The 56,771-nt window shown below is 67.8% G+C and carries 50 protein-coding genes and 1 pseudogene (2 of these 51 running past the window's edge); 23 read left to right on the top strand and 28 right to left on the bottom strand.

Annotation, left to right across the window (positions count from 1 at the left end):
* From yidC to rpmH, 4 genes and pseudogenes are all read right to left on the bottom strand, one after another.
* A protein-coding gene (gene yidC / locus CAL29_RS30590; RefSeq protein ID WP_094856593.1) for a membrane protein insertase YidC crosses the window boundary here: on the bottom strand, positions 1-133 show its beginning. The gene continues 1,559 nt to the left of window position 1, outside the view; only the first 133 of its 1,692 coding nucleotides appear in the window; the start codon lies at positions 131-133; its stop codon lies off the left edge, out of view.
* Positions 134-181: 48 nt separating this feature from the next.
* Positions 182-454, bottom strand: a complete 273-nt coding sequence (gene yidD / locus CAL29_RS30595; RefSeq protein WP_218831946.1) for a membrane protein insertion efficiency factor YidD — start codon at positions 452-454, stop codon at positions 182-184.
* Positions 455-534: 80 nt separating this feature from the next.
* Positions 535-900: pseudogene (locus CAL29_RS30600) on the bottom strand (ribonuclease P protein component); the annotation flags it as partial.
* Positions 901-953: 53 nt separating this feature from the next.
* Positions 954-1,088, bottom strand: coding sequence for a 50S ribosomal protein L34 (gene rpmH / locus CAL29_RS30605; RefSeq protein ID WP_057654304.1), 135 nt, complete (start codon positions 1,086-1,088; stop codon positions 954-956).
* Between the two features lie 377 nt (positions 1,089-1,465).
* Between rpmH and dnaA the strand changes: the two genes are divergently transcribed.
* From dnaA to CAL29_RS30640, 7 genes are all read left to right on the top strand, one after another.
* Positions 1,466-3,007 (top strand): chromosomal replication initiator protein DnaA, encoded by a 1,542-nt coding sequence (gene dnaA, locus CAL29_RS30610; protein ID WP_094856595.1) that lies wholly within the window; start codon positions 1,466-1,468, stop codon positions 3,005-3,007.
* 2 nt (positions 3,008-3,009) lie between these two features.
* The gene (dnaN, locus tag CAL29_RS30615) at positions 3,010-4,119 is read left to right on the top strand and encodes a DNA polymerase III subunit beta (RefSeq protein WP_179284236.1); all 1,110 of its coding nucleotides are present in this window, start codon (positions 3,010-3,012) and stop codon (positions 4,117-4,119) included.
* Positions 4,120-4,282: 163 nt separating this feature from the next.
* On the top strand, positions 4,283-6,736 hold the full coding sequence (gene gyrB, locus CAL29_RS30620; RefSeq protein WP_094856597.1) for a DNA topoisomerase (ATP-hydrolyzing) subunit B: 2,454 nt from the start codon (positions 4,283-4,285) through the stop codon (positions 6,734-6,736).
* Between the two features lie 254 nt (positions 6,737-6,990).
* On the top strand, positions 6,991-8,316 hold the full coding sequence (locus tag CAL29_RS30625; protein ID WP_094856598.1) for an ABC transporter substrate-binding protein: 1,326 nt from the start codon (positions 6,991-6,993) through the stop codon (positions 8,314-8,316).
* 115 nt (positions 8,317-8,431) lie between these two features.
* Entirely contained in the window at positions 8,432-10,156 is a 1,725-nt protein-coding gene (locus CAL29_RS30630; protein ID WP_094856599.1) for an ABC transporter permease, read from the top strand.
* Positions 10,153-11,238, top strand: coding sequence for an ABC transporter ATP-binding protein (locus tag CAL29_RS30635; RefSeq protein ID WP_094856600.1), 1,086 nt, complete (start codon positions 10,153-10,155; stop codon positions 11,236-11,238). The genes CAL29_RS30630 and CAL29_RS30635 overlap by 4 nt, the downstream gene beginning before the upstream one ends.
* Positions 11,239-11,245: 7 nt before the next feature.
* Entirely contained in the window at positions 11,246-12,127 is an 882-nt protein-coding gene (locus CAL29_RS30640; protein ID WP_094856601.1) for a LysR family transcriptional regulator, read from the top strand.
* A 27-nt stretch (positions 12,128-12,154) separates the two neighbouring features.
* Here the strand turns inward: CAL29_RS30640 and CAL29_RS30645 are convergent, their stop codons facing one another.
* The 7 genes from CAL29_RS30645 to CAL29_RS30675 form a co-directional block, all read right to left on the bottom strand.
* Entirely contained in the window at positions 12,155-12,847 is a 693-nt protein-coding gene (locus tag CAL29_RS30645) for an ArsR/SmtB family transcription factor (RefSeq protein WP_094857010.1), read from the bottom strand.
* A gap of 141 nt (positions 12,848-12,988) precedes the next feature.
* A complete protein-coding gene (locus CAL29_RS30650; RefSeq protein ID WP_218831915.1) occupies positions 12,989-13,975 on the bottom strand; it encodes a threonine ammonia-lyase in 987 nt (328 codons plus the stop codon).
* A gap of 27 nt (positions 13,976-14,002) precedes the next feature.
* Positions 14,003-14,728 carry an amino acid ABC transporter ATP-binding protein gene (locus CAL29_RS30655; protein WP_094856603.1) on the bottom strand — a complete coding sequence of 242 codons (726 nt, stop codon included), beginning with the start codon at positions 14,726-14,728 and terminating at the stop codon, positions 14,003-14,005.
* Between the two features lie 9 nt (positions 14,729-14,737).
* A complete protein-coding gene (locus CAL29_RS30660) occupies positions 14,738-15,424 on the bottom strand; it encodes an amino acid ABC transporter permease (RefSeq protein WP_094856604.1) in 687 nt (228 codons plus the stop codon).
* Positions 15,421-16,176 carry an amino acid ABC transporter permease gene (locus CAL29_RS30665; RefSeq protein ID WP_094856605.1) on the bottom strand — a complete coding sequence of 252 codons (756 nt, stop codon included), beginning with the start codon at positions 16,174-16,176 and terminating at the stop codon, positions 15,421-15,423. Before CAL29_RS30665 ends, CAL29_RS30660 begins: the two co-directional genes overlap by 4 nt.
* Before the next feature lie 74 nt (positions 16,177-16,250).
* A complete protein-coding gene (locus CAL29_RS30670; protein ID WP_179284237.1) occupies positions 16,251-17,033 on the bottom strand; it encodes an amino acid ABC transporter substrate-binding protein in 783 nt (260 codons plus the stop codon).
* 109 nt (positions 17,034-17,142) lie between these two features.
* Complete coding sequence (locus tag CAL29_RS30675; protein ID WP_094856607.1) at positions 17,143-17,892, bottom strand: HAD family hydrolase; 750 nt, start codon at positions 17,890-17,892, stop codon at positions 17,143-17,145.
* A gap of 106 nt (positions 17,893-17,998) precedes the next feature.
* Here CAL29_RS30675 and CAL29_RS30680 point away from each other — a divergent pair, with 106 nt between their 5' ends.
* Both CAL29_RS30680 and CAL29_RS30685 read left to right on the top strand, forming a co-directional pair.
* Entirely contained in the window at positions 17,999-18,664 is a 666-nt protein-coding gene (locus tag CAL29_RS30680; protein WP_179284238.1) for a GntR family transcriptional regulator, read from the top strand.
* Between the two features lie 148 nt (positions 18,665-18,812).
* On the top strand, positions 18,813-20,144 hold the full coding sequence (locus CAL29_RS30685) for an MFS transporter (protein ID WP_256977831.1): 1,332 nt from the start codon (positions 18,813-18,815) through the stop codon (positions 20,142-20,144).
* On the opposite strand, the gene CAL29_RS30690 is transcribed toward CAL29_RS30685, so the two are convergent.
* The 5 genes from CAL29_RS30690 to CAL29_RS30710 form a co-directional block, all read right to left on the bottom strand.
* On the bottom strand, positions 20,135-21,277 hold the full coding sequence (locus CAL29_RS30690; RefSeq protein ID WP_094856610.1) for a mandelate racemase/muconate lactonizing enzyme family protein: 1,143 nt from the start codon (positions 21,275-21,277) through the stop codon (positions 20,135-20,137). The genes CAL29_RS30685 and CAL29_RS30690 overlap by 10 nt on opposite strands.
* A gap of 21 nt (positions 21,278-21,298) precedes the next feature.
* Positions 21,299-22,237, bottom strand: a complete 939-nt coding sequence (locus CAL29_RS30695; protein WP_094856611.1) for an NAD(P)-dependent oxidoreductase — start codon at positions 22,235-22,237, stop codon at positions 21,299-21,301.
* Between the two features lie 52 nt (positions 22,238-22,289).
* Positions 22,290-23,186 (bottom strand): fumarylacetoacetate hydrolase family protein, encoded by an 897-nt coding sequence (locus CAL29_RS30700; RefSeq protein ID WP_094856612.1) that lies wholly within the window; start codon positions 23,184-23,186, stop codon positions 22,290-22,292.
* 13 nt (positions 23,187-23,199) lie between these two features.
* Positions 23,200-24,345 carry a mandelate racemase/muconate lactonizing enzyme family protein gene (locus tag CAL29_RS30705; protein ID WP_256977834.1) on the bottom strand — a complete coding sequence of 382 codons (1,146 nt, stop codon included), beginning with the start codon at positions 24,343-24,345 and terminating at the stop codon, positions 23,200-23,202.
* A gap of 72 nt (positions 24,346-24,417) precedes the next feature.
* Positions 24,418-25,383 (bottom strand): Bug family tripartite tricarboxylate transporter substrate binding protein, encoded by a 966-nt coding sequence (locus tag CAL29_RS30710; protein ID WP_094856613.1) that lies wholly within the window; start codon positions 25,381-25,383, stop codon positions 24,418-24,420.
* 180 nt (positions 25,384-25,563) lie between these two features.
* Here CAL29_RS30710 and CAL29_RS30715 point away from each other — a divergent pair, with 180 nt between their 5' ends.
* From CAL29_RS30715 to CAL29_RS30735, 5 genes are all read left to right on the top strand, one after another.
* Positions 25,564-26,289 carry a GntR family transcriptional regulator gene (locus CAL29_RS30715; protein WP_094856614.1) on the top strand — a complete coding sequence of 242 codons (726 nt, stop codon included), beginning with the start codon at positions 25,564-25,566 and terminating at the stop codon, positions 26,287-26,289.
* 140 nt (positions 26,290-26,429) lie between these two features.
* Positions 26,430-26,738, top strand: a complete 309-nt coding sequence (locus CAL29_RS30720) for a hypothetical protein (RefSeq protein ID WP_094856615.1) — start codon at positions 26,430-26,432, stop codon at positions 26,736-26,738.
* Entirely contained in the window at positions 26,735-28,363 is a 1,629-nt protein-coding gene (locus CAL29_RS30725; protein WP_094856616.1) for a PepSY-associated TM helix domain-containing protein, read from the top strand. Before CAL29_RS30720 ends, CAL29_RS30725 begins: the two co-directional genes overlap by 4 nt.
* A complete protein-coding gene (locus CAL29_RS30730; protein ID WP_094856617.1) occupies positions 28,363-28,692 on the top strand; it encodes a DUF3325 domain-containing protein in 330 nt (109 codons plus the stop codon). Before CAL29_RS30725 ends, CAL29_RS30730 begins: the two co-directional genes overlap by 1 nt.
* A gap of 413 nt (positions 28,693-29,105) precedes the next feature.
* Positions 29,106-31,028 (top strand): phospholipase D-like domain-containing protein, encoded by a 1,923-nt coding sequence (locus CAL29_RS30735; RefSeq protein WP_094856618.1) that lies wholly within the window; start codon positions 29,106-29,108, stop codon positions 31,026-31,028.
* Positions 31,029-31,118: 90 nt separating this feature from the next.
* Here CAL29_RS30735 and CAL29_RS30740 read toward each other — a convergent pair whose 3' ends face one another.
* From CAL29_RS30740 to CAL29_RS30755, 4 genes are all read right to left on the bottom strand, one after another.
* On the bottom strand, positions 31,119-32,198 hold the full coding sequence (locus CAL29_RS30740) for a threonine aldolase family protein (RefSeq protein ID WP_094856619.1): 1,080 nt from the start codon (positions 32,196-32,198) through the stop codon (positions 31,119-31,121).
* 27 nt (positions 32,199-32,225) lie between these two features.
* Positions 32,226-32,915, bottom strand: a complete 690-nt coding sequence (locus CAL29_RS30745; protein WP_094856620.1) for an amino acid ABC transporter permease — start codon at positions 32,913-32,915, stop codon at positions 32,226-32,228.
* Positions 32,916-32,923: 8 nt separating this feature from the next.
* Positions 32,924-33,664: an amino acid ABC transporter permease gene (locus CAL29_RS30750; protein WP_094856621.1), complete on the bottom strand. Its 741-nt coding sequence runs from the start codon at positions 33,662-33,664 to the stop codon at positions 32,924-32,926.
* 105 nt (positions 33,665-33,769) lie between these two features.
* Positions 33,770-34,681 carry an amino acid ABC transporter substrate-binding protein gene (locus tag CAL29_RS30755; protein WP_094856622.1) on the bottom strand — a complete coding sequence of 304 codons (912 nt, stop codon included), beginning with the start codon at positions 34,679-34,681 and terminating at the stop codon, positions 33,770-33,772.
* Between the two features lie 147 nt (positions 34,682-34,828).
* Here CAL29_RS30755 and CAL29_RS30760 point away from each other — a divergent pair, with 147 nt between their 5' ends.
* Positions 34,829-35,767, top strand: a complete 939-nt coding sequence (locus CAL29_RS30760; RefSeq protein WP_094856623.1) for a LysR substrate-binding domain-containing protein — start codon at positions 34,829-34,831, stop codon at positions 35,765-35,767.
* 691 nt (positions 35,768-36,458) lie between these two features.
* On the opposite strand, the gene CAL29_RS30765 is transcribed toward CAL29_RS30760, so the two are convergent.
* Positions 36,459-37,673, bottom strand: coding sequence for an FAD-dependent oxidoreductase (locus CAL29_RS30765; RefSeq protein ID WP_094856624.1), 1,215 nt, complete (start codon positions 37,671-37,673; stop codon positions 36,459-36,461).
* Positions 37,674-37,777: 104 nt separating this feature from the next.
* Between CAL29_RS30765 and CAL29_RS30770 the strand changes: the two genes are divergently transcribed.
* Both CAL29_RS30770 and CAL29_RS30775 read left to right on the top strand, forming a co-directional pair.
* Positions 37,778-38,668: an AraC family transcriptional regulator gene (locus CAL29_RS30770; protein ID WP_094856625.1), complete on the top strand. Its 891-nt coding sequence runs from the start codon at positions 37,778-37,780 to the stop codon at positions 38,666-38,668.
* Positions 38,669-38,697: 29 nt separating this feature from the next.
* Positions 38,698-39,693, top strand: a complete 996-nt coding sequence (locus CAL29_RS30775; RefSeq protein WP_094856626.1) for an XdhC family protein — start codon at positions 38,698-38,700, stop codon at positions 39,691-39,693.
* Positions 39,694-39,743: 50 nt separating this feature from the next.
* Here the strand turns inward: CAL29_RS30775 and CAL29_RS30780 are convergent, their stop codons facing one another.
* The 7 genes from CAL29_RS30780 to CAL29_RS30810 are packed head-to-tail and all read right to left on the bottom strand — an operon-like array spanning position 39,744 to position 47,607.
* Entirely contained in the window at positions 39,744-40,691 is a 948-nt protein-coding gene (locus CAL29_RS30780; RefSeq protein WP_218831916.1) for an SMP-30/gluconolactonase/LRE family protein, read from the bottom strand.
* Positions 40,675-41,436: an ABC transporter ATP-binding protein gene (locus tag CAL29_RS30785; RefSeq protein ID WP_179284239.1), complete on the bottom strand. Its 762-nt coding sequence runs from the start codon at positions 41,434-41,436 to the stop codon at positions 40,675-40,677. Before CAL29_RS30785 ends, CAL29_RS30780 begins: the two co-directional genes overlap by 17 nt.
* A complete protein-coding gene (locus tag CAL29_RS30790; protein ID WP_218831917.1) occupies positions 41,417-43,279 on the bottom strand; it encodes a branched-chain amino acid ABC transporter ATP-binding protein/permease in 1,863 nt (620 codons plus the stop codon). Before CAL29_RS30790 ends, CAL29_RS30785 begins: the two co-directional genes overlap by 20 nt.
* Positions 43,279-44,136 carry a branched-chain amino acid ABC transporter permease gene (locus CAL29_RS30795; RefSeq protein ID WP_094856629.1) on the bottom strand — a complete coding sequence of 286 codons (858 nt, stop codon included), beginning with the start codon at positions 44,134-44,136 and terminating at the stop codon, positions 43,279-43,281. The genes CAL29_RS30790 and CAL29_RS30795 overlap by 1 nt, the downstream gene beginning before the upstream one ends.
* Before the next feature lie 13 nt (positions 44,137-44,149).
* Positions 44,150-45,340, bottom strand: a complete 1,191-nt coding sequence (locus CAL29_RS30800) for an ABC transporter substrate-binding protein (RefSeq protein WP_094856630.1) — start codon at positions 45,338-45,340, stop codon at positions 44,150-44,152.
* A gap of 60 nt (positions 45,341-45,400) precedes the next feature.
* Positions 45,401-46,492 carry a mandelate racemase/muconate lactonizing enzyme family protein gene (locus CAL29_RS30805; protein ID WP_094856631.1) on the bottom strand — a complete coding sequence of 364 codons (1,092 nt, stop codon included), beginning with the start codon at positions 46,490-46,492 and terminating at the stop codon, positions 45,401-45,403.
* Positions 46,489-47,607 (bottom strand): mandelate racemase/muconate lactonizing enzyme family protein, encoded by a 1,119-nt coding sequence (locus CAL29_RS30810; protein ID WP_094856632.1) that lies wholly within the window; start codon positions 47,605-47,607, stop codon positions 46,489-46,491. The genes CAL29_RS30805 and CAL29_RS30810 overlap by 4 nt, the downstream gene beginning before the upstream one ends.
* A gap of 370 nt (positions 47,608-47,977) precedes the next feature.
* On the opposite strand from CAL29_RS30810, the gene CAL29_RS30815 reads away from it, so the two are divergent.
* The 6 genes from CAL29_RS30815 to CAL29_RS30840 all read left to right on the top strand — a co-directional run.
* Positions 47,978-48,904: a LysR family transcriptional regulator gene (locus CAL29_RS30815; RefSeq protein ID WP_094856633.1), complete on the top strand. Its 927-nt coding sequence runs from the start codon at positions 47,978-47,980 to the stop codon at positions 48,902-48,904.
* A 136-nt stretch (positions 48,905-49,040) separates the two neighbouring features.
* Entirely contained in the window at positions 49,041-50,564 is a 1,524-nt protein-coding gene (locus tag CAL29_RS30820) for an efflux transporter outer membrane subunit (RefSeq protein ID WP_094856634.1), read from the top strand.
* Positions 50,565-50,576: 12 nt separating this feature from the next.
* On the top strand, positions 50,577-51,794 hold the full coding sequence (locus CAL29_RS30825) for an efflux RND transporter periplasmic adaptor subunit (protein WP_094856635.1): 1,218 nt from the start codon (positions 50,577-50,579) through the stop codon (positions 51,792-51,794).
* Positions 51,791-54,982 carry an efflux RND transporter permease subunit gene (locus CAL29_RS30830; RefSeq protein ID WP_094856636.1) on the top strand — a complete coding sequence of 1,064 codons (3,192 nt, stop codon included), beginning with the start codon at positions 51,791-51,793 and terminating at the stop codon, positions 54,980-54,982. Before CAL29_RS30825 ends, CAL29_RS30830 begins: the two co-directional genes overlap by 4 nt.
* Before the next feature lie 102 nt (positions 54,983-55,084).
* Complete coding sequence (locus CAL29_RS30835) at positions 55,085-55,768, top strand: heavy metal response regulator transcription factor (protein ID WP_094856637.1); 684 nt, start codon at positions 55,085-55,087, stop codon at positions 55,766-55,768.
* Positions 55,769-55,776: 8 nt separating this feature from the next.
* A protein-coding gene (locus CAL29_RS30840) for a heavy metal sensor histidine kinase (protein ID WP_256977837.1) crosses the window boundary here: on the top strand, positions 55,777-56,771 show its 5' portion. The gene runs 397 nt beyond the window's last position; 995 of the gene's 1,392 nt are visible here — the first part of the coding sequence; the start codon lies at positions 55,777-55,779; its stop codon lies off the right edge, out of view.

Genomic DNA, 56,771 nt, shown 5'->3' on the forward strand with positions numbered 1-56,771 from the left:
GGGCCTGTGCCGTGGCCGCGGGCGGCGTGCCACCGAACAGCGACGGCTTGCCGTTATGGACTTGCCAGTTGTTCCAGAGGAGCAACAGCGAGAACGAAAATATCATCCAGAGGACGGTGCGTCGGATATCCATGGCGCCTAGAAGGTGAAAGCGAGACCAGCAAAGCCCGCCAGTTTAGCGTTAATCATGACCGGCGCGGTGGCAATGGGAGTCGCCACAGGGGCCGGAAGTTCCTGGAGCGGGCGGGACGGGGTCCAGTCCGCCGGGACTCCAGGGATGGCAGCGCCCGATACGCCGGACCGCCAGCCACAGGCCGCGCAGCGGGCCGTGGGTTTCGATGGCTTCGATGGCGTAGGCCGAGCAGGTCGGGGTGAACCGGCATTGCCGCCCGATCCAGGGGCTGAGGAAGAACCGGTAGAACCGGATCGGCGCGATCAGCAGGGCGGTTGACAGGGCGCGCATCATGGCGTGGCAACCGCCGGCGTGGCCGGTTTGTCGCGCGCGGCCCCGGCCACGCTTTTCGACGCCGGTCCGCGGACGACGCGTGCGAAGTGGGTATCCACTTCCGCGCGCGCCAGCCGCTTCAAGGCGGTCAGCGACATGGCGGGAACGCGGGCATGCAGCCGGACGACATAGTCGGCCGGGGGCAGGGCGTGCCGGCAGTGGCGAAAGGCTTCGCGTATGACCCGCTTCAGCGCATTGCGCGTCACCGCCAGCGCGGCATGGCGCTTGGCGATGACCAGGCCCAGGCGGGCACAGGCCTGCCCGGGCGCTTGGGTGCTGGCGGCGGAAGTCACCATGAAAAACGCCCCTCGCGCCAGCCGGCGGCCTTTGAGGGCGGCGGCGAACTCGGAGGGGCGGTGCATCCGCGCCCCCGGGGGAAGCGTGGTGCGCGGCATGTCAGGCGCTGGCGCCGGCACGGAGACCGGCGCCACGGATCGCGAGATGGCGATCAGACGGCCAGACGCTTGCGGCCCTTGGCGCGGCGAGCGTTCAGGACGGCGCGGCCGCCGCGGGTTTTCATACGCACGCGGAAACCATGGGTGCGCTTGCGGCGGGTAACGGAAGGTTGGAAGGTGCGTTTCATGGAAGGTCCACAAAAAGAACAAAATTTATGGGGGGCGCATTCTGGCGCAATCCGCACGCTCTGTGCGGCTGCCGCGACGCTGCCGGTCGACACGGCCTGCCGGTCCATCCGCCTCCTGGCGGAAGCGGGCGTAGGCAAAGCCAGTTTCTGGGTCCGGAGTTTCTGAGCCCGGGGTTCTGTGTCCACATTCCGTGTCCAGATCCTTGGCCCGGCTTTCCGGCTCCGAATTTCATGCAAAATTCGGTAAAGCCCACCATTTCAGCAAGTTTTCCCTATCTTGTCAAACAGTTAGAAGCAAAGGCCGGGTACCCGGGTGCTCAGGCCTGTGGATAAGTACAGCCCGGGCAAGGTAGAATCGAGGTTTAGACAAGAGCGACATGAAAGAATTCTGGCAGACCTGCGTCAGTCGTCTTGAGCAGGAAATCCCCCCCCAGCAAATCAGCGCGTGGATCCGTCCGCTGGTGCCGGTTGCGTTCGACGAAGCGCAGGCCCTGCTGCGCATTTCCGCACCCAACCGCTTCAAGCTGGATTGGGTGCGCAAGAATTACGCTCAGCAGATCGAGTCCCTGGCTGCCGAATGGTTCCAGCGTCCCGTCCAGGTGCAGTTCGAACTGCCGGCCGGCGCCGGCGGCCGCCTGCCGCTGGCGCCGCGCCCGCGCGCGGCCAGCCTCGGTTCTCCCGGCGTCAGCGGAGCGGCCGCGATGGCCGCCGCCAATGCCGTTGCCGCCGCCGCGAATGCCCCGGCGCAGGAGGCAGCGTCCGGCGCCAACGGGGGGCTCGACGGCGCCTCCCACCACGCGCTCAACGGCGTCGCGGCCGGCCTTGCGTCGGCGCCGCCCGCGCCCGCTCCGGCGGCGCCGGCGGTCCCCAGCGAGGCCGCCAACATCGTGTACGAACGGTCGCGGCTGAACACGGACCTGACGTTCGAGAATTTCGTCACAGGGAAAGCCAACCAGTTGGCCCGCGCGGCGGCCTTGCAGGTGGCCGAGAACCCCGGCATTTCCTACAACCCGCTGTTCCTGTACGGCGGCGTGGGCCTGGGCAAGACCCACCTGATCCACGCCATCGGCAATGCCATGGTGGCGGCGGGCACCGGCGTGCGCGTGCGCTACGTCCATGCGGACCAATACGTGTCCGACGTGGTCAAGGCCTACCAGCGCAAGGCCTTCGACGATTTTAAGCGCTACTACCATTCGCTCGACCTGCTGCTGATCGACGATATCCAGTTCTTTTCCGGCAAGAACCGCACCCAGGAAGAGTTCTTCTACGCCTTCGAGGCGATGGTCGCGCAGCGCAAGCAGATCATCATCACCAGCGATACCTATCCGAAGGAGCTGGCCGGCATCGACAGCCGCCTGATCTCGCGCTTCGACTCGGGCCTGACCGTGGCCATCGAGCCGCCGGAACTGGAGATGCGCGTGGCCATCCTGCTGCGCAAGGCGGAGTCCGAAGGCGTGCCCATGCCCGAGGAAGTGGCCTTCTTCATCGCCAAGCACCTGCGCAGCAACGTGCGCGAGCTCGAAGGCGCCCTGCGCAAGGTGCTGGCCTATGCCCGCTTCCATGGCCGCGACGTCGTCACCGTGGACGTCTGCAAGGACGCGCTGAAGGACCTGCTGTCGGTGTCCAACGGCCAGATCACGGTCGAGAATATCCAGAAGACGGTGGCCGACTTCTACAAGATCAAGGTCGCCGACATGTACTCGAAACGGCGGCCTGCGAACATTGCGCTGCCGCGCCAAGTGGCCATGTACCTGGCCAAGGAGCTGACGCAGAAAAGCTTGCCCGAAATCGGGGATCTATTCGGGGGCCGGGACCATACGACGGTGTTGCACGCCGTGCGCAAGATCTCGGATGCCCGGGCCAAGCTTGCTGAACTCAACCATACCCTGCACGTGTTGGAACAAACTCTAAAAGGATGACCATGCAACTCGTACAAACCACACGCGATGCATTGCTGAAACCGCTTTCGACGGTGGCGGGCATCGTCGAAAGACGGCATACGCTGCCCATCCTGGCGAACATCCTGATGCGCAAAGAGGGAAGCCGGGTGTCGTTCATCGCCACCGACCTCGAAGTGCAGATCACCACGCACGCCGATTTCGGCGTGGGCGGCGATAACGAGTCCATCACGGTCGCCGCGCGCAAGCTGGTGGACATCCTCAAGGCCCTGCCCGACACCGGCGACGTCAAGCTCGCCCTGAACAGCAACAAGCTGGCGGTGCAGACCGGCAAGAGCCGCTTCGCGCTGCAAACGCTGGCCGCCAGCGAGTTCCCCACCGTGGCCCAGCCCGAGCAGTGGGACGTGTCCCTGAGCCTGACGCAGAAGTCGCTGCGCCACCTGTTGAACATGGTGCACTTCGCCATGGCCCAGCAGGACATCCGCTATTACCTGAACGGCATGCTGCTGGTGTTCGAACCGGGCCGCGTCCGCGCCGTCGCCACCGACGGCCATCGCCTGGCGCACAGCTCCACCGAGGCCGACGGCATCGCCGAGCGCCATGAAGTCATCGTGCCGCGCAAGACCGTGCTGGAAATGCAGCGCCTGCTCGAAGACAGCGACGCCGTGGTCGACATCGACGTGGCGCCGGGCCAGATCCGTTTCCGCTTCGGCGACGTGGAGCTCGTGTCCAAGCTGGTCGAAGGCAAGTTCCCGGATTTCACGCGCGTCATCCCGACTTCCTACACGCGCCATTTCCTGGTCAACCGCGAAGCCCTGCAAGGCAGCCTGCAGCGCGCCGCTATCCTGACCACCGACAAGTTCAAGGGCGTGCGCCTGCAACTGGCGCAGAACCTGATGAAGATCTCCTCGACCAATGCCGAGCAGGAAGAGGCGCAGGAAGAGATCGACATCGACTACGGCCATGAACCGCTGGACGTGGGTTTCAACGTCGGCTACCTGCTGGACGTGCTGAACAACGTCAAGGTCGACGAGATCAAGTGGTCCGTGATGCCCGACCAGAACGCTTCCGCGCTCATCACGCTGCCCGACGACGAACAGTTCAAGTACGTCGTCATGCCGATGCGCATCTAAGCGAAGGACGTGCCCTGGGCCGGGCCCCGCGGGGGCCGTTCCAGGGCACGTCCTTCGATCGTCGCGACGCGCATCGTTCCTTCTTCGCCCGGCCGGCATTCTCCGGCCTGGTGTGCCGGCCTACCGGGCCGGTGGCTCTTTGAATCAGTAAACGAAAAGACTTATGTCCGACACGCCGAACACCAATTCCGAGAACGCCAACTATGGCGCGGATTCGATCAAGATGCTCAAGGGGCTGGAGGCCGTGCGCAAGCGCCCCGGTATGTACATCGGCGATACCTCCGATGGCACCGGCCTGCATCACATGGTTTTCGAAGTCGTCGACAACGCCATCGACGAAGCGCTGGCCGGTTATTGCGACGACATCGTCGTGACCATCCACACCGACAATTCGATCTCGGTGTCGGACAACGGCCGCGGCATTCCTACCGATATCCACAAGGACGACGAGTTCGGCCGCAGCGCCGCGGAAATCGTCATGACCGAACTGCACGCCGGCGGCAAGTTCGACCAGAACTCGTACAAGGTGTCGGGCGGCCTGCACGGCGTGGGCGTGTCTTGCGTGAACGCATTGTCGGAATGGCTGCGCCTGACCATCCGCCGCAACGGCGAAGTGCATGAAATGGAGTTCCGCCAGGGCGAGCGCGTCGCGCCCCTGGCGGTGACCGGCAAGACCGAGAAGCGCGGCACAGAAGTGCGCTTCCTGGCCGATCCCGTCATCTTCACGCACATCGAATATCACTACGAAATCCTGTCGAAGCGGCTGCGCGAGCTGTCCTTCCTGAACAACGGCGTGAAGATCCGCCTGGTCGACCAGCGCCAGGGCAAGGAAGAGAATTTCGCGTTCTCCGGCGGCGTGAAGGGCTTCGTCGAGTTCATCAATCGCAGCAAGACGGTCCTGCATCCCAACGTGTTCTCGGTCAGCACCGAATCGAGCGCCGGCGGCGTGCCGGTCACGGTCGACGTGGCCATGCAGTGGAACGACAGCTATTCGGAAAGCGTGCTGTGCTTCACCAACAACATTCCGCAGCGTGACGGCGGCACCCACCTGACCGGCCTGCGCGCGGCGATGACGCGGGTGTTGAACAAGTACATCGCGGACAACGAGCTGGCCAAGAAGGCCAAGGTCGAGACCACGGGCGACGACATGCGCGAAGGCCTGGCCTGCGTGCTGTCGGTCAAGGTGCCCGAGCCCAAGTTCAGCAGCCAGACCAAGGACAAGCTGGTGTCCAGCGAAGTGCGCCCGGCCGTGGAAGACGCCGTCGCGCGCACCCTGGAAACCTGGCTGCTGGAGCATCCCAACGACGCCAAGGCGCTGTGCGGCAAGATCGTCGAAGCCGCGCGGGCGCGCGAGGCCGCGCGCAAGGCGCGTGAAATGACGCGCCGCAAGAGCGTGCTGGAAGGCGCGGGCCTGCCCGGCAAGCTGGCCGATTGCCAGGAAAAGGATCCGGCGCTGTGCGAGCTGTACATCGTCGAGGGCGACTCGGCCGGCGGCTCGGCCAAGCAAGGCCGCGATCGCAAGTTCCAGGCCATCCTGCCGCTGCGCGGCAAGGTGCTGAACGTCGAGAAGGCGCGTTTCGACCGCCTCATCGCCAGCGAGCAGATCGCCACGCTGATCACCGCGCTGGGCACCAGCATCGGCCCGGACTTCAACGTCGAGAAGCTGCGCTATCACCGCCTGATCATCATGACCGACGCGGACGTCGACGGCGCCCACATCCGCACCCTGCTGCTGACGCTGCTGTATCGCCAGATGCCGGAGCTGGTGGAGCGCGGCTACGTGTACATCGCCCAGCCGCCGCTGTACAAGGTCAAGGTGGGCCGCGACGAGCGCTATCTGAAGGACGACCAGGAAGAAGCGGTGTTCATGCTGCAACTGGCGTTGAAGGATGCCTCGCTGGTGCCGTCCGAAGGCGCCGAGCCCATCTCCGGCGACGCGCTGGCCGAGCTGGCGCGCCAGTACGAGCTGGCCGACGCCGTGATCGGGCGCGCCTCGCGCATGATCGACGAGGCCGCGCTGTCGGCCATGGCCGAAGGCGTGGAGATCGACCTGACGACGCCGGAGACCGCGGCCGCGTCGGCCGAGAAGCTGCAACAGGCCATGTACGATCCGCTGGCGCCCAATGCGGTCACCGTCGCCGCCGAAGTGGACCCGGCCACGGAGAAGCAGCGCCTGATCGTGCGCCGCATGCGCCATGGCAATGCGCGCATCAGCGTCATCGACGCCACCTTCGTCGCCGGCGCCGATTATGGCGTGCTGTCGCGCTCGGCCAAGACCTTCCTGGGCCTGATCGGCAAGGGCGCCCTGGTGGCGCGCGGCGAGGGCGAAAAGCGCAAGGAGGCCGGCGTCGCCGACTTCCGCGAAGTCATGCGCTGGCTGCGCGCCGAAGCCGAGCGCAGCGTCAGCAAGCAGCGCTACAAGGGCCTGGGCGAAATGAATCCCGAGCAGTTGTGGGAAACCACCATGGATCCCAAGGTGCGCCGCCTGCTGCGCGTGCAGATCGAAGACGCCATCGCCGCCGACGAGGTCTTCCAGACCCTGATGGGCGACGACGTCGAACCGCGCCGCAACTTCATCGAAACGCACGCGCTGTCGGCGAGCAATATCGATATCTGATTTGCGCGCCCCCGCGGGGTCATGCGGGTCCGGCGCCTCCGGGGGCCGGATCCCCGGCGAAAAGGGCTGCCTTCGGGCAGCCTTTTTCATTGCGCGAGGAAATCCCCTGGGCCGAACGGGTGGTAACCCCTTTGGTGGATGGCCCGCGCGGAGAATATCCCACCGTTGATAGCCCGCATCAAAATTTCTAATTGGACGCTGGGTCGGCCGCCCCGTAAGGTTGCCGCACGATAAATGACAAGAGGGAGACAACCATGCCCAGTATCCGACGCCTTGCCCTGGCGCTGGCCTTGACCGGCGCGGGCGCGGCCGCGCAGGCCGGCACCGTGACGGTGATTACGTCCTTTCCCAAGGATCTGACCCAGGCCTACAAGGTGGCTTTCGAGAAAAGCCATCCCGGCATCACGCTGGAGTTCCTGAACAAGAATACGGTGGCCGGCATCGCCTATGTGCGCGAGACGCCCGCCGGCCAGCGGCCCGACGTGTTCTGGGCCAGCGCGCCGGACGCCTTCGAATTGCTGGCGCAGGCCAAGCTGCTGGCCAAGGCCAGCGACCTGGCCAATCCCAAGGTGCCGGACAAGATCGGCAGTTTCCCCATCAACGATACCGCCGGGCTCTACTTCGGCCAGGCCCTGGCCGGCTACGGCATCATGTACAACACGCGCTATCTGAAGGCGCACAAGCTGACCGCGCCGGTCGAGTGGAAGGACCTGCTGGCGCCGGCCTGGTTCGGCCACGTGGGCATCACCTCGCCCTCCCGGTCGGGCACCATGCACCTGACCGCGGAGACCATACTCCAGGGCGAAGGCTGGAACGAGGGCTGGCGCACGCTGTTGCGCATGTCCGGCAACAGCAGCGCGGTGACCGAGCGCTCCTTCGGCGTGCCGGACGGCGTGAACAACGGCCAGTTCGGCGCGGGACCGGTGATCGATTTCTTCGGCCTGTCGAGCAAGTTCTCCAAGTTCCCGGTGGAGTTCGTCTACCCGACGGAAACCGCCATCGTGCCGGCCAATATCGCGCTGATCGAAGGCGCCAAGAATACGGACGAGGCCAAGCAGTTCATCCGCTACACCCTGGACCTGCCGGGCCAGGAAGTGCTGCTGGACCCGAAGATCTCGCGCCTGCCCGTGCTTCCCTACAGCGAGCTCAAGGGCAAGATCCCGGCCGGCTATCCGGACCCCTCGGAAATCGCCAAGCGCAGCAAGGTGCACTTCGACGTCAATCTGTCGCAGTCGCGCTACTACGTGGTGCAGTCGCTCTACGACCAGACCATCACCTTCCGCCTGAAGGAGTTGCAGCAGGCCACCAAGGCCATCTACGACGCCGAACGCAAGCTCGGCGACAAGGCCAAATCGGGCAAGGCGGCGGACCTGCTGGCGCAGGCGCGCAAGCTGGCCTGGGATCCGCTGGTCGACGAGAAGCAGGCGGCCGATCCCTCGTTCCAGAAGCTGTTCGCGGGCGACAAGCGCGATTCGTCGGTGAGCCAGAAGATCACCCAGTTGGAAGGCGAGTGGAACGGCAAGGCGCGCGCCAACTATGAAGAAGCGGTGAAGCTGGCGGGCCAGGCGGCGGCGCTGTAACGGCCGGGACGTTCCGCCGCGTATTTCCCCCTCTCCGGACCGTCCGGCGCCACGGGCGGTCCGTTTTCCTCGCCGTGACCGGGCGCCGGCCCCGTCGCGGCATTCCGGACTTCGCATGCGAAATTCTTCTCCCTTCGGCTTGAGCAAGGGACCCGCGGCCGTGGCGCTGCTGGTGCTGGCCTTTCTCCTGCTGTTCCTGCTGGTGCCGGTCGCCACGGTGTTCCACACGGCCTTCGTCAACGCCGACGGCAGTTTCACCCTCGGGCATTTCCAGTCCTTCTTCAACCAGCCGTTGATGCAGGAGGCGTTCTTCAACAGCCTCTACGTGGCGGGCTGGTCGACGCTATTGGCTTCGCTCATCGCGGTGCCGCTCGCCTATTTCACCGTGCGCTTCGAATTCCGCGGCGCCCTGATCATCCAGACGCTGGGCGTGCTGCCGCTGATCATGCCACCCTTCGTCGGCGCGGTGGCGATGCAGTTGATCTTCGGCCGCTCGGGCAGCGTCAACCTTTTGCTGGGCGACTGGTTCGATATCAATATTCCGCTGATGGAGGGCCTGAACAGCGTCATCTTCGTCGAGGCGCTGCATTACTTCCCCTTCATCCTGATGAACCTGGTGGTGGCGCTGCGCAATATCGACGGCTCGATGGAGGAGGCGGCCTTCAACCTGGGCTCGCGCGGCTTCCGGCTGTTCCGCCGCATCATCTTTCCGCTGGCCCTGCCGGGCTTCGTGGCGGGGGCCTCGCTGGTCTTCATCAAGGTCTTCGACGATCTGGGCACGCCGCTGGTGCTGGGCGCGACGAATATGCTGGCGCCGCAGGCCTACCTGCGCATCACCCAGGTCGGCCTGGAGGATCCGCTGGGCTATGTGATCGGCGTCATCATCATCGCGTTTTCCATCGTCTCGCTGTGGCTGTCCACGCGCCTGCTCAGCGGCAAGGACTATTCGACGCTGCAGAAGGGCGGCGGCGCGATCCAGAAGCGCCGCCTGCGGCCGGCCGAGAGCGTGCTGGCCTATGGCTGGATCATCCTGGTCCTGCTGCTGGTGCTGTCGCCGCATATCGGCGTGCTGCTGCTGTCCTTCGCCAGCGTGTGGAGCTATGCGCCGCTGCCCGACGGCTATACGCTGGCCCACTACGTCTCGGTCTTCCAGGATTCCAGCGGCATGATCGCCAACACCCTGCTCTATTGCGGGCTGGCGGCCGGCGTGGACGTGGTGCTGGGCACGGCCATCGCCTACCTGCTGCTGCGCACCCGGCTGCCCGGCCGCCAGTGGCTGGACTGGCTGGCCTCGGCGGCGCTGGCCATTCCGGGCATCGTGCTGGCCATCGGCCTGCTGCGCACCTTCCGCGGCGTCGGCATTCCCTTCACGGGCACCTTGCTGACCGGGTCCTGGGTGCTGATCATGATTGCCTATTCGGTGCGGCGCCTGCCCTACGCGCTGCGCTCCTGCGTGGCCGCCTTGCAGCAGGTCAACGTTTCGCTGGAAGAGGCGGCGCAGTCCATGGGCGCCAACCGTTGGCGTACTATCCGACGGGTGGTGGTGCCGTTGATGGCCGGCGGCATGCTCGCCGGCTTCGTGACCAGCTTCGTCACGGCGGCGGTGGAGCTGTCGGCCACCATCATGCTGGTGACGCGCGAAAGCCAGGCGCCCATGAGCTACGGCATCTACCTGTACATGCAGAGCGCTTCGGGACGCGGCCCGGGCGCCGCGCTGGGCGTGCTGGCGGTGGTGGCGGTGGCCATCGGGACCTATGCGAGCCACGTGCTGGTGCAGCGCTCCACCGCGCGGCAGCGGCCGGCGCGGACGAACAACGACGAGGAGTTGGAGGCTCTATGAAGAAAGTCGGCGTCGAGTGCCGGGACATTTCGCTGTCCTACGGCAAGACACAGGTGCTCAAGAACCTGAACATCTCCATCGAGCCCGGCGAGTTCTTCGCCTTGCTGGGGCCGTCGGGGTCGGGCAAGTCCACCCTGCTGCGCCTGATCGCGGGATTCAACCAGCACGCCAGCGGCCAGTTGCTGGTCGACGGCAAGGACGTGACGGGCATTCCGCCATGGAAGCGCAACATCGGCATGGTGTTCCAGAGCTACGCGCTGTGGCCGCACATGACGGTGTTCGACAACGTGGCCTTCGGCCTGGTCGAACGCAAGGTGTCGCGCGCCGAATTGCGCGACCGCACCGAAGCCGCGCTGGCGCTGGTGGGGCTTTCGCAATACGCCAAGCGCCGCCCCAACGAACTGTCGGGCGGCCAGCAGCAGCGCGTGGCGCTGGCGCGCACCATCGTCATCGAACCGCAGGTGCTGCTGCTGGACGAGCCCTTGTCCAACCTGGACAAGAAACTGCGCGTCCAGATGCGGCGCGAACTGCTGGCCTTGCAGCGGCGCCTGGGCATCACCACCATCTTCGTCACCCACGACCAGGAAGAGGCCATGACCACCGCCGACCGCATGGCGGTGCTGGACCACGGCGTGGTGCAGCAGATCGGTTCGCCCAACAATCTGTTCGACTTCCCGGTGAACCGCTTCGTGGCGAATTTCGTCGGCACGATGAATGTGCTCGAAGGCGCCGTGAAGGAACGCGCCAGCCAGGGCGTGGTGTTGTCGGTGGACGGCGTGGGCGACCTGCACCTGCCCGTCAACGGCGACCTGCCGGACGGGCCGCGCATGGCGGCCAGTTTCCGGCCGCACACGGTGCGCATCGACCTGGCCGGCGGCACGCCCGACGCGCGCTACGTGTGGCTGCCCGGCGTGGTGCATGCCAGCGAGTTCCAGGGCGAATTCACGCGCTACCAGGTCATGATCGGGGACCAGTGCATCACGGCCGATCAATCGCACCTGGCGGGCCTGTCGATCTTCCCCATCGGCGCGCCGGTCGCGCTGGGCCTGGAGCCCAGCCAGGTGCGCCTGCTGGCGGCCTGACGGCGGCATGGAGATCTACCAGATCCGCGCCTTCATCAAGGTGGCCCGCCTGGGCAACGTGACGCGCGCGGCGGAGGCGTTGTCGTTGACGCAGCCGGCCGTGACCGCGCAGATCAAGGCGCTGGAACAAAGCCTGGGCGTGGCGCTGTTCGACCGCAGCGGCGGCCGTCTGGTGCTGGCCAAGGCCGGCGAAGCGTTGCTGGAGACCGCCGAGCAACTGGTGGCCCTGGGCAATCAACTGAAGTCGGCGGCGCAGGCCCTGCAAGGGGAGTTGCACGGCGTGCTGGAGCTGGGCGTGCCGAGCGAACAGCCCGATTTCCTGCGGCTGGGCGAGCTGGCGGCGACGGTGATGCGCCAACTGCCCCTGGTGGAATTGAAGACGCACGTGATGCCGGCCGAGGCGCTGGCCGAGCAGGTCGCCGGCGGCCGCCTGGCGGCGGCGCTGACGGTCGCTTCCGCGCCGCCGCGCGGCCTGCAATGGATGCCGTTGCGCAGCGTGCGCTATCGGGTGGCATTGCCGCGCGCGCTGGCGGACAGCATGCGCAAGGGCGGTTGGCGCGAGCTGGCGCAACTGCCCTGGCTGGACGGGCCGGCGGGCAGCCATGCGCATCTGCTGCTGCGCGATCTGTTCGAGCGGCATGGCCTGAGCCCGCGCGTGGTGATGCAGAACGACGACCAGGCCAACCTGATGGCCCTGGTGCGGGCCGACGCCGGATGCGCGCTGCTGCGCGAGGAGATCGCGTTGCAGGGCGCGGCGGCGGGCGATTGCACGGTGTGGGGCAATGTGCATGCCGACGCGATGCTGGGCTTCATCGCGTCGTCGGACCGCGCCGGCGAGCCCCTGGTGGTCGCGCTGGAGTCGATGATGCGTGAGATCTGGCTGCCTTGAGCCGCGCCTGTCTTGCCCGCCCCGCGGTTACGCGAACCGCAGGGCTTTTTCGCCGCTGCGGGTCAGCCGCAGGGCGCGCGAATGGCCTTGCCGCTCGACCCATTTGCGCGCCAGGAAATGCGCCAGCAGCGCATCGCCCAAGGCGCCGCCGATATGCGGGCGGCGCGCGCTCCAGTCCAGGCAGGGATGGGCAAAGCTGCGCCGCGTGGTGTGGATGGTCTCCACGTCCACGCCCAGGCCGCGCAGATATTCTTCGCCGCGCGGCGTCAGCGCGTATTGCCCCGCGCCGGCGCGCAGATAGCCGCGCGCGAGAAAGGCGTCGTGCACGCGCACGGCGACCGCGCCCGCCATGTGCTTGTAGCAGGTGCGCGCTTCGCACAGATCCGGCGGCGTGCGCGGCTTGAAAGGCGCGGCGCGCACGCCCGTGACGACCAGCAGGGCTTCCAGCGCCGCGGCGACGTCGGGATTGGCGAGGCGGTAGTAGCGATGCTTGCCTTGCATCGCTTGCGTCACCAGCCCTTGTTCGCGCAGGCGCGCGAAGTGGCTGCTGGCGGTGGAGGCGCCGATGTCGGCGACCGCCGCCAGTTCGGTGGCCGTGCGCGCGCAGCCATCGAGCAGGCTGCACAGCATGCGGGCGCGGGCGGGATCGCCGATGGCCGCGGCAATGGCGGCGAGCTGACCCTCGACCGCCTCGTCGACGTTGGCGGGAATGTCGGGCATGATTCGATCCTTGTCGAAGTATGGATACGCCATTGCAGCATACTGGCGGCCTGTCCCTCCATACAAGCGGAAAATGTCGATGAGCATCGTCGCGCCGGCGGTCCCATGAAGTCATGGCTTTCTCAACGAGAGCTGGACCTCCTATACCGCCTGGCTGATCGCCGCCGCAAAGAGATCGGCATCCACATTGCCTCCCGACGCGACGATGATCACGTGCCCCTTTTTGGGAAGCAGTGACGGCTCGCGCATGACGGCCGCGACGGCGACCGCGCCGCCCGGTTCCACCGCCACCCTGAACTCTTCGTAAAGCAGCTTCATCGCGGCCATCACCTGCTCGTCGGTGGCCGAGATGGCGCGGGCAACGCCTATTTTGTTGATGGCGAACGGCAGTTCCGCGGGCGTGGGCGCAAGCAGGGCATCGCAGATGGACGTCACCCCGGGCGCGTTCGTCTCGCGCCGGCCCGAGGCAAGTGAACGCCGGGTGTCGTCGAACGCCGACGGTTCCGCGACCCAGACGTCGGCGTGCGAGGCCAGGGCGTCGCGCGCGAGGCAGGTGCCCGCCGCGAGTCCTCCGCCGCCGCACGGCACGATAATCGTGTCGATCCTATCCTCGCCGAATTCGGCCAGCGCCTCGAAGGCCACGGTGCCCTGGCCGGCGATGACGTGTGGATGGTCTCCCGGCGGGACGGTCGTATATCGGCCGGTATCGCTGATTCGCCGCGCAATGTCCTCCCGGCTCTCGCGAGTCCGGTTGTACAGGACGATTTCCGCGCCTTGCTTGCGAGCCTTCTCGATTTTGACGGCCGGCGCGTCCTCAGGCATTACGACCTTGGCGCGCAGGCCCAGCAGCCTGGCGACCGTTGCGATGGCCTGTCCGTGATTCCCGGTTGAATAGGCGAGGACGCCGTCCGGACAGTCATCCGGTTTGAGGCGGGACAGGCAGTTGTATGCGCCCCTGAACTTGAAGGCGCCCGTGTGTTGCAGGCTTTCGAGCTTGATGAAAACCTCGCTCCCCGTTATGCGGCTGAGCCGTGCCGACCGAAGCAAGGGCGTGCGGATCGCGACGCCGTCGAGCGCTTGCGCCGCCGATCTCACGTCCGCGGGCGCCGGCATGTCGAATGTAGTCATCGTATGGAGTCCTTTTTCCGGCGGCGATCAGTGCCGGATTACCCGTGTGAGGAAATCCCGGGCCCGATCCGACCGGGGGGCATCGAAGAACTCGTCCTTGGAGACGTCTTCGACTATGCTGCCGTGGTCCATGAAGACAACGCGGTCCGAAACGCGGCGAGCGAATCCCATCTCATGGGTCACGATCATCATCGTCATGCCTTCGGCGGCGAGTTCGCCAAGCAGGTCCAGCACCTCGCTGACCATTTCGGGATCCAGCGCCGACGTGGGTTCGTCGAAGAGTATGCCCTGCGGGTCCATGCTCAAGGCACGCACGATGGCCACACGCTGTTGCTGTCCGCCGGACAACTGGCCGGGGAATTTATCCGCGTGGGCGCGCAAGCCAATCCGGGTGAGAAGCGCGATGGCCTTGGCCCGCGACGTCTCGTCATCGCGTTGCAGAACCAGGCGCTGGGCCATGACCACGTTTTCCATGATGGAGAGGTGAGGGAAAAGCTCGAAATGCTGAAACACCATGCCGACCTTTCTTCGGATCGAGCGCAGTTGCGAACCGTGGCCGACCGGGATGCCGTCGACCGTAATGGCGCCGTCCGAAATCGGCTCCAGTCCATTGACGCATCTGATGAGCGTCGATTTTCCCGACCCCGACGGTCCGCAGATCACCACCACCTCGCCTTTTCTGACGGACGTGTTGCAACGATCGAGGACAGTGAAGTCGCCAAAGCGTTTCGTGACATTCTTGATGTCGATCATTTTTCCCTTCTACGCGTGCGAGAGATGTTTCGGAAGACGATGGACGCCTCGTGTCGAGACAAGGCAAATAAGGAAGTAGACGATGGCGACGAAGAGGTACGTTTCCACCAGACGATTCTGTTGCTGGCCGAGCTGTGTCGCCGCGCCGAGGAAATCGGTGAGGGACAACACGTAAACCAGCGAGACGTCCTGGAAGAGGACGATGGCTTGCAGTATCAGGATGGGAGCCACTGAACGGAACGCCTGCGGAATGACGACCTTGATAAGCACCTGGATTTCGCTCAGTCCCAATGCACGCGCGGCGGCGCTTTGCGCGCGCGGGACCGCCAGGATGCCTGCGCGCACGATCTCGCAGTAGTAGCACGCCTCGAACAGGGTGAAAGTCACGAATGCCGATTTGACGGCGCTGATCTGGACCGGCGCGTCGGCGTTCGTCATCCACGCCAGGACGTAGGGGCTCAGGAAGTAGACCCAGAAGACCACCAGGATGAGGGGAATGGACCGGCAAAGACTCACCCACAGGCTGACGATGAGTCCGGCCCATCCCGGGCCGAACAGACGAATGAGCGCGAGCAGCGTGCCGATCGCAAGGCCGGTGCATGCGCAGACCACCGTTAGCTGCAACGTGAGGCCGAGACCCTCCACGATCAGATAGTGAAGATTCGAAAATACGATGGAGAAGTCGAGGCCGCTCATGACAATGCCTCTTTCGCGGACGGCGTGGTCCGATTTTTCAGTTTGAGCCGCGGGCGGCGCTCGAGGTATCGGAAGGCGCCGATGATCATGAGATTGATCGCCACGTATCCGAGCGTCGCGGCGGAGAACGCTTCAAATACGCGGAAGGCGCTTTCCTGCATGTCCCGGGCCCGGGCCGTCAATTCAAGAAGCCCGATGGTCATTCCCACCGATGTATTCTTCATCAGGTTCACCATCTCGGACGTAAGCGGCGGGAGCATCATCCGGAAGGCCTGGGGAAGCACGACCTTCCGGTACGCATCTCCCCGTGTCAGCCCCAATGCCTGGGACGCCATCATCTGGCCCTTGGGCAAGCTCGCGATTGCCGACCGCGTCTGTTCGGCGACGCGGGCCGCCGTGTAGAGGCCCAGCGAAACGACGGTGGTATAGAAGGGGCCGTACTCGAGCGATTTCAGCCACGCGCCGGCGCGGTGAGGAATGAGTTCGGGAAAGACGAAGTACCAGAGGAACATCTGGACCAGCAAGGGGATGTCGCGAAAGATCTCGACGTAGATGGCGCCCAGGGTCCTGTATAGCGGCCGTTCGGAAACGCGCATCAAACCGACGGCGACGCCGATCGCGAGCGCGAGCGAGGCCCCAAGGAGCGCCGTCAGTACAGACCATCCCGCGCCGGCGAACATATTGTGCAAGTAAGTCGACACGCCGTCGGTCGACACGTCGTCAAAAGAACGCCAGCTCCATTGATAAGCCATGACTGCGCTACTCCGATGAATTTACGGTCGCGGCGGCGGGGAAGATTCGGGAATGCCGCCGCGATGGACCTCGCCTAGTTCGGAAAGGTTTGGACCCGGAAGATCTGCTCCGTGTCATTGCCGAGCGGCATTCCTATCGGCACGAACCACTTCGTGTAGAGCGCTTTCGCCGCGCCGGACGAATACATGCCGGAGAGCGTCGCGTCGACCACCGATCCGAGAGAAGAATTATTCGGCGCCAGGACAATCCCATACGGCAGGTATGACAGGTCGCGGCCGACGACCCGGAATTGCGAAGGATCCGATGCGCGCTTTTGCAGGCCATGGAGGATGACGTTGTCGGTCATATACGCTTGCGCCCGGCCGGTCGATACGGCGAGAAAACCCTCGGCCTGGTCCTTGACGAAGACCAGGCGGATGCCAAGCTTGTGCTGATTGTTCAGCGACTGTGCGAGCGCGGCGTTGGTCGAGCCTGCAATGACGGCCAGCGCCTGTCCGTTCAGGTCCTCGATCTGCTGCACTTTCGAATCGCTTTTCACGAGGAGCTGGTCGGCCGCCGCCATCGTGACGAGCGAGAAGTCGACCTGGGCGGCGCGCTTGACGGTGTGCACCGTGGAGCCGCATTCCATATCGATCGTTCTGTTCTGCAGGAGCGGAATGATCGTCGTCAGGTCGACGGGAACGAAACGGACCTTGAGGTCCTTGCCTCCCAGTTGGCGTTTCAGGTTTTCGACGACAGCCATGCAGAGGTCGATCGTGTAGCCGACCGGTTTCTGGCTGGAATCGAGATAGGAGAAGGGAATGCTCGATTGCCGATACCCGATGACCACTTCGCCATTCGCCTTGATACGCGACATGGCTGCATCCGCAGTTTGTGCGAGCACCTGGCCGCCGCCGAGGAAAGTGGCTACAACGCATAGTCCCAGGCAGGATATTGTCCGTCGAATTACACCGCGAGTCATGATGTCAGTCCTTGTGTCCGGTTGTCCGGTTTGATAGGGCCATCTGTGCGCGATGGGCCAACGCGAAGTCGTGCATCGTGTCAAAGACGGCATCCGGTTGCGCGCCTCGCGCATCCTCGGGACGCGAACCGAGGCTGCGGCCGGGACGTTTGATCCATACGCACTTGATGCCGAGCGCATTTGCCGGAATGACGTCGGCGCGCAGGCTCTGGCCGACGTGGAGAATGCGGTTCCTGGCGATGCCCATCGCCTCGAAATCCCGGATTGCCGCGTCGAAGTGAGCATGGTCCGGCTTGTATGCGCCCACGCCTTCGGCCGTCGCCACCACGTCCGGCGCCAGCCGCAGTTTGCGCACGGAGTAGCCGAGAGACTGGTTGTCGATGTTGCTGAGCAGGCCGATCTTCATGTGCGCGTGAAGATGCGCGAGCGATTCGATGGCATCGTCGAACGCGGGCCAAAGCATGACCGCCTTGCCGAAGACTTCGCGCTCCGCGTCGTCGGGCGCCACGTCATGGCGCTCGCAGAACTGCTCGTATGCCTGTTTCAAGACGTCGGGATACAGCAGCGCGGGGCGAACGCGCTGCAACTGCGCCCGGGCGCGGTCGAATTCGAGCAGGAATTCCTCGTGTGACAGTTCGACGCCGTGCTGGTCGGCGACGCTGCGGAACATCCTGATGATGGAGGGCTCCCAATCGATCAAGGTGCCGTAGACATCGAAAGTGACAGCGTCGAACTGGGTAAGGTCAAGGTGCATCCGTTCTCCTGATTATCGATAATCGTTCATCGGTAATCGGGAACTTACGCTTGCGGAAAAAATGTGTCAACATCCGGAGGTGCCGTTTTTTCTAAGGGTTTTACCGATGGACGAACTGATTTCGCTGGCGCAAGCGGTCCAGGACCGCCGGCAGCCGATCTCCGGCGTGGTGGCCGATGCGCTGCGCGAGGCGATCTTTCGCGGGGTGTTCAAACCGGGCGAGCCATTGCGCCAGGACGCGATTGCGAAACAGTTTTCGGTTAGCCAGGTGACCGTGCGCGAGGCGCTGCGGCTGCTCGGGGAGGAAGGCGTGGTGGCGATCGTGCCCAGGCGTGGCGCGATCGTCGCTTGCCTCTCCGACGATGATGTCCACGAGATCGTGGAGTTGCGGGTGATGCTCGAATCGATGCTTCTGGCGAAAGCGATCCCGCGCCTGACCGAAGAGGATTTCGATCGGGCAGAGCAGATAATCGTCGAGCTCGATGCGGCGAAGACGCTGGATGAACAACTGTCCCTCAACGTCGATTTCCACAGCCATCTCTACGCGAAGGCCAATCGGCCGCGAACCCTCGCGATGCTTGAAAGATTGCGGCTGGCGCTCGAACCCTATCTGAGAATGCTCTGGTCGAGGTCGCAATACAAGTCCGACTCCCAGGCGGACCATCGCGAGATCCTGAGCTTGTGCCGCGCAGGAAATACGAAAGGCGCGCAACGCCTGCTGGCATCGCATATTTCGCAGACGGGCGACGAGATCGTCAAGCTGCTGCACTGAGGTCATGCCGTCCTGGCCGGCAGCGGCTATGGCGCATAAGGCGAGATGTCGACGGCAGTGGTCCTGTCGGGCACGATTCGATCATGGTCGAAGTGTGGATGCGTCGTTGCCGCATACTGGCGGCCTGTCCATCAATACAAGCAGAAAAATGTCGATGAGCATCGGCGCGCCGGCGCATTCTTTTTTCGGATCCAAGGTCATCGCCGCCACCTTTGTGCTGGCGGTTTTCGGTTGGGGCGTGGGGTTCTACGGGCCGCCCGTCTTTTTGCAGTCGGTCGTGCGGCGCGGGGCGGCCGATGTGGCGTGGGCTTCGGCTGCCGTCACCTGGCACTTCGTGCTGGGCGCCTTCGTGGTGGCCAACCTGCCGCGGTTTTATCGGCGCGCGGGCGTGCCGCGCGTCACGGTGCTGGGGGCCGTCGTGCTGGCCCTGGGGGTGTATGGCTGGGGCATCGCCGCGACGCCCGCGCAATTGTTCCTGGCGGCGACGCTGAGCGGCGCCGGATGGGTGACGATGGGCGGGGCCGCCGTCAACGCCCTGATCGCGCCCTGGTACGTCGCGCGGCGGCCGTTGGCCCTGGGCACGGCCTACAACGGCGCCAGCCTGGGCGGCGTGGTGTTCTCGCCCTTGTGGGTGCTGCTGATCGGTGTCATGGGGCTCGACGGCGCGGCGATGGTCGTGGGCGTGGCGATGGTGGGCACGATGGCGTGGCTGGCCGCCGCCGTGTTCCGCCATACGCCGGCCTCCAAGGGGCAGTATCCGGATGGCGTATATGCCGGCGCCGGGCAAGATGGGGGTGTCACGGCGCCCCCGCCCGCCGCCACTGGGAGTAGCGGCACGGCCGATGCCGCAAGCGGCGATGGGGTTGGAGTACAAGCGCCGCCGGCGCCTTTGACGGATACCTGGAAGGACCGCCGCTTCCTTACCCTGTGCGCCGGCATGGCCCTGGGGCTGTTCGCGCAGATCGGCTTGATCGCCCACTTGTTCTCGTTGCTGGCGCCCGTCATGGGCGAGAAGGCGGCCGGCTTCGCCATGGGCCTGTGCACGGCCTGCGCGATCTTCGGCCGCATCGCGGTCGGCAGGCTGATGCCGCCGGGCACCGACCGTCGCCGGGTCGCGGCCATCGCCTACGGCTTGCAGGCGGCCGGCGTGCTCGCGCTGCTGATGAGCGTGTGGCTGCCGGCGCAGGAGGGCGCATTGGTGGGCGTGCTGCGCTGGGCCGGCCTGCTGTTGTTCGGCTCCGGCATCGGCAACGCCACTTCCTTGCCGCCGCTGATCGCGCAGACCGAATTCACGCGCGCCGACGCGCAGCGCGTGATTCCCTTGATCGTGGCGGTGTCGCAGGGCACCTATGCCTTCGCGCCGGCGCTGTTCGGCCTGCTGCGCGATCTCGGCGGCGCCGCCTGGCTGTTCCCGGTGGCGGCCGCCGTGCAGCTTGCCGCCATTGCCGCATTGCTGGCCTATTCACGTCCTCAAACGTAGCAAGGCCCTTCTATCAGGGGATGCGCGGCGAGGAATTTCTCGTCTATCTCCAGGCCCAGGCCGACGCCTTCGTAGGGGCGCACCATGCCGTCCTGGTCCAGGACGTAGGGCGGCTTGTCCATCATGTCGTCGCGGAAGGGATTGAGCGCGGTGACGTCGGCCTCGAAGTAGCCGGGGTTGTCCAGGGCGCACAGGTAATGGATGGTGGTGGCCATGTTGATCGCGGTGGCCGAGGTGTGCGGGTTGATGCTCAGCTTGGCCGACGCGGCGAGGGCGGCGATGCGCATGCCCTCGGTGACGCCGCCGCATTTGGACAGGTCGGGCTGGATGAAGCCCACGTCGCCGGCCGCCACCAGCGGCGCGAACTCGTAGCGCGTGTAGTGATTCTCGCCCGCGGCCAGGGGCACGCGGCCCAGCCGCGCCGCGCGCGCATAGGCTTGCGCGTCGTGCGCGGGAAAGGGTTCTTCCAGCCAGCCGACGTTCTGCTCTTCGTAGGCCGGCATGACGCGGCGCACGTCGTCGATGCCGTAGCTGGTGTTGGCGTCCACCAGGATGTCGACGTCGTCGCCCACCGCGGCGCGCACGGCGCGGACGCGGGCGATGTCGCGCGCCGGCGTATCGCCCACGCGCAGCTTGAGCGCGCGATAGCCTTGCTCGACGAAGCCCAGCGCTTCCTCGGCGAGTTGCGACGGCTCCTGCCAGCCCAGCGATATGCCGCCCGCATAGGCCTTCACGGGACGCGCCGCGCCGCCCAGCTGGCGGAACAGGGGCCATCCCGTGACCTGCGAGCGGATGTCCCACAAGGCCAGGTCCAGGCCGCTGAGCGCGAGCGCCGCCGCCGCGCCCATGCCGTGGCTGGCGAACTGCATTTTCAGGATGCGGGCGGTCACGCCGGCGACGTCCAGCGCATCCATGCCGACCACCAGTTCCCGCACCGTGGTGTCGAGCAGGCGCGCGATGGCGCCGGGGCAGCGCCCGTGATGCGATTCGCCCCATCCGGTCAGGCCTTCGTCGGTGCGCACCCGCACCAGCACGGCATCGCGCTTGACGCTGCGGCCTATGCCCAGCCGCACCGATTTCTCGGGCGGCACGGGAAAGGAGATGGGGACTGCCTGGATATCGGTGATTTTCATGGCGGCTCCTGCTCTATGGTTTCAAACGCGGTTCATGGGCTCATGCCCGGCGAGGATGCGCAGCATTTCGTCCACCGCGCCTTCGCTCATGCGGCGCATGCTGGCGGCGGTGGCTCCCGCCACGTGGGGCGTCAGCAGGACGTTCGGGCTGCGCAGGATGGGCGCGTCCGCCGGCAGCGGCTGCACGTCGTGCACGTCGAGCGCGGCGCCGGCCAGGCGCTCGTCCTCCAGCGCGCGCATCAGCGCGGCGGTGTCGACCACGGGTCCGCGCGCGACGTTGATCAGGATAGCGCCGGGCCGGACGACGGACAGCGCGGCTTCGTCCACCAGGCCGCGCGTGGCGTCGGTGAGCGGGCAACACAGCACGATGACGTCCGATTCGCGCATCAGTGTTTCCTTGTCGGCGGCCCGCACGCCCGGCGGCAATGTTTCGGGCCTGCGCGTCAGGCCCAGCACGCGCATGCCCAGCGCGCCCGCGACGGCGGCCAGGCGGCTGCCGATGGCGCCCACGCCCACGATGCCGCAGGTGGCGCCGCTCAATTCGCCGCTGCCCTCGCCCATGGCCCGCGCGGGGGCCCAGCCCTGTTCGCGCAGCATGCGGTCCATGCGCGCCAGGGGTCGCCGCAGATGCAGCATGGCGGCCACGCAGTACTCCACCACCGTGGCGGTATTGGCGCCGGGTACGTTGGCGACGGTGACCGGGAAGCGGCGGGCGGCCTCCATCGGGATCATGTCCAGGCCGACGCCATGCCGAACCACCGCCTTGAGCCGCGGCGCGTGTTCGAAGATGTCGGCGGGCAGCGGGTTGCGCACGATCACGCCCTGCGCCGGCGCGATCGCGCGCCGCAGGGTGTCCGGCTGCGGATCCGCCGCTTGGACGACGGTCGCGTGGCGGGCCAGCCGCGCGTGTTCATCGGGATGGATGGCGCTGGTCAACAGCACCACGGGAAGATCGCTCACTGGTGTGCCCTCCTGTCGTTGCGCGCCTGCCTCCCCGTGGGAGGATTTACGATCATGGCTTGCCCTCCGCGACGATGGGATTGTGCAGGGCGCCCAGGCCGTCGACTTCCGCGGTCATGGCGGATCCCGGGCGCAGCCAGGCGGGCGGATCGTGGGCGATGGCGACGCCGGCGGGCGTGCCGGTGGCGATGATGTCGCCCGGGTCCAGGGGCATCTGCGTCGAGGCATGGGCGATCAGTTCGGCGATGCCGAACACCAGGTCGGCGGTGTTGCCCTGTTGCCGCGATACGCCGTCCAACCGCAGGCGCACGCCCAGCGCGCCGGGGTCGGCGACCTCGTCGCGGGTGGCGATCCAGGGACCGCAGGGGCAGAACGTGGGTTGGCTCTTGCCGCGCACGAACGCCTTGTCGGCGCGGACCATGTCGCTGGCGCTGACGTCGTTGACGACGAGATAGCCGGCGACGTGGTCCATCGCGTGCGCGGCGTCGATACGCAGCGCCGTGCGGCCGATGACCACGCCCAGTTCGGCTTCGTACGTCACGTTGCCGACGTCCGCGGCCAGGCGCACGGGCTGGCCGGGACCGATCACGGTGCGGCCGGACTTGATGAAGATGACCGGCGCCGCTGGCGGCGGCATGCCGCGCTCGCGCAGCGCGTCGTGGAAGTTGAAGGCGGCCCCCACGACCTTGCCCGGACGCGGCAGGGGCGCCGCCAGCGTGGCCCCTGCCAGGGGCATGCAGGCGGCGTCGGCGAAGGCGGTGGCGTCCAGGCGCGCCGCCAGCGCGTCCAGGCCCGTTTCTATCCAGGCCAGCAGATCGGCCGGCAAGGCCGCGCACCACGGCGGGTTGGCCGCATGCGTGACGTCCACCGCCACGTCGACGCCGTCGCGGCGCAGGACAATGCCGGGAACGACGCATCCGCCGTCGCGCTGGAGCGAGATGAAGCGCATGTCGCGTCCTCCGTCAGGCGACGCGATAGCGGTCGAGCACGGCGCGCTTGATCTCGATGCCCAGGCCGGGGCCGGTGGGAATCTGCACGATGCCGCGCCGCTGTTCGATGGGCGTTTCCGTCAGCTCGTCGCGGAAGGGGTTTTCGCATTGCTCGAACTCCAGCAGCGGCGGCATGGGGCGGAAGCTCGGCGGCTGGTCCGGCAGCGCGGCAAGGAATTGCAGGGTGGCGGCCAGGCCGATGGCCGACCCCCACGCGTGGGGAACGCACTCCACGCCGTGGCTGATGGCCAGCGTGGCGATCTTGCGGCACTCGCTGATGCCGCCCGCGGCGCAGACGTCCGGCTGCACGATGTCCATGGCCTTGCGCGCGACGATGTCCCGAAAGCCCCAGCGGGTGAATTCGTTTTCGCCGCCGGCCACGGCCATGTCCAGGGCGCGGGTCACTTCGACATAGCCGTCCAGGTCTTCCGGCGAGATGGGTTCCTCGAACCATTCGACGTCCAGCGCCTCCAGCTCGCGCCCCAGGCGGATCGCGGCCGGCACGGTGAAGCAATGGTTGGCGTCCACCATCAGGCGCACGTCGCCGCCCACGGTCTCGCGCACCGCGCGCACCCGCCGCAGGTCCAGCTTGGGCGAGCCCAGCCCGATCTTCATCTTGATGGCCGTGAAGCCCTGCTGCACGTATTCGGCGGCCTCTTCCACGGCTTCTTCGATGAGGCGGTCCATGTCGATGAAGTACAGGCCGGTGGCATACGACTGCACCTCGGTGCGGTAGGCGCCGCCGATCAGCTTGTGCACCGGCTTGCCGCAGGACTTGCCGATGATGTCCCACAGCGCGATATCGATGCCGCTGAGCGCGGAGATGGCCATCCCCTTGCTGCCGTAGTCCTTGATGCGGTTGTACAGGTCGTCCCAGATCACCTCGACGTCGTGGGCGTCGCGGCCGACGATGCGCGGCGCGTACTGCGATTCGATATAGGCGCGCGCGACCTGGGCCGGTCCGTAGCATTCCCCCCAGCCGACGATGCCGTCGCGGGTCTCGATCTCGACGATGCAGGAACCGCGCGTCTTGTAGAGCCACCCGCGCGACGAGGTGAACGGGCGCTGCACGGGCGCGGCGACGACGTGGCAGGTGACTTTCTCGATGATGCTCATCATGTCCTCGATTTCAGGTTCTCGATCCGCGCGGCGCGGGAGCGCGCCGGCACGGCGGGGAAGATATCCGGCGGCTCAATGCTTGAAGACCTTGGCGGCCACGCTGTTCAGCGTGGTCTGCACGTCGCGCACTTCCTTGTCCAGCGCGTCGCCGGCAAGGTCGTCGACCAGGAAGCCGTTCTGCGCGGCGAAGTCCTTGTACTTCTGGCTCTGGATGGCCTTGCGGAAGGCATCGACGAGGCGCTGGCGTACCGGCGCCGGCAGACCCGCGGGCGCCACGACGTAGGCCATCTGCACCAGCGGGCCATAGGGAAAGACGTCGTAGCCTTTTTCCTTGAAGGTCGGCACGTCCGGATACAGCGCCAGCCGCGCATTGGCGAAGATGCCGATGGGACGCACGAAGCCGGCGTCGATCTGCGCCTTGCTTTCCGAGGGCTTGAGCACGGCCGCGTCGATCTGCTTGCCGGCCAGGTCGGTGATGACGCGCGATCCGCCGGTGTAGGGGACGTTGACGTAGCCCACGCCGGCGCTGCGCGCGGTCATCTCCGCGAAGATGTGGTTGAGGTTGTTGGTGCCCGGCGTGCCGATGGAGATCTTGCCGGGGTTCTTCTTCATGAGGGCGAGGAATTCATCCAGGTTCCTGGCCGGGCCGTTGGCCGGCACCAGCAGCATCAAGGGATCGGTGGAGACGCGGGCGATATGGGTGAATTGCTCGTTGCGCAGCGGCGTCAGGTTTTGCGCGATCTGCGCCAGGGTGGAGCTGGTGCCCATGCCCAGCACGTAGCCGTCGGGCGGCGAGGCCGCCACCTTGGCCAGGCCGATGGCGCCGGTGGCGCCCGGCTGGTTCTCCACGACCAGGGTGATGTGGTCGGCGCTGAGCAACTGTTGCAGCTCGCGCGCCGCGATGTCGTTCGAGCCTCCTGCGTTCCAGGGAACGATGAAGCGTATGGCATGGTCGGGAAAGCCGGCGGCCTGCGACGCGGCGAAAGGCAGCGCGCAGGCGAGCAGGCCGCTGGCAAGCAAGCGGGTAAGCGATGGCATGGTGGTCTCCTCCGAAGGTTCGCCGTCGTTGCGGCGGGGCTGCGCCTCTGTGGGCGATCGGTAGTCCGGTGCATGCTAGCATTCGTTATAACGAATAACAATGGAAATTTTGGACGGCGTTCCCACGGGAGGAAGTGAGAAAATAGGCCCCCATCGGTCCAGCCATCAGGTAAATCCAGCATGCCCCACGCGAAATCCGCGCCCCTTCCCGGCAGCGGCGCCAAGCCGACCGCCCTGCGGCCCATAGACCGGGAAACCCTGTGGGACCGCTCCTACGCCGCCCTGCGCGAGGCCTTGCTGAGCGGGCGCTACGAGCCGGGGCATCGCATCGTGCTGCGGGAGGTGGCGGCCGAATTGGGCATCAGCCTGACGCCGGTGCGCGACGCGGTGAACCACCTGATCGCCGAGCGCGTGCTCAAGCGGGGTTCCGGCGGGCAGGGGGGCGGCGCGGTCGTGCCGGACATCGACGCCGGCCAGTTGCAGCAGTTGCTGATCATGCGGGCCGAGCTCGAAGGGCGCGCGGCCTATGAGGCGGCGGCGCACGTGACGGCGGCCGACCTCGACAAGCTGCGCGGCCTGGTGGCCGACATGCGCCGCCTCATCGACGCGCCGGCGAACGAGGGCTACCTGGACGCCCACCGCCAGTTCCATTTCCATATCTACGCCTTGAGCGGCCTGGACCTGATCGAGGACGCCATCGAAATGCTGTGGTTGCGCTGCGGTCCGGTTCTCAATCTGGTGCTGCCCGAGTACGTGCCTTTCCTCAAGCGCATGGATTACCACGCCGCGGCCGTCGAGGCCCTGGCGCGCGGCGACGCCGAGGGCGCCAGCCGCGCCATCCGCTCCGATATCGAGGAAGCGGGCCGCTACATGCATGGTTTGCTGCGGGCCAGACAGGCGTCGTAGGGCATCCACGCCGGCGGCGGAAAGGAAGCCCGGCGGCCCAAAATAATAGGAATAACTCTCATTTGTATTAGAATCGGGAGTTTGTCCACGCGCGCCCATGCGCCGCCGCGCCCCATTCGGCGCGCGGCCGACCGATTCCGATGCCCGCCAACGCTTCCCCTTCGCTCCTCGCCTACCGCTGCGCCGTGCTGTCGCGGGTCCTGGCCGCCGGTCCCGCCGGTTACCTGTTCGCGTATACGGCGACGACGCTGAGCGCCCACCTGCTGCTGCGCGTCGTCACGCGCGCCGACGCCGCGCTTGGCGCGACCATGATCGGCTTCCTGGTCTATGCCATCGCCGTGCTGGTCGTGTTCGCTTGCGCGAACGCCCGGCGCGCCTGGGCCTGGGTGCTGGGCGGCGCCTTGCTGTGCTACGGCCTGGACCGCCTGCTGATGGGAGCGGCGTCATGAGGCCCGACGGCAAGCCCGAGGGATTGCGCCAGTCCATGTCCTGGCTGCACACCTATGCCGGGCTGCTGCTGGGCTGGCTGCTGTTCGCGATGTTCCTGACCGGCACGCTGAGCTACGTGCGCGACGAGATCTCCGCCTGGATGAAGCCGCCGGTGCAGCATTCTTTCGCCGACGCGCACACCGCCGACCGCGCCGTCGAAGCCTTGCGCAAGCTGGCGCCGGACGCGGAGCAGTGGACCGTCGAGCTGCCCACCGTCCGGCAACCCGCGGTGGAAGTGAGCTGGCGCGCGAAGGGCGCGCCGCAGGACAGGCGCGGCCGCAAGGTCGTCACGCTGGATGCCGGCACGGGTGAGGTCCTGAAGGTGCCCGAAACCCGCGGCGCGGATTTCTTCTACCGCTTCCATTTCGAGTTCTACGGCCTGTCCGTCTACACCGGACGCATCCTGGCCGGCATCGCGGCCTTCTTCATGCTGGTGGCCATCATCAGCGGCGTGATCACGCACAAGAAGATATTCGTCGAGTTCTTCACCTTCCGCCCGCGCAAGGGCCAACGCTCCTGGCTGGACGCGCACAACGCGCTGGCGGTCCTGGGCCTGCCCTTCCACTTCGTCCTGACCTTCACCGGCCTGCTGCTGCTCATGTTCATGCTGCTGCCCTGGGGCCTGGACGCGGCCTACGACGGGCAGCGCATGCAGTTCTACCAGGAACGGCGCGTCCTGCTGGAACCCAAGCTGCAGCGTCCCGCCGATGCGCCGCCGCCGGCGGCCGGCGTGCTGGCGCTGGACGAAATCCTGCGCGACGCCGACCGGCAATGGGACGGACGCGGCGTCGACTCCTTCCTGGTCCGGCATCCCGGCCAGGCCGACAGCACGGTGGAGCTGCGTCCCGCCTCCAGCGATCGCATGACGGACTACCCCGCGCGCCGGCTGTACTACGCGGCCGACGGCACGCGCCTGGACGCGCCGCCCGAGCCGCCGACGGCCTGGAGCACGGACGTCTATCGCACCATGATCAACGTGCACATCGGCCGCTTCGCGGGACCGGCGCTGCGCTGGATGTTCTTCCTGTCCGGCATCGCGGGCACGCTGATGGTCGCCACGGGGCTGATCCTGTGGGTGGTCAAGCGCCTGCCCGAACGCCGCAAGGCGGGCGCCACGCCGTTCAGCCATCGCCTGGTGGAGGTGCTCAACGTGGGCGCCATCGGCGGTCTGTCGGTCGCCATCGCCGGCTATTTCTGGCTCAATCACCTGTTGCCCGCCGACTTGCCGGATCGCGCGTTGTGGGAGATACGCGGTTTCTTCTGCCTGTGGCTGCTGGGCGCGCTGCATCCCCTGCTGCGTACGCACCGGCAGGCCTGGGTGGAGCAACTGAGCGTTGCGGCCGTGCTGCTGTTCCTGTTGCCGGCGCTCAATGCGCTCACGGGCGGCCTGCCCTTGTGGCGCAGCCTGGCGCGCGGGCAATGGAGCGTCGCGGGCTTCGAATTGAGCGCGATGGCCGTGGCCGTGCTGCTGGCCTTCGCGATCCGCAAGGTGCGCGCGGGCGCCGTGGCGGGCGCGCCGCGCAAGACGGCGGCCGCCAAGCGCGCGCGCGTGGCCGACGCCGGTGAAATCGGAGTGCAGCAGTAATGGCCTGGGTTTGCCTGCTATTGGCGTTCGCCGGTTTCGGCGCGATCGCCGCGTCCATGGACCGTCACTACGAAGACCTGCTGGGGCATGAGCCGGCGGCGCGCACGCGGCGCATCCTGCGCGGCGTCGGCTACGCGGTGCTGGCGCTGGCCCTGTGGCCGGCGATTGCCGGCTGGGGGCCGTCGGTGGGGCCGGTGCTGTGGTTCGGCGCCCTGACCCTGGCCGCGCTGCCATTGGGCCTGCTGCTCACATATCGGCCGGCATGGGCCCGGCGCGCGGCGTGCGCCGCGTTTCCGCTGGCGCTGTTGCTTTGGGGGCTTGCCGCCTGAGGACGGGTGGCGGCTGGCGGCGGGCGTCAGCATATCCACCGTCGTGCGAACCCGGCTCGAAACGGCCGCCCGCATCGCTGACGGACTCACCCGGTTGCGCCTGGCAGTCCTCGACGGCCCCGAAGAACATCAGACAAGCGACGGTTCCGCGATCACCGCCGCCCACCCACTTGGCTCAGGACCGGCATGCGCCTCATGGGCGCCACGTCGTAGGTGCGAGCCAGCCAAGCGGCCCCCACCGCGCCACGGCGCGTCTGCCGGCCCAACGCCTTCTCCCCCGCTGCGCTGGATACCCGCCCGCTGTAGATACCTGCGGCAGACGCCCTTCGTAGCCGCAGGAAGCTGACTTATCGATGTCAAGATCATGTCGTTATATATCGAGAGGACCTCAAACAACGGCGAGGAGCTCGGGGATGGCGAACATCGTTAAGGCAAAAGCCTTCTGCAACGACGAAGTGGCCTATCTGGCCTGGGAGACCGATGGGAAGATCCCGGAATGCCTGGGCTTCATGGTCACCCGCATCTTTTTGGATACCGGCGAGCGGCGCATCTTGCCGACCTGGGTGGCCTTCAAATCCCAGTCCAATCCCGATTGGGAAGAACAGGACACCAGTGTGTGGCCGATCCAGAAGTTCTCCTGGCGCGATCTGACCCTGCGCAAGAGCCGCAACACCTTGGCGGCCCGTTCGGGTCCGCTGCGCGTGAAATACGAGATTCAGCCGGTCGGTCCGATGAAGGCGGGGCTCACGCCCGTGCCGCCCAGCGACACGGCCCAGCCCGGCAAGTACAAGGGCAAGGCGATACCGCTCGCGTTCTACGGCGACGCCTTCGAGACCAACGAAATTCTCGCTTCCAACGACCTGGGCGAGATCAGCGTCGGGTTCAACAACGGCATCCTTTCGACGCAGAACCTGCGCAAACAACTGCGCACGCCCAAGGGCAAAGCGCCGAGCCCCAAGCAGGTGGAAAAGCGCATCGGCACGGTGGGCGATCCGTTGCGCGACTTCCTGGCCGGCGATGTCCTGCCCATGCTGCGCACGCTGTTTCTGCGCGCCGAAGCCAGGAACGGAACGATCTACGCCGCGCTGTACGAGCTGAGCGACCCGGAGTTGATCGACCTGCTGGTACGGCACGCCGATCGGCTGAACCTGATCCTCACGACCGCCGGCAAGAACGACAAGGGCGAGTGGGATACGACGAACGCCGACGCCCGCGAGCGCCTGCACAAGGCCATCGGCGCCAAGCGCATGCAGGACCGGATGTTCAACACCAGCGAGGGCATCGGCCACAACAAGTTCGCCGTGCTGGTGGTAGACGGCGAGCCGGAGGCGGTCTGGACGGGCAGCACCAACTGGACGCCCACCGGCCTATGCGGCCAGACCAACAACACCATCGTGTTCCGCACCCGCGACGTCGCGCAGTGCTATCTCGATTACTGGAACCGCCTGCACGCGGACAAGCAGCCCGTGCCCAAGCCGCTGTCCAAGCCCAACAAGGCCAACCAGGGCACGGCCCTGCGCGAGGCGGACCGCCAGCCGTCGAACGTCGCCATCGACGGCGGCGCCACGCAGGTCCAACTGTGGTTCTCCCCCAATACCGAGCGGCGCCTGAGCCCCAAAACCCGCACGGTGCCGCCGGACCTGGCGGTGCTGTTCGACCTCATGTCCAAGGCGAAACATGCGATCTTCTTCCTGGTCTTCAACCCAGGCCGCACCGCCGAGGACGCCCGGGAGGACCCCAACACGGCGGTATCGGCGGCGCTCACCTTCGGTAGCTATCGGTCGGACCTGTTCGTCGCCGGCGTGATCAGCGATCCCACGGCCATGCCGGGTTACCAGCCGCGCGACAAGAACGAGCCCAAGGTGACCCTGCCGGCCATCTACGCTCCCACCGGGGTTCCCAACGTGCTGATGGTGCGGGCCGCGGAGATCGAAGACCCGATCGGCGACTTCGACAAGGAGTTGCTGAAGGTAGGGCACGCGATCGTGCACGACAAGATCGTGGTGATCGATCCGATGTCGGAAGCCGACTGCGTCGTGGTCACCGGCAGCCACAACCTCGGCTTCAAGGCGTCCTACGCCAACGACGAGAACCTGGCGATCATCCGTGGCAACCAGGCGCTGGCCTGCGCCTACGCGGTGCACGTGCTGGATGTCCACGAGCACTACCGCTTCCGGGCCGTCCAGGCCGAGATCCGGCGCGACGCGGAGCTTGCCGGCAAGCCTGTGAAGCATGCGGTGAACCGGGGTTTTCTCAACGAGAACGACGCCTGGCAGGACAAATACGTCACGCCCAACCAGGCGGACCTGCGCAGCTACTTACTGGCGGACCAATAAGACGGACCCATACGGCGAATCCATCAAAGGAAGGGCGACCCGCGAGCCGCCGCGCCCTCGAAGTTCACGCACACTGGAATCATCGGCGTCTCAAGCCTGTCCGTGCCGCGCCAGCACCGCGCGTATCGAATCCAGCGCGCGCGCGATATGGCTGTCCTCGATGTGCCGGTGCGTGACGCAGCGCAGGCGCGCCGCGCCCCAGGGACGCACGGCCAGGCCGGCCGCTTCGAGGTCACGCACCCAGGCAGCGCTGTCGCGTCCGCTGCGCGACACGTCCAGTTGCACGATATTGGTCTGCGGCACGGTGGCGCGCAGGACGCCTTGCATGGCGTTGACCCCGTCGCTCAGCAGGCGCGCCCGGGCGTGATCCTGCGCCAGCCGCGCGCCCATGTGCTCCACCGCGTACAAGCCCGCCGCCGCCATCAGGCCGGCCTGGCGCTGCGTGCCGCCTATCATGCGGCGCAGCGCGCGGGCGCGCTCGATGACCGCGGCCGGGCCGCTCAGCACCGCGCCGACCGGCGCGCTCAATCCCTTGGACAGGCACAGGGACACGGTGTCCGCATGGCGCGCGACGGCGTCCGGCGCCACGCCCAGGGCCACCGCCGCGTTGAACAGGCGCGCGCCATCCAGATGCACCGCGATGCCGCGCGCGGCCGCCAGCTCATGGACCGCGCGCATGTAGTCCAGGGACGGCACGGCGCCGGCGGCGTTGTTGTGCGAGGTTTCCATCGCCACCAGCGAGGTCTTCAGCTTGTGGCCGCCGCCCTGCACGCCTTCGGCCAGGCGGTCCAGGTCCATGGCGCCTTCCACGCCGGGCACGCCCAGGTAGAAGAGATTGGTGAAGGTGGCGGCGCCGCGTTCCGACGTGTACATGTGGGCGTTAGCTTCCAGCACCACCTGTTCGCGGCTGGCGGTCTGCGCCAGCACCGCCAGCAGGTTGGCCATGGTGCAGCTCGGCACGAACAGGCCCGCGTTCTTGCCCAGGCGCGCGGCCACGGCGCTTTCCAGTTGGCGCACGGAGGGATCGCCGTCCAGCCCGTCGTCGCCGATGGGCGCGGCGCGCATGGCCTCCAGCATGGCCTCGGTGGGCCGCGTGACGGTGTCGCTGCGCAGGTCGACGAAGTGGCCGGGAAGTTCGGTCTGGAGGGGATTGGAAAGAGAGGCTGCCATGCGGGTTCTTCTGGGTGGCGGCGCGCGTCAGCGCGCGGGAACGATGCGTTTCTCCAGCAGCTTGACCGATTGCGAGGCCACGAAGCTGATGAGGATGTAGACGACGGCGACGAAGACGTAGAGTTCGACCAGGCGGCCGTCGCGCTGGCCGATCTTGGAGGCCGCGCCGAGGAAGTCCGTCAGCGCCAGCACGTACACCAGGGAGGTGTCCTGGAACAGGATGATGACCCGCGTCAGCAGCGCCGGCACCATGTTGCGCACGGCCTGCGGCAGCACGATGCTGAACATGGTCTGGCGCGGCGTCAGGCCCAGGGCGATGCCGGCGTGGAACTGGCCGCGCGCGATGGACTGGATGCCGGCGCGCATGATCTCGCAGAAATACGCGGCCTCGAACATCGAGAACGTGATCACCGCCGAGTTGAAGGCGCCGACCTGGATGGGCCGCGGCGCATGCAGGATCCAGGCGCCCAGGTAAGGCACCAGGAAGTAGAACCAGAAGATCACCAGCAGCAAGGGAATCGAGCGCATGGTGTTGACGTAGATCGTCGCCGGCAGCGACAGGATCTTCAGCGGCGACAGCCGCATCAGCGCCAGCAGCGTGCCGATCACCAGGCCGGCGAGACCGGCCAGGCCGGTCAGCGTCAGCGTGAAGGTCATGCCGGTGCCGAACAGGTAAGGCAGCGCGTCGCGGATGACGCCGAAATCGAAATTGCCCATGCCGGTCCTCAGCGCTTGCCGGCGATGAGGCCGGGCACCGCGTAGCGTTTTTCGAGGCCGCGCAGGCTCAGCACCACGATGCCGTTGATGACCAGGTAGACCAGCGTGGCGGCGCTGAAGGCCTCGAAGATGTGGAAGCTGAATTCCTGCATGGCGCGCGCCTGCCCCGTCAGCTCCAGCAGGCCGATGGTCAGCGCCACGGACGAATACTTGATGGTGCCCATGAATTCCGAGGTCAGCGGCGCGATGACGATGCGGTAGGCCTCGGGCAGGATGATGTGGCGATAGACCTGCGGCTGGCTCAGGCCCAGCGCGGTGCCGGCCTGGAACTGGCCGCGCGGCAGTGACTGTATGCCGGCGCGGATCTGCTCGCAGACGCGCGACGCGCCGTACAGGGTGAGGCACAGCAGGGCCGGCACGAATTGCCCCCAGGGCTGCGGCATCTGCTTGATGGCCAGGCCCAGCGGCTTGGGCACGACCTCCGGCACGACGAAGTACCAGAGGAACATCTGCACCAGCAGCGGACAATTGCGGAAGAGTTCCACGTACAGCGTGCCGGCGGCGCGCAGCGCGCGCGACGTGCAGGTGCGGAACACCGCCAACAGCGAACCCAGCGCCATCGCCAGCACCCAGGTGGAAAGGGAAAGCGCCAGCGTCCAGCCGGCCCCCATCGCCAGGGTCTCCAGGAAGGTGTGCACGCCGTCGGGCGACATATCCAGGAAGACCCGCCAGCTCCAGTCGTAGTTCATGCGCGTGTCCAGGAAGGGCCCGGATCAGGTCCCGGGCCTGGGCGTCCCGCGCCGCCGTCCGCGGGACGAGGGCGCGGGGCCGTTCCGATGCCTATTTTCCGATGTTTACTCGTAGGCGGCCGGGTCGCCCGAGTCGGTGGGATGCGCCAGCGCGCGCTTGAGCGCGTCGCTCATCGGATACTTCAGGTTGATGCCGCGCGGCGGGATGGGCGAGTTGAAGTATTTCTCGTAGATCGCCGCGATCTTGCCGTTCTTCATGAGCTCGATGACGGCGTCGTCGACCACCTTCTTGAAGGCGGGATCGTCCTTGGGCTCCATGATGCCGTACGGCGCGAGCTGCAGGCCCTTGGTGCCGATGACGAAGTCGTCGGGGTTCTTGGACGAGGCCACCGAGCCGTAGGCCAGGCCGTCGTCGTTGGCCGAGCCGGCCGCGCGGCCGGACTGCACCATCAGGAAGGTCTCGCCGGTGTCCTTCGCGCCGATGACCTGGATGCCGTAGTTGTTCTTGGCGTTGATCTCCGAGATCAGGCGGAAGGTCTGGCCGCCGGCCTGGGCGGCGATGGCCTTGCCGCGGAAGGTGGCGGGGTTGTTGGGATCCACGCCGGCGTCCTTGCGCGCCATCAGCACCACTTGCGCGACGAAGGTCGTCGGCGCGAAAGACACGAGCTTGTGGCGGTCCGGCAGGTTGGTGGTGTTGCCGCACTCGAGGTCGATGGTGCCGTTGTTCAACAGCGGGATGCGGGTGGCCGAGGTGGTCGGGTTGTAGCGCACCTCCAGCTTGGGCAGCTTGAGCGCGGCTTGCACCGCCTTGGCGACTTCCTGGCAGATTTCGACGGTGTAGCCGATCGGCTTCTGCGACGCGTCCAGGTAGGCGAACGGCACCGAGGATTCGGGATGGCCGATGACGATGGCGCCGGTTTCCCGGATCTTGTCCAGGCGGCCGGCGCCTTCGGCGTGGGCGGTAGTGGTAGCGGCGGCGGACAGCAGCGCGGCCGCGAGCGTGGCGATGGTTTTCAAGCGTTCCCCCTTCTATCGCATGGCGCCTCGCGGCGCTGCATGCCGGATCGTGATGCCGGACTCGTAGTGGCCCGGATGGCAAAAAGTATGTCCTACCTGTACTGTTTTTCCCAATTCCACTTTTGTATTGCTCTATACGGGACTGGTATGACGATCCCACGCTTGGGCCTGCGCCAGATCGAGGCCTTCCGGGCCATCATGGTGTCCGGGTCGATGACGGCGGCGGCCCGCCGCATGCACACTTCGCAGCCGCAGATCAGCCGGCTGATCGCGCAACTGGAGGCGATCACGCAGTTTCCGCTGTTCGAACGCAATGGCAGCCGGTTGACGCCGACGCTGGACGGGTCGCGCTTTTTCAACGAAGTGGAGAAGACCTTCATCGGCCTGGCGGGACTGGAATCGGCTGCCGCCAGCATCCGTTCGTTCTCGGCCGGCCGTCTCAGCGTGGCGGCGATGCCGCGCCTGGCCGGCGGCCTGCTGGCGCGCATCGTGGCGCGTTTCAAGGCGCAGTACCCGGACGTGATGGTGTCCATCCAATCGGGCAATGCCGGCACGGTCCACGACTGGGTCAGCTCCGGCTTTTGCGAAACGGGACTGGCGATGCTTTATAGCGACGCGCCGGGCGTGCAGGTGGAACCCGTGATCACCACGCGCTGCGTGGCGGTGCTGCCGCGCGGCCATCGCCTGGCGCGGCTGAAACGGCTCAAGCCCGCCGATTTCGCCGGCGAGTCCTTCATCTCCTTTCCCATGGGCAGCGCCTTGCGCGAGCGCATCGACGGCATCTTCCACGCGGCCAAGGTGGAACGCCGCATCGTGGCCGAGGCCGGCCTGGGCGCCTCGATCTGCGCGCTGGTGGCCGCCGGCCTGGGCGTCAGCCTGATCAACCCGGTGGCGGCGGTCGAGGAGAAACTGGAAGGGGAGATCGAAGTGCGGCCGTTCTCGCCGGCGGTGCCGGTGATCATCGGGCTGCTGTATCCGCCGTATCACAACCGCACGCGGCTGGTGAACGTCTTCGCGGAACTGGCGCGCGACGTCATGCGGGAGGAACTGGCGGCGTTCGACGACGGCGCCGCGCGCCGGAAATAGGGCTCGGCCCCGTGGGGACGGGGCCGAGGTACTGCACCGGGAGGACTTCTGGAACTGCGGCCCCGCCTCCCGCCGGGGCAACCGCCTGGATTCAGCGGGTCCAGGCGGCCGGACTACGTGATCGGCTCGATCGCCCTGATCCGGCCTTCGGTATGGTTCACGCCTGGCCGCGAAATACGCGCAGTGAAAGCAGTGGGGAGATGGCGTTCCCGGGCCGGCGGCGCTGGCGCGCGCCGTGCGGGAAGAGACTGCGCGATGCGCGGAGGGAACCATGGCCCCGCACAAGGGGGGCAGCGGGGCCATGGGGTACTGCACACTACGGGCACTTCGTACTGCGGATGCTTCACTTCGCACTACTTCGACTACAGGTACAGCAACTACAAGTACAGCAACTAGCGATACTGCAACTACAGGTACTGCGGGTACTACGGCAACTACGGGTACTGCGACTACGCACTGTGAGCGGAACCTCGCCGAGTCCGTCCGGCGGGGCCGTGTTGTTCTCGTTGAATGAAATTCTGCGCTTCCAGGAATTAGGGATAAACCCGAAATCCCTCAAATCACTTTTCCATAATCCGGCGCAATGAGGTGGGTTTTACGGAAAAACCATTAAATCCATAATGATGTTCAATCATTGCGGCCTTCGACTCAAATCGCGCCGTGGCTTGCCGATGCGCAAGCGTCCATGCCGCTATGCGAGCAGGCGCTGCGTCCCCGCCAGCGACGTGCGCAGCGCGGCCCGCCCCCGCGACCGTAGATCGTCTTCATAGGCCTGCACGGCGGGTCGCAGACCGGCCGGGCCGCGCACGGCGGCCAGCGATGCCGCCAGGCTGGCGGCGTCCGCCAGGGCGGTATTCGCGCCCAGGCCTCCGGCCGGGCTCATGGCGTGGATGGCATCGCCCAGGAAGGTCACCGGCCACGCGGGCCACTCGGGCACCGTGTCGGGCATCCGCACCGCGCGCTGGCTCAGCGATTGCGGATCCGCCAGGTCCAGCACGCGCCGCAGCGAAGGATGCCAATCGCGCACGGCGTGCCGCAGCCCCGCCAGCCACGCCGCGGGGTCGGGGTGGTCCTCCAGCGCGGGAGAGCCCAGCGCATGCGGACGGCCGAGAAACGCCCAATACAGGTAATCGTCCTGCGGGCTCAATGCGCATCCCGGCGCGAGGCGTTCGGCGAGCGCCGGCAGGGGCTGGGCGAAGCGCATGGGTTCGACGATCAGGGACAGGCCCGACGCGAATACCACGGTCGCGCCTTCCAGCAGGGGCGCGTCGAGCGCGGCCTGCCGCGCCGGGTCCAGCGGTGTCCTGCCGTAGACGATATATGCGCCCAGATAGTGGGCGGTGGCGTGCGGCAGCAGGGTCTGGCGCAATGGCGACGCCGCGCCGTCGGCGGCGACGACCAGGTCGTAGGCGTGGCGCTGGCCTTCGGCCGTTATCAACGTGCCCGCCGCCGCGGCCGGCGCGGCGGAGACGTCCACCGCCACGACAGGCTGGCCGTAGCGGATCCGCGCCCGCAGGCCGTCGCTCAGGATTTCGCGCAGCGTCTGGCGATGCACGGCGAGATCCCCGTCCTGGGTCGCGGTCGCGGCGTCGGCGGCCCCGGTGGCGCGCCAGTTGTCGGGGCGCCGCTCGCCGCGCGGCGCCAGGTCCGGGCCGATCCAGCGCGGCGCGCCGTGGGCCTGCGTGGCGCTGTGGCGGAACAGGGCATAGCGGTCCGGCGCCAGGCATGCGGCCAGGGCGCGTTGGCCGTCGGCGTCGATGCGCAGCCGATAGCCTTGGGCGCGGGTATGCATGCCGGCGTCGCGCTCGAAGACGTCGGCCTCGATGCCGGCGCGCGCGAGGCCCTGGGCCAGGCATAATCCGCCCAGGCCGGCGCCCGCGATGCCGATGCGCATGGGGTGCTTCATGAAAACGACTCCTGTCAGGCGATAAGGGAGGGCCGGCTGCCGATGCGGCAAGCCACGGCGACCGGCGCTGCTCCATTGTTCGGCCCGATGACGAAGGCGAGGTAATGACGCGAAGCCAACAAATACTGGAATCTGTCCAATCGGCGTCGATCGCGGCCACCGGCGCCGACGACGCCAGCGAGTGGCTGGACGGCCCTGCCGTGATCGCCCAGGCCGGCGACGATGACGCCGGCAGCCAGTACCGTCTCGGCAGCCGCGAATACCCCTGGCACCGCCATGTGCGCGGCCAGGTTGCCTGCGTTGAAACCGGCATGGCGCAGATCCGCACCCAGGCGGGCGCCTGGCTGCTGCCGCCGGGACGCGCCTGCTGGATTCCGGCGGGCACGCTGCATCAGGGGCGCGTGCGCGACGCCGCGACCGGCTGGAGCCTGCTGATCACGCCCCGCGCGGCGCGCCGGCTGCCGGCCGAGCCCTGCGTCATCGGCATCTCCGAGCTGTTGAGCAGCCTGGTGCGCCGCGCGCAGGCCTGGGATGCGCGGCGGCCCCTGACGCCCGCGCAGGCACGCATCGCGCGGGTGATCCTGGACGAACTGTGCGCCGCGCCGCATGAGGCCCTGCACCTGCCCATGCCCGCCAGCGAGCGCCTGGCGACCCTGGCGCGGGCCTTGATGGACGAGCCGGGCGACCGCCGCACGCTGGAGGCCTGGGCCGCGACCCTGGCCATGTCCGCGAGCACCTTGCGCCGGCGCGTGAGCGCGGAAACGGGCATGACCTTCGGCCGCTGGCGCCAGCAGATCCAGTTGGTCCATGCGCTGGAGCGGCTGGTCAACGGCGCCAGCGTGGCGGACGTGGCGCACGCCCTCGGGTATGCCACGCCCAGCAATTTCATCGCGATGTTCCGCCAGGCCTTCGGCGCCACGCCGGCGCGCTATGCCACTTCCCATCGACGCACCGCGCCGGCTCCGGTAAAGTGCATGGATAATCGCGCGCGGTAGCGGCGGGCGGCAAGGAGCGACACAGCATCATGGATTCGCTGGACATGGAGGTCTTGCGCCAGGCGCGCGACTGGGTCGCCGCCGGTCATCGGGCGCATCTGCTGACGGTGGCGCAGACCTGGGGGTCGGCGCCGCGGCAGGCGGGAGCGCTGGCGGTCTTGCGCGGCGACGGGCAATTGATCGGCTCGGTCTCCGGCGGCTGCGTCGAGGACGACCTGATCGATCGGGCGCGCCGCCAGGGCTTGCCCGACCGGCCCGAACGCATCACCTACGGCGTTACCGCCGACGAGGCGGCGCGTTTCGGCCTGCCCTGCGGCGGCACCCTGCGCCTGGTGGTCGAACCGCTGCACGACACCACGTGGCTGGACCCGGTGCTGGCGGCCATCGGCCGGCATGAGTTGACCCTGCGCACGGTGGACATGCAGACGGGCGCCTGTAGCCTCGCGCCCGCCGGTCCGCTCGACGGCCCGGACTTCGACGGCCGCGCGCTGCGCGCCGTCTACGGCCCGCGCTGGCGCCTGCTCATCATCGGCGCGAACCAGACGGCCCGCGCGTTGTGCGACATCGCCGCCAGTCTCGATTTCCACGTGCTGGTCTGCGATCCGCGCGAAGAGTACCGGACTGGTTGGGATGCCCACGGCGCGACGCTGCTGACCAGCATGCCCGACGATGCGGTGGGCGAGATCGGCACCGACGAACGCACCGCCATCGTGGCCCTGACCCACGATCCCAAGCTCGACGACATGGTGCTGCTGGAAGCCTTGAAATCGCCGGCCTTCTACGTCGGCGCGCTGGGCTCCGAGGCCAGCCAGGCCAGGCGCCGCGAACGCCTGCGCCTGTTCGACCTGGGCGACGAGGAAATCGCCCGCCTGCACGGCCCCGTCGGCCTGCGCATCGCCAGCCGCACGCCGGCCGAGATCGCTGTGGCCATCGCCGCCGAACTCATCTGGGTGCGCAACACCCTCGGCGGCGCGGCCGCCTGCGCGCCCCGGCTTCCGGACGCGGCCAGCCAGCGCCAGCGCTAGGCGGACCGGCCGGCGCTCCCCGGCGACGTCGATGCGACGGCGGGGCGACGTCAGCGCGCGGGCGGCAGCGCCCCCTGCGTGTTCACGTACAGCGCATACAGCGATTTGCCCGCCGCCATGAACAGGCGGTTGCGGTTCAGTCCGCCGAAGCAGAGATTGGCGCAGCGTTCGGGCAGGTGGATGTGGCCGATGCGCTGGCCGTCCGGCGCGAAGATGGCGACGCCGTCGAGTTCTTCCGAGCCCATGCCCCAGCCGCACCAGAGGTTGCCGTCGGTGTCGCAGCGGATGCCGTCCGACGTGCCCGGACCGCAGTCGATGAAGGTGCGGCCCAGGCCCAGCCCGCGGCCGTCGGCGCTGACCTCGTGCACGGTAATCAGGCGGTTGGGCTGGGCGCGCGACTGGACCAGGTAGAGCAATTTCTCGTCCGGCGAAAAACACAGCCCGTTGGGACCGTGCGCGGTTTCGTCGACCACGCTCAGCGCGCCGCTGCCGGGATCGAGCCGGTACACGCAGGCCGGCAGCTCCTGCGGGGCGCGCTTGCCTTCGTACCAGCCGCCCAGGCCGAACGGCGGGTCCGTGAACCAGATCGAACCGTCGGATTTCACCACCACGTCGTTGGGCGAATTCAGGGGCTTGCCGTCGTAGCGGTCGGCCAGCACGGTGATGCTGCCGTCGTATTCCGTGCGGGTGACGCGCCGGCCTTCGTGCTCACAGGTGATCAGGCGGCCTTGCAGGTCGCGCGTGTTGCCGTTGGCGTTGCGCGAGGGCTGGCGGAAGACGCTGAACTGGCCGGTGGGTTCGTCCCAGCGCATGATGCGGTCGTTGGGAATGTCGCTGACCAGCAGGTAGCGGCCGTCGCCGAACCACACCGGGCCCTCGCCCCAGCGCAGGCCGTCGCCCAGTTTCTCCACGGCGGCGTTGAAATGCACGTAGCGCGCGAAGCGGGGATCGATGATTTCGATGCGGGGATCGGGATAACGCTCACTGGTTTGCCACACGGCCGTGTTCTCCAAAATAGGCCCGCTCCAGCCGCGCCGGCAGGTCGGCCTCGCCGGCGCCGGCCTGCATGGCGATGCGGCCCTGCGCCAGGGCATAGACGCGATCGGCCAGGGCCAATGCCTTTTCCACCAATTGCTCCACCAGCACGATGGCCGTGCCGCGTTCGCGCAACTGTCCGGCGACGGCCAGCACCCGGTCGACCAGCACCGGCGACAGACCGGCGGACGGTTCGTCGAGGATCAGCAGGCGGGGCCGTTTCACCAGGCCCTGCGCGACCACCAGCATCTGCTGCTGGCCGCCGCTCAGGGCGCCGGCGCGCTCGTGGCGCTTGGCCGCGATTTCGGGGAAGAAGTCCAGGGCCTCCTCGACGCGCGTCCGGCGTTCCGCCCGCGGGGCATCGTAGCCCGCCAGCATGAGGTTGTCGATCACGCTCTGCTGCGTGAAGACGCGATGGCCCTCGATCACGTGCACCAGGCCGGCGCGCGCCGCGGCGCGCGGCGTGGCGCGGCTGAGGTCCGCGCCGTCGAAGGTCACGCTGCCGGCCGTCGGCGGCAGCAGGCCCGATATCGCGCGCATCAAGGTGCTCTTGCCCGCGCCGTTGGGCCCGAGGATGGCGACGATCTCGCCCGCGCCCACCTCCAGGTCTATGCCGTGCAGGATGCCGATCTTGCCGTAGCCCGCGTCCAGCCCGCGCACGGCCAGCAAGGGCGCGCGGGGCGTCGTTTCAGCCGCCGAGGTAAGCACTGACCACCTCCTTGTGTTCGCGCACCTGCGCCGGCGTGCCGTCGGCCAGCACGCGGCCCAGGTTCAGCACGGTGACGTGGTCGCAGATATCGAAGATCAGGTCGGCATGGTGCTCCACCAGCAGCACGCCGGTGCCATGCCGGCTGATGTGCCGGATCAGCTCGCCGAGCTGGCGGATTTCCTCGGCGGCCAGGCCGGCCGCGGGTTCGTCCAGCAGCAGGAAGGCCGGCCGCAGCACCAGCGCCCGGGCGATCTCCAGGAAACGCAGCTCGCTGTGCTGCAGGCGGTCGGCGCGGACGTCCGCCAGCGCCTCCAGGCCGACGGCCTGCAAGGCATCGCGCGCGGCCTGGCGCAACGCCGTTTCGTCGCGACGATGGCGCGGCAGGCGCAGCAGGGTTTCGACGAAGGACGCGCGGCCTTGCAGCGTGCCGCCGATCATGACGTTTTCCAGTACCGAGGCCTCGCCGATGATGCGCGGCGTCTGGTAGGTGCGGGCGATGCCGCACGGCGCGCGCAGCAGGGGCCGGCCGGCGGGCAAGGGCGCGCCGGCCAGCCGCAGCGTGCCGGACTGCGGCTGGTAGTAGCCGGAGATCACGTTCAGCGTGGTGGTCTTGCCGCTGCCGTTGGGGCCGATCAGGCCATGGACCTGGCCCGGCGCGATGGCCAGCGCGAGCCCATCGATGGCGCGCACGCCGCCGAAGGCGAGCACGATGTCGCGCAGCACGATGCCCTCGCCGCCGCTGTCGTTGCCTTTCCCGGCTTGCCCCAGCAGGCGGTCCAGCGGCGCCGCGTCCGGCACGATGCGGCGGTTGGCCGGCAAGGGCCGCCGGTTGCGGAAGTCCAGCAGCGCGGCGATGCCGCCCGGCGCCGCCAGCACGATGACCAGCAGCATCAGCGCGTAGAGGAAATTGGACCAGGCGGCCAGCGGCGCCGCCAGTTCCGGCAGCACGGTCAGGATGATGGTGCCCAGCAAGGGGCCCAGGATCGAGCCGCGGCCGCCGATCAGGATGGCGATGAAGAACAGCACCGACAGTTCGAAGGTGAAGGCGTCGGGGGTGATGTAGGTCTGGAGCGAGGCGAACAGGCCGCCCGCGATCGCGGCCAGCACCCCGGCGAAGACGAAGATCAGCGCCAGCAGGCGCACCTTGGAGATGCCGCTGGCCTCGGCCGCGACCTCGGCGTCGCGTATCGCGATCAGGCCCCTGCCGTAGCGGCTGCGCGCGATGTTGGCGGTCAGCAGCGTGCACAGCACGGCCAGGCCCAGGCAGAGGTAGAACAAGCCGGCTTCGCTGTCGAACGGCGCGGGCATGGCCGGCCCGGACAGGCCGATGCCGCCGCCGGTGACGTCCTGCCAGGCAAGCGCGATCTGCGTCACGATGGTGGCGAAGCCCAGCGTGGCCATGGCGAAGTAGAAGGTGCGCAGCCGCAGCGCCGGCAGGCCGACCACCAGGCCGAAGACGCCGCCGCCGATGCCGGCGCAGACCAGCGCGAGGAAGGGCGGCACGGCGGGCAGCACGTTGCCGGCGGCCAGCACGCTGGTGATGTAGGCGCCCAGCGTCAGCAAGGCCACGTAGCCGATGGCCAGTTGCCCGGCGTAGCCGACGATGAGGTTCAGGCCCGATACCAGGATCCAGTAGATGGCCGCGCGCGTGGCGATGACGGTCCAGTAGTTGTTGCCCGCCAGCGGCAGCAGCGCGGCCAGCGCGAAGATGGCCAGGAAGGGCCAGGCCTTGCGCCAGTCGCCGCCGTCGCGCCGCGCGCTGCCCGCGCGTGCCGGCGGCGGTCCCGCGTGTCCCGTCATCGCCAGCGGCCGGCGCGTGTGCAGTTCGCTATCCACCCCCATCAGACCCTCCGCGCGGTGGCGCTGCCGAACAGGCCTTGCGGCACGGCCAGCAGCACGACGATGAACAGGACGAAGACGGCGATCGACGAGAACACGCCGCCCACCGTGAAGTTCGCCGCCTGCTGGAACAGTCCCAGCGCCAGGCCGCCCAGCAGCGCGCCGCGGTTATTGCCCAGGCCGCCCAGCGCCACTGGCACGAAGCCGTAGAAATTGAGCAGCGTGCCGTTGGCGAAGAAAGCCAGCATCAGTTGTCCGCTGGCGAAGCCGGCGATGCCGCCGATCGCCGCCGCCAGCACGTAGCTCCATACGCGCAGCCGCCGTTCGGGCAGGCCCAGCGCGCGCGCCGCGAAGTTGTCCTCCGCCACCGCCAGGAAGGCCATGCCGACCAGGGTGCGGCGGTAGAGGTATTCCAGGCCCAGCACCACCAGCGCGCAGGCGGCCACCGGCAGCCAGAACTTCTCGTCCGCCAGGCCGCTGCCCAGGTTGAACAGGCGCGGGAAAGGCTGCGGCTCGGTGCCCCATTCGATGGCGGTGACCTGCTGGATCATCAAGGCCAGGGCCAGCGTCGAGAGCACGTACAAATGCTGGTCCAGGCTCTTGAGCACCGGCCTGACGGCCACCAGTTCGGTCACCACCCCCACCGCCGCGCAGCCCAGCAGGGTCGCGATGAAGCCCAGCCAGGGCGGCAGGCCCAGCTTGAGCATGAACAGCGAGCCCAGCACGCCGCCCAGCATGCCGAGCTGGCCGGCGGTGAAGCTCATCACGCGCGAGGTGGAGAACATGGTGTTGTAGGTGATGCCGATGAGCGCGTACACCGCGCCCATCGCCAAGCCCGAAGCGATTATGGAACCGAACATCGCCGTCTCCGCGTCAGACGTAGCCCGGCGCCAGCAGGAAGGTGCCGTGCCTGGCCGAGTTGGCCGCCGACATCACCACGTCGGCGGTGGGATAGCCGTTGTGCTGCGTGGGCGAGTAGGTGTAGTCGCCGAAATAGCCGGGATAGGGATGCAAGGTATTCCAGTAGGCGATGATCTCCTTGGACGAGCCCGCGCCCTCCTGCACCGCCTTCGCCACCATGTTGACGGCGTCGTAGCCGGCCGTCACCCACCAGAACAGCGTGTCCTCCAGGTTGACCTTGCCCTGCACCTTGTCGACGAATTCCTGCGAGCGCGGCGGCAGCTTGCCGTCGGCGCCGTAGCTGCAACTGCGATAGCCGACCGCGTAGACCTTGTCCCAGTTCTGCGGCTTGGCCAGCAGGCCGCGGATCTCGCCGGACGCCATCGACGGGTGGCCGGCGAAATTGACGTCCCAGTTCATTTCCGCGCGAGTGTTGAACAGGCGCGCTTCCATGCCGGTGGAGACGCTCCAGATGACGATGACCTCGGCGCCCGCGTTGCGCGCGCGCGTCATGTCCGGCGTCATGTCGGTCTGGGTGGCGTCGATGTTGTTGCTGTAGACCACGTCCGCGCCGTCGCGCTTGAAGTTGGCCACGCAGGCCTTGAGCGCGGTGACGCCGTAGCCCGTGGTGTCGCCGATGACGGCGATCTTCTTCACCTTCAGCACCTTCAGGCAATATCCGCGTGCGGCGTCGTCCCACTGCTCGTTGGACGGCGCGATGCGGAAGGCGTTGGGAAACTTCTTGGTGTCGATCAGGCTGTCGACCACGCAGGGATGGATGTTGGGAATGCCGGCGCGCGCCATGATGGGCGTGACCGCGAGCGACTCGCCGGAGTTGGTCGGCCCCCAGATGGCGTGCACCTTCTGCGAGTTGATCATCTCCTGGGTGGCGTTGACGGCCTTGGTGGGATCGCCCTGCGTGTCGCGCGTGATGATCTCGACCTTGCGGCCCTTGACGCCGCCGGCCGCGTTCAAGGTGTCGGCGGCGAACTTGACGCCGCGGTCGAAGCCCACGCCCGGCGCGGAGCTGGGCCCGGTCAGCGCGGCCAGCCAGCCGATGCGCAGGGGTTCGGCGGCGGCGCGCGCATAGCGCGGCGCGCCGATGATGGCGGCGCCGGCGAGGGTGCTGGTTCCGAGGACGAAGTTGCGGCGCGTCAGGCTCATGGCGGTTTCCTTGGTGTGGGCGTGGTTGGCTTATCGTTGTTGGTTTCTTCTGGTCGGCGCTCAGCGCGCCGCCTGCTCCAGCGCGGCGATGCGCTGCTCGTCGAACGCGTGGCCCCAGCCCGGCCGTTCCGGCACCAGCGCCATGCCGTCGGCGAATTCCAGGGGCTCCCGGTACAGCGCCGAGAACCAGGGCATGTATTCCAGGAACACCGCGTTCGACAGCGCGCCCAGCACCTGCAGGCTGGTCTCGGGAAACAGGTGGCTGGATACGGGGACGTCGTAGCTTTCGGCCATGTGGCCGACGCGCATGAATTCGCTGACGCCGCCCACGCGTTGCAGGTCCGGCATCAACACGTCGGCGCTGCGCAGGGTCAGCATGTCGCGGAAGCCGTAGCGCGTGTATTCGGTTTCGCCGCTGGCGATGGGCGTGTCCAGCGCCGCCGCCACGCGCGCCAGGCCCTGGAGGTCCCAGGCCGGCAGCGGCTCCTCGAACCACGTCAGGTCGTGCTCTTCAAGCAGGCGGCCCAGGCGTATCGCCTGCGCTTCGTTCAGGCCCTGGTTGGCGTCGGCCATCAGCTTGACGCCGGGACCGATGGCGGCGCGCACGGCCCGCACCCGTTCGGCGTCCTGGCGCGGGTCCGGCATGCCCAGGCGCATCTTCACGGCGCGAAAGCCCTGCGCCACCATGTCCTGCGCTTCGCGCGCGAGGGTGTCGATATCGCGGTCCAGCCACAAACCGCCGCTGTGGTACGCGGGCACGCGATCGCGCGCGCCGCCCAGCAGGCGGTAGAGGGGCAGGCCCGCGGCCTTGCCGGCGATGTCCCACAAGGCCCCGTCCAGGGCCGAGATGCCCATCACCGTGACGCCCTTGTGGCCGAAGAAATTGATGTCCTTCCAGGCGCGCGCCCAGAAGCCGGCGATGTGGCCCGCGTCCTGCCCGACCAGGAGGTCGGCCAGCTCGTCCACCATCTGGCGCAGCACGCGGGTGCGGCGATCGTTCAAGGCGAACACCAGGTTCTCGCCGACGATGCCGGCATCGGTGTGCACGTAGACCAGCACGCAGCCGCAGGCGTGCAGGCTTCCCAGCGCGCTGCCTATCGGCTGCTCGAAGGGCAGGCGCACGACGCGGGTGCGGACTTCGGTGACTTTCATGGGCGGGCTCCGCGGGTGACGTTGGGCTGGCCGACGCGATAGCGCGCCAGCACATCGGGATCGGGATCGCAGCCCAGGCCGGGCCCTTGCGGCACGGACACCATGCCGTCGCGCGTGCGCACCCAGGGGTCGAAGGGATTGGCTTCCATGTCCAGCCACAGGACCTCGATCAAGGGGCGTTGCGGCAGCGCGGCGGCGATGTGCAGCGTGGCGATGAAGCCGGGGCCGAAGTACGGGCAGTGCGGCACGGTCTGCACGCCGTGCGCCTGGCACAGCGTGGCCACCTTCATGGCTTCGCCGATGCCGCCCAGCTTGGTCACGCTGGGTTGCGCGATGTCCAGCGCGCCGGCTTCCAGCAGGGTCTTGAAGCCGGCCGGGCCCGCCACGTTCTCGCCCGCCGCGATGGGGATGCCGCGCGCGCGGACGCGGGCCAGGCCGCCGGCGTCTTCCGGCGGCCACACCGGTTCCTCCAGCCAATAGAGTCCGTCGTCGCGCATGGCGTCGGCCATGCGCAGCGCGGTGGGCACGTCCCAGGCGCAATTGGTGTCCAGCATGACGGCGGCGCCGTCGGCCGCCCGCAGGGAGGCGCGCACGGCTTCGTGCGTCACCTCGTGCAGCTTTATGTGGCGATAGCCGCGCTCGACGGCGGCGGCGGTGTTGCGCGCCACCAGTCCGCAATCGGTGTAGTTCAACAGGCTGGCGTAGGCCGGCAGTTCGGCGCAGGGCGCCGCGCCGAGCAGGCGGTGCACGGGCATGCCGGCGCGCTTGCCCAGCAGGTCCCACAGGGCGATCTCGATGCCGGACCAGGCATAGACGTAGCAGCCGTTGCGGCCCAGCAGATGGGTGGCGTGCAGGACCTGGCGGGTGAGGCCGGCGATGTCGCCGGCATCGCGGCCGATGGCCAGCGGCGCGACGATGGTGTCGAGGGCGGCGCGCGTGGCGGGTATGGCCGCGTGGCCGAAGGCCTCGCCCCAGCCGACCAGGCCGTCCTCGGTCTCGACCCGCACCAGCAGGATATCCAGCTTGTCCCACAAGGCGCCGGCAAAGCGCTGATAAGGCCCGCCCATGTCGAAGGGCAGGGACACGACATCGGATGCGACGGATACGATCTTCATCCGCCGCACCGTTCAAGCTGCGCCATGACGTCTCCTCCTGGCGGTCTTGGATGAGGCAGCCCGCGGAGCGCTGTGCCGCGCCTTGCCGGTGGGCCGTCCTGGTGCGCGTATCCCCGCGGCGGCCTGCGTCCGCTTAAGGATTCGACTGGACGAGAATAGGTAGCCGGCAAAATAAAATCAATTGAGTCCACCTAATTTCCACATAAGGTGTTCTTATATCCATTGGCCCTGGCTCAGGGCCGGGCCATCCGCCCCCGGCCGCTCCGGCGACGGCGGACGCGTCCCGGCGCCGCCGGGCCGGAATAGAAGAAGCACAGGCGGTCCCGCGCCGGACGCGGGGCCTCACTTGGATGCATACAAGGAGCGAGACATGGCGCTTACCGTACGCCAGTTGGAGGTCATCCGTGCCGTCAGCCTGCACGGTTCGGTCACCGAGGCGGCCAGCGCGCTGGGCATTTCCCAACCCGCCATCAGCCTGATGCTGCGCGATTGCGCCGCGCACGCCGGCTTCCCGTTCTTCGTGCGCAAGCATGGCCGCTTGCAGGCCACGCGCGAGACCCAGGTCATCCTGGCCGAGCTCAACCGCATCTTCGACGGCATCGAGCGCGTCAACCGCTTGATGGACGACATGCGCGAGATGACGGTGGGCACGGTGCAGGTGGCCTCGGTGCCGACGCTGGCCGACAACCTCATTTCATCCACCATCGCCGCCTTCCAGAAATCGTGGCCCAACATCCAGGTGGGCGTGTTCACGCTGGACAACGTGGGCGTCTTCGAGAACGTCATACAGGAACGCGTGGACTTCGGCCTGGCCCTGTCGCCGCTGAATCATCGCGACGGCCGCGGCGTCGACGGCCGCCTGGTGGACCTCTGCACGACGGAGCTGGTCTGCGTGATGCATCCCGAATGCCCGCTGGCGCGGCTCGACGTGGTCACGCCCAAGGACCTGGCGCCCTATCCCCTGATCTCCTTCGGCAAGAGCCTGCCGCTGGGCGCCCTGGTGGAGGAAAGCTTCCAGCGCGCCGACGTGCCGCGGCGCATCGCGCTGGAGGTCACGCTGACCTCGGTGGCATGCTCGCTGGCGCGCTCGGGTGCCGGCGTGGCGATCATCGATCCCTTCCATCTGTGGAGCGAGCGCGACCACGGGGTCGTCACGCTGCCTTACGCCCCGCGCACCGAAGTGCGCGCGCAGATGGTGCTGCCCAGCAATGCGCCGCTGTCGCGTTCCGCGCGGCTGTTCGTCGACGCGCTGCGGCAGACGGCGCGCCAGCGCCAGGGGGCGCTGCAGGCGGCCTGAGCGGCGGCCGGGTCGCAACTGACAGTTTTGTCAGTTTTCCGACAGCGTGGCGTCCGTTCGCGGCGCCTACAGTGCGTGATGGCGGGGCCGGCGTCTGGCGCGGGCCTCCTTTCTTCCCCGAATCACGCGCTGCGTCATGACTACATCGTTTTGCCCGCCGCCGCGGCCGTCCGGGCGGCCCAGGATTCCCTCCAGGCCGGCCTGTACGGGCGCCGCCCTGGCCGCCATCCTGGCCTGCGTCCTGGCCCTGGCCGGCTGCGCCGCCGGCCCGGACTACGCGCGGCCGACGATGCCGGTGCCGACGGCCTACAGCGAGGCCGGCCCCTGGAAGACCGCCACGCCCGGCCGCGTCGATGCGGACGGACGCTGGTGGACGGCGTTCCAGGACCCGGTGCTCGACGGCCTCATTGCCCAGGCCAACGAGGCCAACCAGAACATCGCGCTGGCGGCCGCGCAGTACCGCCAGGCGCGCGCCGCGGCCGATGCCGCGCGGGCGGCGTTCTGGCCGACGGCGGGCATCAGCGTCAGCGGCGACCGCGCGCGCACCCTTTCCAACGGCGTCAGCCGGCTGGGCAACGCCCATGCCATCGGCCTGGACGTGAGCTGGGAGCCAGACTTGTGGGGCGCGGTGCGGCGTTCGGTCGAGGCCGGCAACGCCTCCGCCCAGGCCAGCGCCGCGCAACTGGCGGCCGCGCGCCTGAGCATCCAGGCCACCCTGGCGCAGGATTACCTGCAACTGCGCGTGACGGACCAGGAGAAAGCCCTGTACGCGCGCACGCTGGACGCCTACGAACGCGCGCTGAAACTGACCCGCAGCCAGTACGCCGCGGGCGTGGCGCTGCGTTCGGACGTGGCCCTGGCCGAGGCGACGCTGAGCACCACGCGGGCCCAGGCCATCGACCTGGAACAGCAGCGGCGCCAGTTGCAGCATGCCATCGCCATCCTCACCGGCCGCGCGCCGGCGGACTTCACGCTGCCGGAAGATCCGGCCTGGCGTCCCGCCTTGCCGCAGGCGCCGGTGGGCCTGCCCTCGGAACTGCTGGAGCGGCGGCCCGACATCGCCACCGCCGAGCGCGAGGCGGCCGCCGCCAACGCCAACATCGGCGTGGCGCGCGCGGCCTACTTCCCTTCCCTGGTGCTCAGCGCCAGCGGCGGGTTCTCGGGCGGCGGCTTCGGGCCCTGGTTCGCCACGCCCGGCCGCATCTGGTCGCTGGGCGCGGCGCTGGCCGAGACCCTGTTCGACGGCGGCCTGCGCGCGGCGCGCGACGCGCAGGCGGTGGCCGCCTACGACGCCGCGGTGGCGCAATACAAGCAGACCGTCCTGGGCGGCTTCCAGGAGGTCGAGGACAACCTCGCCACCCTGCGCGTGCTGGCCGACGAGAGCCAGGCGCAGGACCAGGCGGTGACGGCCTCGCGCCTGGCCGAACAACTGGCGCTGAGCCAATACCGCGCCGGCACCGTGACCTACCTGAACGTGGTGACGGCGCAGAACCTGACCCTGTCCAACGAACGCGGCGCGGCCCAGTTGCTGGGCCGCCAACTGGTCGCCAGCGTGGCCTTGATCAAGGCCACCGGCGGCGGCTGGAGCGCCGCGCAACTGGACGCGGCCCCCGTCGCTTCCGCCACGGCCGCGCCGGCCGGGCCAACCCAACCAGACTGAAGAGGCATCGACATGGCCAAATCTTCTTCTATCCGGCGCCGCGTGGGCGTGGCGACCGGCATCGTGGCCCTGGCGGGCCTGGGCGTCGCCTTCTGGGGCATCGGCCACGATGCCGCCGCCGATACGCCGGCGCTGCAGGCGCCGCCCGTGGTGGTGACCTCCACCGCCGTCAAGCGCGCCGACGTGCCCATCTACCTGACCGGCGTCGGCACCGTGACGCCCAACCAGTCGGTCACCATCAAGGCGCGCGTGGACGGCCAGCTCGACAAGGTCGCCTTCACCGAGGGCCAGGACGTGACCGCCGGCCAGTTGCTGGCGCAGATCGACCCGCGCACCCTACAGGCGCAGTTGGCGCAGGCGCAGGCCCAGCAGGCCAAGGACCAGGCGCAACTGGCCAACGCCAACCTGGACTTGCAGCGCTATACGCGCCTGAGCAAGGAGGACGCCACCACGCAGCAGACGCTGGATACGCAGCGCGCGCTGGTGGCGCAACTGGACGCGGCGGTGAAGACCGACGCTGCCCAGGTCGCCTACGCCAAGGTGCAACTGGGCTTCACCACCATCACCGCGCCGATCAGCGGCCGCACCGGCGCGCGGCTGGTGGACCAGGGCAACATCGTGCACGCGACCGACACGACGGGGCTGGTGGTGATCAACCAGATCGACCCCATCAGCGTGGTGTTCACGCTGCCGGAGGCCCACGTGCCGGACATCAACCAGGCCGCGGCGCACGACCGGCAGGGCCTGCCGGTCACCGCCCTGCGGCGCGACAGCGACCAGGTGCTGGGCAAGGGCCGGCTGGTGCTGGTCAACAACCAGATCGACACCGCCAGCGGCACGGTGCAGTTGAAGGCGTCCTTCCCCAATCCGGAGCACCTGCTGTGGCCGGGCCAGTACGTCAACGCGCGCCTGCGCCTGGGCACGCACGCCGGCGCGCTGACCATCCCCGCGCCGGCCGTGCAGCGCGGCCAGAACGGCACCTACGTCTACGTCATCGACGAGCATGCCATGGCGCGGATGCAGCCGGTGCACGTGGCCCTGATCCAGGACGGCGTGGCCGTCGTCGACAACGGCCTGGCCGCCGGCCAGCGCGTGGTGGTCGACGGGCAATACAAGCTCAAGCCCGGCGCGCGGACCGTGGAAAGCAAGCCCGCCGCCGCGCCCACGGCCCGCCGTGGCGGGGCCGCCGATCTGGCCATGAGCCAGGTCGCCGAGGGAGCGGGTGCATGAGTATTTCCGCGGTATTCATCAAGCGTCCGATCGGCACCTCGCTGCTGGCGCTCGCCATCCTGCTGGTGGGCGTGGCGGCGTGGCCGCTGTTGCCCGTGGCCCCGCTGCCGCAGGTGGATTTCCCCACCATCCAGGTGACGGTGAACCTGCCGGGCGGCAGTCCCGAGACCATGGCGTCCAACGTGGCGCAGCCCCTGGAGCGGCAGTTCTCCCTGATCGCCGGCCTGTCGCAGATGACCTCGACCAGCGCCCAGGGCCAGACGCAGATCACGCTGCAATTCGACCTCAACCGCAGCATCGAATCGGCGGCGGTGGACGTGCAGGCGGCCATCAACGCGTCTTCCGGGCAGTTGCCGTCCAACCTGCCCCAGCCGCCCACCTTCCGCAAGGTCAATCCGGCCGACGCGCCCATCCTGCTGCTGGCGGTGCAGTCCTCCACCCTGCCGCTGACCGAGGTCAACGACTACGCCGACAACATCCTGGCGCAGCAGATATCGCAGATCTCCGGCGTGGGCCTGGTCAACATCGCCGGCCAGCAGAAGCCGGCCGTGCGCATCCAGGTCGATCCCGATCGCCTGAAGTCGCTGAACCTCAGCCTGGAAGACCTGCGCGGCGTCATCGCCAACACCACCGTTAACCAGCCCAAGGGCACGCTGGACGGCCCCGCGCAGAGCTTCACCACCTACACCAACGACCAGTTGACCAAGGCCGCGCAGTGGAACGACATGGTGCTGGCCTATCGCAACGGCGCGCCCATCCGCGTGCGCGACGTGGGCGTGGCGGTGGACGGCCCGGAGAACAACAAGCTGGCGGCCTGGGCCTTCGCCGGCGCCGCCGCGCCCGCGGGCGAAGGCATCGTCAACGGACGTTCCATCGTGCTGCAGATCAGCAAGCAGCCGGGCGCCAACGTCATCGAGACGGTGAACGCGATCCAGGCCGCGCTGCCGCGCCTGCGCGCCGCCATTCCGCCGTCCGTGTCGGTGAATACGGTGATCGACCGCACGCAGAACATCCGCGCCTCGGTCAAGGACGTGGAGTTCACCCTGCTGCTGACCATCGCCCTGGTGGTGATGGTCATCTTCATGTTCCTGCGCAACGTGGCGGCCACGGTGATTCCCTGCATTACCGTGCCGCTGGCCATCCTGGGCACGGCGGGCGTCATGTACGTGCTCGGCTACAGCCTGGACAACCTGTCGCTGATGGCGCTGACGATCGCGGTGGGTTTCGTGGTGGACGACGCCATCGTGATGCTGGAGAACATCTACCGCCACATCGAGGACGGCATGCCGCCCTTGCAGGCGGCCTACCAGGGCGCGGGCGAAATCGGCTTCACCATCATGTCCATCTCGGTGTCGCTGATCGCCGTGTTCATCCCGCTGCTGTTGATGGGCGGCATCGTCGGCCGCCTGTTCCGCGAGTTCGCCGTCACCGTGACGCTGACCATCGTGGTGTCGGTGCTGATCTCGCTGACGCTCACGCCCATGCTGTGCTCGCGCTACCTGAAGAACCACGCGCATGGCCGCGAGCAGGGCCGCCTGGCGCGCCTGTTCGAGGCGGGTTTCGACGCCATGCTCAACGGCTACAAGCGCGGGCTGAAGGTCGTGCTGCGCCATCAGTTCATCACCCTGATGACGTTCTTCGCGACCCTGGCGGTGACGGGGCTGATGTTCGTCACCATCCCGAAGGGCTTCTTCCCGCAGCAGGATACGGGCTATATCTTCGGCTTCGCGCAGTCCTCGCAGGACTCTTCCTTCACGGCGATGAACAAGCGCATGCTGGCGCTGGCCGACGTGGTGCGCCAGGATCCGGACGTCGTCAGCTTCGGCATGAACGGCAACCAGTCGCAGTACAACACCGGCAACTTCTACATCAACCTGCGCGCCAAGGACGACGGCCGCACGGCCAGCGCCGACGAGGTGATCCGCCGCCTGCGGCCCAAGCTGGCGCAGGTCGAGGGCGTGACGCTGTACATGCAGGCCGGCCAGGACATCAACGTCGGCGGCCGCCTTTCGCGCACGCAGTACCAATACACCCTGACGGACTCCAACCTGGACGAGCTCAACGAATGGGCGCCCAAGCTGGCGACGCGCCTGTCCGAGTTGCCGCAACTGGCCGACGTGGCGTCGGACCAGCAGAACGCCGCGCCCACCGCCACGCTGGCGATCGACCGCGCGCGCGCCAGCAGCTTCGGCTTCACGCCGGCGCTGATCGACGCCACCATCTACGACGCCATCGGGCAGCGCCAGGTGGCCCAGTATTTCACCCAGCTCAACAGCTATCACGTGGTGCTGGAAGTCACGCCGGCGTTGCAGAAGGATCCCGACATCTTCAGCAAGCTGTACCTGACCTCGCCGCTGACCAACCAGCAGGTGCCCTTGTCGACCTTCGTGCGCCTGGACACGGAAAAGACCGGCTACCTGGCCATCAACCACCAGGGCCAGTTCCCCGCCGTCACGCTGTCCTTCAACCTGGCGCCCGGCGCCTCGCTGGGCCAGGCGGTGCAGGCCATCGATGGGGCCAAGGCGGAGATGGGCGTCCCCGCTACCGTGGTCGGCTCGTTCCAGGGCGCGGCGCGCGCCTTCGGCGATTCGCTGCGCACCCAGCCCTACCTGATCGCCGCGGCCCTGATCGCCGTGTACATCGTGCTGGGGCTGCTGTACGAAAGCTACATCCATCCCATCACCATCCTCTCGACGCTGCCTTCGGCGGGCCTGGGCGCCCTGCTGATCCTGCGCCTGGGCGGCTACGACCTGTCGGTAATCGCGCTGATCGGCATCATCCTGCTGATCGGCATCGTCAAGAAGAACGGCATCATGATGATCGACTTCGCCCTGCACGCCGAGCGCGAGCGCGGCCTGGCGCCGGTCGACGCCATCTACGAGGCCTGCGTGCTGCGCTTCCGTCCCATCATCATGACCACCATGTGCGCCTTGCTGGGCGGCCTGCCGCTGATGCTCAGCCACGGCCAGGGCGCCGAGCTGCGCCGGCCGCTGGGCTATGCCATGGTGGGCGGGCTGCTGGTGTCGCAACTGCTGACGCTGTTCTCGACGCCGGTGGTCTACCTGTATCTGGACCGCGCCCATTACTGGTACATGAACCGCAAGAAGGCGCGCGCCGAGCGACGCCGCGCCGCGCAGGAATCCGACGGCCAGCAGGCGCTGCCGCGCCCGGCCGCCGCGCGGGAATGACGCCGCGCGCAAAGTCCGGCGCGGCGCCGGCCGGCGGTCCGCGGGACGCGCCGGCCCCGCGCCGCGAATTACAGGTAAAGTGAGCTTCCGGAACCCGCCATCATGAAAATCCTGATCGTCGAAGACGAAGCCAAGACCGCCGACTATCTGCACAAAGGCCTGACCGAGCAGGGTTGCGCGGTGGACGTGGCCAACAACGGCATCGACGGTCGGCACCTGGCCACGGAACTGGACTACGACGTCATCGTGCTCGACGCCATGCTGCCCGGCATGGACGGCTTCGAGGTCCTGCGCGCCTTGCGCCGGACGCGGCAGACGCCGGTCATCATGCTGACCGCGCGCGACGGCCTGGACGACCGCATCAAGGGGCTGCAGGACGGCGCCGACGACTACCTGGTCAAGCCCTTTTCCTTTCTCGAACTGCTGGCGCGGTTGCAGGCGCTGACGCGGCGCGGCCGCGCGCAGGAGCCAATGCAGTTGCGCATCGGCGATCTGCAGATCGACCTGGCCAGCCGCAAGGCGCAGCGCGGCGGCGTGCGCATCGATCTGACCGCCAAGGAGTTCGCGCTGCTGGCGGTGCTGGCGCGGCGCAAGGGGGAAATCCTGTCCAAGACCGCCATCGCCGAGCTGGTGTGGGACATGAACTTCGACAGCAACGTCAACGTGGTGGAGGTGGCCATCAAGCGGCTGCGCGCCAAGATCGACGGGCCTTTCTCCACGCGCCTGCTGCACACCATCCGCGGCATGGGCTACGTGCTGGAACAACGCGAGGTCGATGCGGCGTGAAGCGTCCGGTGGCGAAACGTTCCCTGGTGAAGCGGTCGCTGACGACCCGCCTGGCGGCCATGTTCGCCCTGGTCGCGGTGGTCGCCTTCACCCTGATCGGCGCGGCGCTGTACGCCGTGCTGCATCGCGAACTGGTGCGCCAGCAGATGGACGTGCTCAACACCACGTCCGGCGAGATGATGTTCTCGCTGACGCGCATGGGGACGCCGGAGCGCTGGGCGCGCGGCATGGCCAAGATGGATACGCTGACGCCGGCCGACGGCAGCCTGCGGTTCTGGGTGGTCAGCCCGGATCCGCACTTCAGCTACGGCAGGAACGCGGCCGAACTGGCGCGCATCGCGCAACTGGACGAGGGCTACGACGAGGTCGTGCTGCCGGGCCGCGACCGTCCCATGCGCACGTTCACGCGCACCGTCGACGCGCTGGAGCAGCGGCCCCAGGTCAAGTTCGTCGTGGGCATCGCCACCGAGCCCTATCTGCACACGCTGCATACCTTCGTCATCGCGCTGGCCGGGCTGCTGCTGGCGGCGGTGCTGGTGATCATGCTGCTGTGCCAATGGATGGCGTCGGTGGGCCTGCGTCCGCTCAAGCGCCTGTCCAGCGAGGCGCAGCAGATCAGTCCCGCGCACCCGGCACAGCGGCTGCGCGCGGCCAGCCTGCCGGTGGAGCTGGACGACCTGGCGCATACCTTCAACGGCGCGCTGGACCGCCTGCAGTCCGCGTACACGCAACTGGAAGCCTTCAACGCCGACGTCGCGCATGAACTGCGCACGCCCCTGACCAACCTGATCGGGCAGACCCAGGTGGCCCTGGCGCGGCCGCGCAGCGCGCGCGAGCTGGAGGAAACGCTGCAATCGAACCTGGAAGAACTGGACCGCCTGCGCGCCATCGTCAACGACATGCTGTTCCTGGCGCGCGCGGATCGCGGCGAGGCGGCCACGGGGCTGGTCGACACCGTCGTCGCCGACGAGGTGGGCAAGACCATCGAGTTCTTCGAATTCGT

The sequence above is a fragment of the Bordetella genomosp. 10 genome, assembly GCF_002261225.1.
Taxonomy (GTDB): domain Bacteria; phylum Pseudomonadota; class Gammaproteobacteria; order Burkholderiales; family Burkholderiaceae_B; genus Bordetella_C.

Excerpts from the sequence above, each read along its gene's own strand:
- CAL29_RS30675 (WP_094856607.1), bottom strand. The coding sequence starts at position 17,892 with ATGCACCTTGACCTTACCCAGTTCGACGCTGTCACTTTCGATGTCTAC.
- CAL29_RS30735 (WP_094856618.1), top strand. The coding sequence starts at position 29,106 with ATGGCGAACATCGTTAAGGCAAAAGCCTTCTGCAACGACGAAGTGGCC.
- CAL29_RS30820 (WP_094856634.1), top strand. The coding sequence starts at position 49,041 with ATGACTACATCGTTTTGCCCGCCGCCGCGGCCGTCCGGGCGGCCCAGG.
- CAL29_RS30795 (WP_094856629.1), bottom strand. The coding sequence starts at position 44,136 with ATGTTCGGTTCCATAATCGCTTCGGGCTTGGCGATGGGCGCGGTGTAC.
- CAL29_RS30725 (WP_094856616.1), top strand. The coding sequence starts at position 26,735 with ATGAGGCCCGACGGCAAGCCCGAGGGATTGCGCCAGTCCATGTCCTGG.
- CAL29_RS30655 (WP_094856603.1), bottom strand. The coding sequence starts at position 14,728 with ATGATCGACATCAAGAATGTCACGAAACGCTTTGGCGACTTCACTGTC.
- CAL29_RS30815 (WP_094856633.1), top strand. The coding sequence starts at position 47,978 with ATGGCGCTTACCGTACGCCAGTTGGAGGTCATCCGTGCCGTCAGCCTG.
- CAL29_RS30810 (WP_094856632.1), bottom strand. The coding sequence starts at position 47,607 with ATGAAGATCGTATCCGTCGCATCCGATGTCGTGTCCCTGCCCTTCGAC.
- CAL29_RS30750 (WP_094856621.1), bottom strand. The coding sequence starts at position 33,664 with ATGAACTACGACTGGAGCTGGCGGGTCTTCCTGGATATGTCGCCCGAC.
- CAL29_RS30830 (WP_094856636.1), top strand. The coding sequence starts at position 51,791 with ATGAGTATTTCCGCGGTATTCATCAAGCGTCCGATCGGCACCTCGCTG.
- CAL29_RS30650 (WP_218831915.1), bottom strand. The coding sequence starts at position 13,975 with ATGACTACATTCGACATGCCGGCGCCCGCGGACGTGAGATCGGCGGCG.
- CAL29_RS30775 (WP_094856626.1), top strand. The coding sequence starts at position 38,698 with ATGGATTCGCTGGACATGGAGGTCTTGCGCCAGGCGCGCGACTGGGTC.
- CAL29_RS30670 (WP_179284237.1), bottom strand. The coding sequence starts at position 17,033 with ATGTCGCGTATCAAGGCGAATGGCGAAGTGGTCATCGGGTATCGGCAA.
- CAL29_RS30730 (WP_094856617.1), top strand. The coding sequence starts at position 28,363 with ATGGCCTGGGTTTGCCTGCTATTGGCGTTCGCCGGTTTCGGCGCGATC.
- CAL29_RS30765 (WP_094856624.1), bottom strand. The coding sequence starts at position 37,673 with ATGAAGCACCCCATGCGCATCGGCATCGCGGGCGCCGGCCTGGGCGGA.
- CAL29_RS30640 (WP_094856601.1), top strand. The coding sequence starts at position 11,246 with ATGGAGATCTACCAGATCCGCGCCTTCATCAAGGTGGCCCGCCTGGGC.
- CAL29_RS30625 (WP_094856598.1), top strand. The coding sequence starts at position 6,991 with ATGCCCAGTATCCGACGCCTTGCCCTGGCGCTGGCCTTGACCGGCGCG.
- CAL29_RS30805 (WP_094856631.1), bottom strand. The coding sequence starts at position 46,492 with ATGAAAGTCACCGAAGTCCGCACCCGCGTCGTGCGCCTGCCCTTCGAG.
- CAL29_RS30835 (WP_094856637.1), top strand. The coding sequence starts at position 55,085 with ATGAAAATCCTGATCGTCGAAGACGAAGCCAAGACCGCCGACTATCTG.
- CAL29_RS30720 (WP_094856615.1), top strand. The coding sequence starts at position 26,430 with ATGCCCGCCAACGCTTCCCCTTCGCTCCTCGCCTACCGCTGCGCCGTG.
- CAL29_RS30740 (WP_094856619.1), bottom strand. The coding sequence starts at position 32,198 with ATGGCAGCCTCTCTTTCCAATCCCCTCCAGACCGAACTTCCCGGCCAC.
- CAL29_RS30665 (WP_094856605.1), bottom strand. The coding sequence starts at position 16,176 with ATGGCTTATCAATGGAGCTGGCGTTCTTTTGACGACGTGTCGACCGAC.
- CAL29_RS30660 (WP_094856604.1), bottom strand. The coding sequence starts at position 15,424 with ATGAGCGGCCTCGACTTCTCCATCGTATTTTCGAATCTTCACTATCTG.
- CAL29_RS30690 (WP_094856610.1), bottom strand. The coding sequence starts at position 21,277 with ATGAAAATCACCGATATCCAGGCAGTCCCCATCTCCTTTCCCGTGCCG.
- CAL29_RS30710 (WP_094856613.1), bottom strand. The coding sequence starts at position 25,383 with ATGCCATCGCTTACCCGCTTGCTTGCCAGCGGCCTGCTCGCCTGCGCG.
- CAL29_RS30715 (WP_094856614.1), top strand. The coding sequence starts at position 25,564 with ATGCCCCACGCGAAATCCGCGCCCCTTCCCGGCAGCGGCGCCAAGCCG.
- dnaN (WP_179284236.1), top strand. The coding sequence starts at position 3,010 with ATGCAACTCGTACAAACCACACGCGATGCATTGCTGAAACCGCTTTCG.
- CAL29_RS30825 (WP_094856635.1), top strand. The coding sequence starts at position 50,577 with ATGGCCAAATCTTCTTCTATCCGGCGCCGCGTGGGCGTGGCGACCGGC.
- gyrB (WP_094856597.1), top strand. The coding sequence starts at position 4,283 with ATGTCCGACACGCCGAACACCAATTCCGAGAACGCCAACTATGGCGCG.
- CAL29_RS30635 (WP_094856600.1), top strand. The coding sequence starts at position 10,153 with ATGAAGAAAGTCGGCGTCGAGTGCCGGGACATTTCGCTGTCCTACGGC.
- CAL29_RS30790 (WP_218831917.1), bottom strand. The coding sequence starts at position 43,279 with ATGGGGGTGGATAGCGAACTGCACACGCGCCGGCCGCTGGCGATGACG.
- rpmH (WP_057654304.1), bottom strand. The coding sequence starts at position 1,088 with ATGAAACGCACCTTCCAACCTTCCGTTACCCGCCGCAAGCGCACCCAT.
- CAL29_RS30680 (WP_179284238.1), top strand. The coding sequence starts at position 17,999 with ATGGACGAACTGATTTCGCTGGCGCAAGCGGTCCAGGACCGCCGGCAG.
- CAL29_RS30645 (WP_094857010.1), bottom strand. The coding sequence starts at position 12,847 with ATGCCCGACATTCCCGCCAACGTCGACGAGGCGGTCGAGGGTCAGCTC.
- CAL29_RS30685 (WP_256977831.1), top strand. The coding sequence starts at position 18,813 with ATGTCGATGAGCATCGGCGCGCCGGCGCATTCTTTTTTCGGATCCAAG.
- CAL29_RS30705 (WP_256977834.1), bottom strand. The coding sequence starts at position 24,345 with ATGATGAGCATCATCGAGAAAGTCACCTGCCACGTCGTCGCCGCGCCC.
- CAL29_RS30760 (WP_094856623.1), top strand. The coding sequence starts at position 34,829 with ATGACGATCCCACGCTTGGGCCTGCGCCAGATCGAGGCCTTCCGGGCC.
- CAL29_RS30770 (WP_094856625.1), top strand. The coding sequence starts at position 37,778 with ATGACGCGAAGCCAACAAATACTGGAATCTGTCCAATCGGCGTCGATC.
- CAL29_RS30700 (WP_094856612.1), bottom strand. The coding sequence starts at position 23,186 with ATGCGCTTCATCTCGCTCCAGCGCGACGGCGGATGCGTCGTTCCCGGC.
- CAL29_RS30630 (WP_094856599.1), top strand. The coding sequence starts at position 8,432 with ATGCGAAATTCTTCTCCCTTCGGCTTGAGCAAGGGACCCGCGGCCGTG.
- CAL29_RS30800 (WP_094856630.1), bottom strand. The coding sequence starts at position 45,340 with ATGAGCCTGACGCGCCGCAACTTCGTCCTCGGAACCAGCACCCTCGCC.
- CAL29_RS30745 (WP_094856620.1), bottom strand. The coding sequence starts at position 32,915 with ATGGGCAATTTCGATTTCGGCGTCATCCGCGACGCGCTGCCTTACCTG.
- dnaA (WP_094856595.1), top strand. The coding sequence starts at position 1,466 with ATGAAAGAATTCTGGCAGACCTGCGTCAGTCGTCTTGAGCAGGAAATC.